Source organism: Exiguobacterium abrahamii (genome assembly GCF_015645365.1).
Lineage (GTDB): Bacteria > Bacillota > Bacilli > Exiguobacteriales > Exiguobacteriaceae > Exiguobacterium_A > Exiguobacterium_A abrahamii.
Window position 1 is genome coordinate 1,092,678 of record NZ_JADOYC010000001.1, and the last position, 56,970, is coordinate 1,149,647.

Consider the following 56,970-nt stretch of genomic DNA (forward strand, 5'->3'; position numbering starts at 1 on the left):
CCAACAAACAACAAAACCTTGGATTAAAACTTGTTGGAGACCGTCTCAACGGGGACAACTACGGAATCGCTGTCTTAAAAGGTGAGAACGAGGATCTGATGAAGAAAATCAACAAAGGACTTGCGAATCTGAAAGAAGACGGTGAATACGATAAAATCGTTGACACGTATCTGAAATAAGTCGCAAGGCGATAAGGGAGTGGGATAGCCAATGGAAGTGGTCAAAACCGCATTTCCATTTTTCTTGGAAGGGCTTCAAGTCACATTGTATATTTTCATCATCGCGGTCATCGTCGGCTTTCTGATTGGCTTAGTCGTCGCATTGATGCGATTATCACCATCAAAAATCTTAAACGGGATCGCGATCGTCTACATCGATGTCATTCGCGGAACGCCGTTCATCGTTCAGTTATTCTTCATCTACTTTGGACTCAATTCGCTCGAATGGTTATCGATGGACCGGATGTATGCAGGGATACTGACGGTCGCAATCAATGCCGGTGCTTATTTTGCGGAAATCATTCGAGCTGGTATCCAGTCGATTGATAAAGGACAAACAGAAGCTGCACGTTCACTCGGGATGACAGGGCGTCAAACGATGGTACAGATCATCCTACCGCAAGCATTTCGTCGGATGTTACCAACGATTACGAACCAATCGATCATCAGCTTAAAAGATACCTCGTTGTTGTCGATCATCGGCATCGCTGACTTGACGCAACAAGGTCAAGTACAGCAGTCAACGACGTTTGAACCATTCATCGTCTGGTCCGTCGTCGGATTGATGTACTTCGTCATCATTTATCTCTTGTCCTTAGTGGCGAAGTTCTTGGAACGGAGGTTTACATTACGATGAGTATCATTGAAGTAAAGAATCTAAAGAAATCATTCGGTTCGAATGAAGTCTTAAAAGACATCAATGTCTCGATTGCCGAAAAAGAAGTCGTCTGTGTCATCGGTCCGTCGGGATCTGGGAAAAGTACGTTTTTACGCTGTTTGAATCGATTGGAAGAGATTACAGGTGGTACCGTCATCGTCGATGATTTCGACATCACGAGTCCAAAGGTCGATATCAACAAGGTCCGGGAAGAAGTCGGGATGGTCTTTCAACATTTTAATCTCTTCCCGCATAAGACCGTGCTAGAAAACGTCACGCTTGCACCGATCAAAGTACGTAAATCGGATAAAGAACAGGCGAAACAGCGGGCACTTGAACTCCTCGATAAAGTCGGATTACGGGAAAAAGCAGATAATTATCCAGGCGAATTATCTGGGGGGCAAAAACAGCGGGTCGCGATTGCCCGCGCGCTTGCAATGAATCCGAAAATCATGTTATTCGATGAGCCAACGTCAGCACTTGACCCGGAAATGGTCGGTGACGTGCTTGCCGTCATGAAACAACTTGCTCTTGAAGGCATGACGATGGTCGTCGTGACCCATGAGATGGGATTTGCTCGTGAGGTCGGAGATCGCGTCTTATTCATGGATGGTGGCTATATCGTCGAAGAGAACGTACCACAAGCATTGTTTGATTCTCCACAACACGAACGGACGCAATCGTTCCTCAGTAAAGTCTTATGATGGTACCGGCGTATCTAAATGCAGATACGCCGGTTTTTTGGCGAATCATAAATAACTGGTTAAGCGCTCATAAGAAAAACTTATACATTTAAGCGTGAGAATTTGGGAATTCGAAATGCACACACAGGAAAAGAGTAGTAATATAGTAACGAAGGCACTTTCATGGAAGAATGACACGATCATTCCTTCTCATGACGTTCAGCGTTTCATCCATGCAATTCCTTTTGAAAGCGCTAACAGGTAGAGGGCTGGAAACACATTTAGTATCCATTGGATGTGTGGGGAGAAATATAGAAACGGGGGGAACCGTACATGGCAGGCCACGAGCAAGATCAACAAGCATTTTATGGACCAAACCTTGGCTACATCATTGAATTGTACGAGCGTTTTTTAGAAGACAAGACATCCGTTGATGAGGAGACACGTGCTTATTTCGAAGAGCATGGTGCACCCGTGACGGAACCAGTCGTACCGATGCAAGTCGAGACAGGAGATTTCGAAAAATATCTTGCGGCGAATCGTTTAGCGGAACAAATTCGTGCAAAAGGACATCTTGCGGCGGATATCTATCCGCTGAAGGACCATCCGCGAGAAACAGGGTTATTCGAATTGAGTCAGTACGGATTGACAGAGGCAGATCTTCGAAAAATGCCAGTGTCACTCGTTTGCCCTGAGCCACCAACTGGTGTACAGGACGCGTTTGAAGGCATCGAACATTTAAAAGCGCAGTACACGGGAGCAGCCGCAGTTGAGTTTCAGCATGTCGATGATCTCGATGAAAAGAAATGGCTCCGTCAGAAAATCGAGCAAGGTGCTTTGACAGCGACGCTAGATGCTGAACAAAAGAAACAGTTGTTCAAACGCTTAGCTGAAACGGACCTTTTCGAAAAATACTTGCATAAAACATATGTCGGTCAAAAACGCTTCTCGATTGAAGGACTTGATGCGATGGTGCCATTGCTTGACACGATCGTCGGACACCTCATCTCGAACGGGTCGGAGACAATCAATATCGGAATGGCACACCGTGGACGATTGAACGTTTTGGCGCACGTACTCGGGAAGCCATATGAAATGATCTTTGCTGAGTTCCAACATGCACCGAACCACGACCTCGTACCATCTGAAGGCTCGATTGGGATCACGTACGGTTGGACGGGCGACGTGAAGTATCACCTCGGTTTAAACCGAAAACTCGAGCAAGAGACACGTAACGTGCGGATGACGCTTGCGAACAATCCGTCGCACCTTGAGTTCGTCGATCCAGTCGTCGAAGGCTTCACACGTGCTGCACAAGATGATCGCTCACAAAAAGGTGCACCACGCCAAGAGCAAGCGGCTGCTGCTGCAATCCTGATCCACGGTGATGCAGCGTTCCCAGGCCAAGGAATCGTGGCTGAAACATTAAATTTAGCGAATCTCAAAGGATATAACACCGGCGGAACGATTCACATCATCGCGAACAACACGATCGGCTTCACGACGGAGCCGACGGACTCCCGTTCGACGCGTTATTCGAGTGATCTTGCCAAAGGGTATGAGATCCCAGTTTTCCACGTCAACGCGGATGAGCCGGAAAGCTGTCTCGCTGTCGCGTTGCTCGCGAGCGAGTACCGGGCAACGTTTAAGAAGGATGTCATGATTGATTTGATCGGATACCGTCGTTTTGGTCATAACGAAATGGATGAACCGATGAATACGAATCCGGTCTTATACGATTTGATTCATAAACACGATCCAATTCGTGTCTTGTACGGGAAAACACTTGTCGCGAACGGGGATGCGACAGCTGACGAAATTCAATCGATTGAAACATCGATCAATGACCAAATGAAAGCAGCTCGAGAGAAAGTACCGAACGTCGAGAAAGAGTATGGTGGGGTCATGCCGGACGTCGTCTTTAAAGGCGTTCCGACAATCGAGACAGGAGTCTCGATCGAAACATTGACGGCGTACAATGAAGAATTATTACAGTGGCCGGATGGCTTCCAAGTGTTCCATAAACTTGAGAAGGTCCTGAAGCGCCGGACGGATGCGTTCTCGACGAAGAATGGAATTGACTGGGGACATGCCGAAACGTTGGCGTTTGCTTCGATCCTTTCAGATGGAACACCCATCCGCTTGAGCGGTCAAGATTCTGAACGAGGAACGTTCGCACAACGAAACATTAATCTTCATGATGTGAAAACAGGAGAAGGCTTCTCGCCACTCCATGCTTTATCAACGGCAACTGCATCATTCTCGGTCTATAACAGTCCGTTATCTGAAGCAGGTGTACTTGGTTTTGAATACGGTTATAACGTTTTCGCTCCGGAAACGCTCGTATTATGGGAAGCACAATATGGGGACTTTGCGAACTCAGGTCAAGTCATCTTCGACCAGTTCATCTCAGCTAGCCGCGCGAAATGGGGACAAATGTCAGGTCTCGTCATGTTGCTTCCGCATGGTTATGAGGGGCAAGGACCAGAACACTCGAGTGGTCGTTTAGAACGCTTCTTAACGTTATCGGGTGAGAAAAACTGGACGGTCGCGAACGTATCGAGCGCAGCCCAGTATTTCCACCTGTTGCGCCGACAAGCAGCAATTCTCGGGAAAGAGGAAGTCCGACCGCTCGTCGTCATGACACCGAAGAGTCTCTTGCGTCATCCGCTTGCGACATCCGATGTCTCTGAGTTGACGGAAGGTAGTTTCCAACGTGTCATCGAACAATCAGGGCTCGGAGAAGCACCAGATCGTGTTAAACGTCTTGTGTTCTGTTCTGGTAAGATGGCAATCGATCTAGCGGAAGCCATTTCGAAGTCAGATGAGAATCTCGATTGGCTACAGATCGTTCGTGTCGAGGAGTTGTATCCGTTCCCGGCGAAAGCCTTACAAGAAGTCATCGCGCGCTATGAAGCCGTCGAAGAGATGGTCTGGGTACAAGAAGAACCGAAAAACATGGGGGCATGGTCCTTCATGGAACCGCGACTTGAGACAGTCGCACCGAACGGCATCCAAACCGTCCGTTACATCGGTCGTCGTCGCCGTTCGAGTACAGCGGAAGGTGATCCGTCAGGTCATAAAGTAGAGCAGGCACGTATCATCAATGATGCACTCACAGCGACTGCTTCTACTTCAACAGCACCATCACACGTATCAAATCACACATCATAACTTAAGATAGAATCGAGTCATAGGGGGAGAATACGATGGAAATCAAAGTACCAGAACTTGCCGAATCAATTACAGAAGGAACGGTGGCGTCTTGGTTAAAACAACCAGGTGATCACGTTGAAAAAGGGGAAGCCATCGTTGAGCTCGAGACAGATAAAGTCAACATCGAAGTACCGTCAGATGAAGCAGGTACGTTGACGGAAGTGATGGCTGCTGAAGGAGATACAGTTCGTGTCGGGGAAACGATTGCTGTCATCTCTGCTGGTGGCGAGGCTCCAAAACCGGCTGCGGCAGAACCAGTACAAGAAACTCCAAAAGAAACACCAAAAGCAGAAGAAAAAGCGGAACAACCAGTGGCAGTAGCAGCGACTGAAAGTACGTCTGTTGCGGATCGTCCGATTGCTTCACCTGCTGCCCGTAAACTGGCTCGTGAAAAAGGAATCGATTTAGCACAAGTGGCGACGCAAGATCCACTTGGTCGCATCCGCGTCCAAGACGTCGCGACGTTTGAAGTAGCACCACGTGAGCAAGCAAAACCGGCTCCTACGAAACCCGCTACACCGGCACCAGCACCTGCAGCCGCTCCTGGGAAACCGGAAGAGCGAATCAAGATGTCACGCCGTCGTAAGACGATTGCGAACCGACTCGTTGAAGTCCAACAAACGGCAGCGATGTTGACGACATTCAATGAGATCGATATGTCAGCGGTCATGGCACTACGTAAACGTCGCCAAGAAAAATTCGTGAAGGAAAACGAAGTCAAACTCGGCTTCATGTCATTCTTTACAAAAGCAGCAGTCGCAGCACTTAAAAAGATGCCATACTTGAATGCTGAGATTCAAGGTGACGAAATCGTCCTGAAGAAATTCTACGATATCGGGATTGCCGTTTCAGCACCAGACGGTCTCGTCGTTCCAGTCGTTCGTGATGCGGACAAAAAGAACTTTGCTGAGATTGAAAAAGACATCATTCAATTAGCGGTCAAGGCGCGCGATAACAAACTCGGTCTATCTGACTTGACGGGTGGTACGTTCACGATTACGAACGGTGGTACATTCGGTTCACTCATGTCGACACCGATCTTAAACGGTCCACAAGTCGCAATTCTCGGGATGCACGCAATCAACTTGCGCCCTGTGGCGATCGATGCTGAACGCATGGAAAACCGTCCGATGATGTACGTCGCACTCTCCTACGATCACCGAATCGTTGATGGAAAAGAAGCGGTTACGTTCCTGAAACACATTAAAGATCTCCTCGAAGATCCAGAGTCATTGATTTTCGAAGCGTAATCATAAAAGACCCGTTTTAGATGCGGGTCTTTTTTTGTTGATATCACTTTGTCATCAAAATACGAAACGACATTTACATCATCTCTATATCAGCTTCATACATACGATTTAGGATAAGTGTTGTAAGAATATTTCAAGGGGGAATTGATTATGTTGAAACAAATTGGATTGACGATGGTAGCAGGAGCCGTATTAAGCACAGGTCTTCCGACAGAAGATGTCAGCGCACATTCAAAAGGAAAATCGTTACTCGATCCAAATCGCATCATCAATGTTGCTCACCGCGGAGCTTCAGGATACGCGCCAGAGCATACGATGCCAGCTTATGAAATGGGACATAAGGCATTCAAAGCAGATTACATCGAAATTGATTTACAGATGACAAAAGACGGTCAATTGATTGCGATGCACGATGAAACGGTTGATCGGACGACGAACGGAACGGGTGCCGTCAAAGATAAAACGCTTGCTGAAATCAAGAAACTTGATGCCGGTAGCTGGTTCAATGAAGCGAACCCGACGCTTGCGAAAAAATCGTATGTCGGTCTGAAAGTTCCGACGCTTCAAGAAGTCTTGAGTAAGTATGGGAAGCATGCGAATTATTACATCGAGACGAAATCACCGGAAGTGTACCCGGGAATGGAACAAAAATTGCTTGATTTACTCAAACGTAATGGTTTATCGAGCGATCGTGTGAAACCGGGACAAGTCTTGATTCAGTCGTTTAGTGAAGCAAGTCTTCAAAAAGTCAGAGCCATCGACCCGAACGTTCCATTGGTTCAGTTGATGGAAGCAAATGAAGTCAAGGCATTGACGGATGATCGATTGACCGCAATCCGTCAGTATGCAGTCGGTGTCGGTCCTTCCTTCAAAGCGTTGACACGTGAGAACGTCTCAGCGATTCGCGCACATGATTTATTACTTCACCCGTATACTGTGAATGAAAAAGCGGATATGGTACGTATGCTTGATTATGGTGTCACAGGTGTCTTTACGAACTATGCCGACCGTTTTAATGATGTCGTGAAAGGGCTGTACAAAAAATAAAGTAAAAACGAAATAGTACTATTTCTTCTTTCGAACAGGAAAGGAGGAATAGTTTTTTTGTTTTTAAAACTCGTATTTTAAATCCAATATTTCATTTCATACGTAAACCTAATAGAGGTTTATCAGAATTTCGAATCGTGAGACAAAACAATGTAGTCAGTTTCGTATTTCATGGTACGATAACAGTGCAGTTTTGGGAATGAATGGAGTGAGGATCGTGAGAATTACACAGTATACGGATTATGGACTACGTGTGTTGATGTATCTCGGGGTGCACCGGGATATCATCACACCAATGCCGCAGATTGCCAAGCATTATGGCATCTCATCCAACCATTTAATGAAGGTGACACAACAATTAGCGAAACTTGGCTATGTCGAATCAACAAGAGGCCGGTCAGGCGGACTCCGTTTGATTCGTGATCCAAAAGACATCAACATCGGGAAAGTCGTTCGGGAGATGGAACCGATGGATATCGTCGAATGTTTTGGAAGTAACGGGCATTGTGTCATCGAACCTGGATGCCGTCTAAAAGGTGTGCTCGGACGAGCGCTTCGAGCTTTTATTCGGGAACTGGAACAACATACATTAGAAGAATTGCTGGATAATCGTGATGAGTTGGCACTCTTGTTTGCTGCCTCACCTTTACAGCGTTCTTAATCAAAAAACCCTCGCTTCCATTCACGGAAACGAGGGTTTTGTCATAGCGATACTTATACATCATCTTGGCGTTTCTTTGGTTCCACATGTTCTTTGTTCTGAGACAAGTCGTCACGAACAGATGATTTCCATAACGGCACATTGCTGTAATATGCAGCACGGGCGATCAGATGTCCTCCAATCGGCGCTGTGATGAGCACGAACAGGATGCCGAGAACGACACGAGAGGAGAAGAATCCATCTTCAGTGACGAAATAGATGATGACGCCGATTAAAATCGACATGACACCTAATGTCGCGCTTTTAGATGCAGCGTGAGCACGCGTATAGACATCCGGTAAGCGGATCAGACCAAGCGCGGTGACGAGACTAAATCCCATACCGAGCAAGGCGAAGACCGCGACGATCAATTCATTGATTGCGATCACGTTCGATGATCTCTCCTTTCTCGATATATTTTGAAAAGGCAACCGTACCGATGAAGGCGAGTATACCAATCAACAGGATGACTTCGAGATAGTCGCTCGTCCGTAAGATGATCGAGACAAGACCAACGATTGAAATCAAGCTGATACCAATTGAATCAAGAGCGATGACACGATCCGCCACACTTGGTCCTTTGATGACCCGGTAAAATAGACCAAGCATCGAGAGAAAGACACCCCCGAGTGCGATGTAGATTAAAATATCGAACATCACCGACTCACCTCCAGAATGGCTTTCTCAAAACTATCACGAATCGAAGCGACTGCTTCATCGACCTCTGGCATGTGGAGTGCATGAATGTAGAGTGTCTTATTATCATCCGAGATATCAACGACAAGCGTTCCCGGCGTCAATGTGATCAGCATCGACAGCAACGTGATTTGCCACGGTTGATCGAGTTCGGTCTCATAGGCGAAGATACCGGGCTGAATATCTAACTTCGGCTTTAAGATGATTTTCAAGACATCGATGTTTGCGACGACCAGCTCGTAGAGAAAGCGGAAGAATAATAGGACGAGTGCGATGACAGGTCCGAGATAAAAACGACCTTTGAAGCCGCGACGGAAAGCGAACATCGCAATCAGCCCTAGCGCGTAACCAATGACGAAACCGGAGGCCGAGAAATTGTTTGAGAGAAACATCCACAAGAATGCAAGAAATAAGTTGAGCAAGACTTGAAATGCCATGAATTAACGACCTCCTTTTAGTACGGCATCGATATAGAGCGTTGGATTCGTCAACGGTTCGACGGTTTGTTGAATCAGTGGACGCATCGCCTCAGCACCTACTCCATAGAGAACGCTGAGCGCAACTAAGGCAATCGTAGGAACTAGCAGCTTTGGAACAAGCGCTTGTTTATCACCAGAGTAGGTCTTCGGTGTTCCCCAAAAGGCACGCATGAACAATTGAACGACCGAATACAAGACGAGCAGACTCGATAGTAGAACGATGATTGGTCCAATCAACTCACCGGCTTCAATACCACCACGAACAATCAGGAATTTCCCGATGAATCCGCTGAGCGGTGGAATCCCGGCAAGTGATAACGCCGCGATGAAGAACGTCCAACCTAATACAGGATAGGCTTTGATCATCCCGCCCATGTCTTTCAGCTTACTCGAGCCGGCAATTCCGACCATGATTCCTACGAGTAGGAATAAAGCGGCTTTAATCAACATATCATGAAGAAGGTAGAAAATCGCACCTTCTAGCGCTTGCGGTGTCATGAGGGAAACCCCGTACAAGATGACTCCGACTGCGACGATGATGTTGTAGATGATGATTTGCTTCGCATCCCGTGTCGCAAGCGCACCAATCACCCCGATGACGATCGTACTGAGCGCAAGGATACTCAAGATTTGATGAATCGTTCCAATCTCATTTGAGAAGAACAAACTATACGTCCGTAAAATCCCGTAGACCCCGACCTTCGTCAACAAGGCACCGAACAGAGCAAGAACAGGCGTCGGTGGTACTTGATAAGAACCAGGTAACCAGAAGTAGAGCGGGAAGATCGCACCCTTTAATCCAAAGACGATCAGGAATAACAAGGCGATGACGTTGAGGATTGCCGGTTGTCCGACTTCTGAAATCTTTTGACTGATATCCGCCATGCTGAGCGATCCGATGATACCGTACAAGAAGGCAACCGTCATGACGAATAACGCGGACGAGATGACGTTAATCAAAAGATACTTCAGCGATTCTCGTAACTGTGCCGGTTTCCCGCCGAGAACAATCAAGACATAAGACGAAATCAGGAAAACTTCGAAGAAGACGAACATGTTAAAGATATCACCTGTCGTAAAGGCACCATTGACACCAACGAGCAGGAATTGAACGGCAATGAAATAGTAGTACCGTTGATAAGAAACGCTCAAGTAGACAATGGCATACCAGATGATACAAAGAACAAGAATGCTCGTCGTCGTGACGAGTAAAGCGGATAGCATGTCAGAGACAAGCGTGATACCAAAAGGTGCTGGCCAACTACCGAGTGTGACTGTTAAGATGCCGTTTGACCGGACAGACAGCACGAGATAGATGGAAGCACAGACAGTCAAAATCGTCGAAAAGAGGGAAACGATCCGTTGTCCTTTTAGGTGTCGCGGGAAAAACATCAAGATGACACCCGTCAACAACGGGATGATGATTGGTAGAAGCGGTAAGTTAATCATTCGAATCGGTTCCTTTCATTTCTTCGATATTATCGGTTCCGAGTTCTTGATAGGCACGATAAGCGAGTACCAAGAAGAAGGCAGTGACACCAAAGCTGATGACGATGGCGGTCAAGACGAGTGCTTGCGGCAGTGGATCCGTATAGGAAGTCACGCCGTCCTTTAAAACCGGAGCCGCACCTCGTTTTAGTCCACCCATTGTCATGACAAGCAGATGGGCGGCGTGGCTAAGCAACCCTGTTCCGATGATAATGCGAAGAATACTTTTCGAAAGAATGAGATAAATGGCACACATCGTCAGGATGCCTGCGGCGATCGCCATGATGATTTCCATATTAATCACTCTCCCCAATCGTTTGAATAATCGTCATCGTCACACCGACGACGACAAGATAAACACCAAGATCAAACAACATCGCTGTGTGAAGTGATGTCTTACCGAATAACGGTAGGTTGAAATAGTCATGTGCATGTGTGAAGAACGGGACGTTAAAGACAAGCGCTCCCGAAGCCGTCAGTACGGCAATCAACATACCAAGAGCCGTGATCCATTTATAGTCGAATGGCAAAATCCGGCGCAACGTCTTGATGTCGTAAGCAAGTAAAATCAAGACAAGAGCAGACGCCGTCACAAGACCACCAATGAAACCGCCACCTGGCGTATAGTGTCCAGCAAAGAACAAGTAGACAGCAAACAGGAAGATGATGAACGTGATAAAGGAAGTCGCGGACTCTAAGATGACGTCATTCGTATGCTTTTTTGTCTGCTTTTTCATTTATCCATCCCTCCTGTTCGTCTGAATTTAATCATCGTGTAAATTCCGATTCCGGCAAGTGCGAGAACGGCAATCTCAAACAACGTATCGAAGCCACGGAAGTCGACGAGAATGACGTTGACCATATTGCCGCCAGCGGCAAGATCAGCGACATTATCGATGTAATACTTGGCGATCGAAGTAAACGATCGTTGGCTGAGAGAAGCAAGGGCGACGAGTGTCACCGTCAATCCGACGAGTGCCGAAATCAAGGCATTGCCGAGCTTGAATGGAATGCGTTCTTCTTTCCGGCTGATTTCCGGTAAACGATAGAAAACGAGCAGGAACAACGCGACCGATACGGTCTCGATGACGAGTTGCGTTAAAGCAAGGTCTGGCGCTCGGAATAAGACAAAGAACAAAGCAACTGTATACCCCGTCACACCAAGCAAGATGATCGATGTCAGTCGTGAACGCGCAAAGGTGATCGAGAGTGCACTCGAAACGAGAACGAGTGCAAGGATGATCTCGTACGCATGAATTGAGCTGATTGGATCAACTGCGAAGCGGAAGGCATCAAACCCGTATAGTGCCGTCAAGATCAAGATGACGATGAATCCGAAGATGTAGACGAGATACGACCGCATGTAGCCGGTCATGACCGTATCATGGATCCGTGTCGATGTCTGTTCACCACGGCGTAACAAAGCGTCATATTGATGATTCAAGGAGACGGCACGAGGCATCCGGTTATAGAGCGATTGCCAGCGTGGCAGTGTCTTGTACAAGATGAACCCGACTGTAAAGATGAGTAAGGTCAGGAAAAATTCTGGTTTGAATCCATGCCACATCGTAATGTGCACATCAATCTTGCCACCGGCATCAACGACTTGCGGTAAGATCGCTTCGACTGCCGGTCGAATCAACGTATCCGATAATAGATTCGGGAAGAGTCCGATGATGACGACGAGCGAGACGAGGACGAGAGGTGGAATCAACATGCCAATCGGTGCCTCGTGTGGTGTTTTCGGCAACTTATCGTCTTGACGCTTACCGAAGAACGTTCTGCGGACGATCAGGATGCTGTAGACGAACGTAAAGATACTTCCGACGACGGCGAGTACAGGAATGATCCAACCGTAAGACGGTAAGTGGAACAAGTCAGATCCTGAAACTTGAAGAACACCTGTCAAGAACATCTCTTTACTTAAGAATCCATTGAACGGTGGAATCCCCGCCATCGAAAGGGTCCCGATCATCGCAATCGTCATCGAAACCGGCATGAGTTGCGCAAGACCACCGAGCTTCCGAATATCGCGAGTACCGGTTTCGTGATCGACGATTCCCGCCATCATGAAAAGACTGCCTTTAAACGTCGCGTGGTTGATCAGGTGAAAAATCGCAGCAACTGTCGCGATCGTATATAATCCATCATCTAACGCGTCGACGTGTAAGGCGGCAGCTCCGAGTCCAAGTAAAGACATGATTAATCCAAGCTGAGAAATCGTCGAGTAAGCAAGGATTCCTTTCAAATCATGTTGTTTCACCGCATTGAGTGAACCCCAGAATAAGGTGAATATTCCGACAGATGAGACGAGATAAAACCAAAGCGACTCATCCGCAAAAATCGGACTGAAACGAGCGACGAGATACAATCCTGCCTTGACCATCGTTGCCGAGTGCAAGTAGGCACTGACAGGAGTCGGTGCTTCCATCGCATCCGGTAACCAGATGTGGAACGGAAATTGAGCCGATTTCGTAAAGGCAGCTAGCAAGAATAAAACAAGGGCAACCGTAAAGAAAGGTTCACCTTGAATCGACTCAAGTGACGCATACGTCTCACGAATACTTAACGATCCACTGAGTGTAGAGAGAATCGCAATTCCCCCAAGCATCGCTAGTCCACCGAAGACGGTGATCAACATCGATTTTTGAGCGCCGTAACGAGAACGTTCCCGCTCGTACCAGTAGGCAATCAATAAGAATGACGAAATCGACGTTAATTCCCAGAACAGATAGAGGACGATCATGTTATCTGACAGCACGACCCCAAGCATGGCGGTCATGAACATCAACAGATAGACATAAAATGTTCCGAGAGATTCTTTTTTCGCATCTAAATAAAAAATCGAATAAAGAACGACGAGTGAGCCGATTCCTGTGATCAATAGTGCGAACAATAAGCCGAGTCCGTCAAGATACGTGACGAAATCGATACCGAGCGATGGTATCCACGGCATGCGTGCCGTAAAGGTCTCACCTGACATCGTATCGGGGAGAAAGCGGCTGAAATACGAAACGAGCAGTACAGGTACGACAAGTACAAACCAACCGGTATGAATGTTCGGAAGGCGTTTCGCTAGAAGCGGAATGAAAAGACTGATCAATATGGGCAGTAAAATAGCCCCGTGCATCACGGACACGAAATTCCCTCCTTTGTGACATCGACGACCAAAAATGAAAAAGGGACGCGAACGCAAGCTGTTGAAGCTCGGAACTGTCCAGTAGAAGACACGATTCATTTTGTTCGTCGAAGATGTTTCTGAATCAAGTATAGCGTACTTTTTTCATTCTTGCATGACGTGAAGCGTTGAAGCATAAGGGATAGAACCATTTGCTCTCTTGATTATTAAATATGTAGGAACACGGCAGAAATAGGCTGAAATTTTTTTTGATTTTTTTCAAAAAACACGTGGATCCATGAGGAGAATGATTCAAACTCAAGGAACACGGGTAAATCTATCTAGAGCACAACTAACGACCATAGAGGGGGAACTTTCATGCGAGCAACATTCAAGACAGGTGTCATTTTAGGTGGTCTAGCGGCGATTGCGACAATCGCCTATCAACAATACCAACAACGAAAATCGACTTCAGATGATATTGACCATCGTCCAAGTGTCGACGCGAAACGCGATCCGGCTGAAGTCGGACTGACACAACTGGATTCCATTCATCGGGCAGATTGGCAAGCGAATGGATTCCCACAAACACACGCAGAACTCGAACGCCTCGAGCGAGAAGAAAATTAAAAAAGCACGTCTCTCGAATGAGAGGCGTGTTTTATGGTCATTAAGCACTTGTTGTGACTAGGGCACGTGTCCGTTCACTGTGTGCAGTATAAGAAGAGAGATGTTCGAATTGATAAAGCGTTAAGGTCGCTGTGCGACGTTGACCGGTACTCGATTCAAGCATTAAATAAGCTTCATTGAAGTCCGTACCACCACCATCATAGCGGATGTGTGCCGTAATCGTTCGTCCATCTGTTGTCTGCATATAAATATCGTAACCTCCGAAATCAACGCGCTTAAAGCTAGTTGCCTCGCTTACGATGTGTTTGAATGTTTCAATTAAAGAATATGTCATCGTTCGTTCCTCCTTTTATTTCTTCAAAGCAATATAAGTTATAATCAACTCCGAATATTACTATTCCCATTAAATACAAGAAATAAACATACAAAATGAATCTTTTTTGTTCTTGTTATGAAACGCGTTTCATACTTTATGATACATATAGACGGTGCGTGACCGATTCCGGGCGTTAACCGATACAGAAACTATAATCAAAAAGACAAGGGGATGGTCGTGACCATCCCCTTGTCTTTTTGATTATAGTTCTACGTTATGGTAGACCTGTTGCACATCCTCAAGATCTTCTAGTGCATCGATCATTTTTTCGAATTGGGCGACGTCGTCTTCAGACAACGCGACTTCGTTTTGGGCGAGCATGACGAGTTCGGCAAGTGAGAACTCAGTAATGCCTGCAGCTTTCAACGCTTCTTGTACAGCATGGAATTGTTCTGGCTCTGCGTAGATGATGACAGATTCGTCTTCTTCGAGGATATCACGGACATCAATATCCGCTTCCATCATCAATTCAAGAACGTCATCCGCAGTTTTACCTTCAAAGGCAAAGATTGCCGTCGCATCGAACATATAAGCGACGGATCCGCTCACGCCCATGTTTCCGCCATTTTTTCCGAATGCAGCACGAACGTCAGAAGCCGTCCGGTTAACATTGTTCGTCAACGTTTCGACGATGACCATTGAACCGCTTGGACCGAATCCTTCATAACGCAAGACGTCGTAGTTTTCTTCCGCTCCACCTTTTGCTTTTTCAATCGCCCGATCAACGATGGCACGTGGCACGTTGTATGTTTTCGCTCGTTCGAGAACGACCTTTAATGCTTGGTTTGATTCTGGATCGGGTTCACCTTGTTTAGCCGCTACATAAATCTCACGACCAAACTTTGCGTAAATCCGACTCGTATTTTTGTCTTTTGATGCTTTTTTTTCCTTGATGTTATTCCATTTACGACCCATTTCGTATCCACTCTCTTTCCGTAATGTCAGAAATCCGTGATTTCCTATGCGTTATCAGTATACCTTAAACTACCTGACAGACTGAACTAAAATGTCGGTGGAACCGTTGAATTTCTATTAAATACGTTTAAGCGAGGTGGAAGAAAGGAACTTTACCGATAGAGAAATATCAATTTAAGGGAGAGTGGCAGAATTTGAACCAGGCTGGGGTAGTTCATCGCGCATTATCACCATTCGTTTATGCTTACGATCAAGAGACGGTCCATGTCCGACTTATGACGGCTAAAGGCGATATTGAAAAAGTTGAATTGATACATGGTGATCCGTATGAATGGGAAGCGGAAAAAGAAGAAGACCGAGATTGGAATTTTGATCCGGAGAAAGAAAAATCATGGAAAGTAGAGCGGACACCGATGCAACACAATGGAAGTGATGCGACGTATGACTATTGGTTCGTTGCAGTCCGCCCAGAACGGAAGCGGTTGCGATATGGGTTCGAGGTTCATGGCGATACGACAGCCGTTTTAACCGAGCGTGGCTGGTATGACGAAGCGCCACTCGATCATCCGGGCTATTATTTTTCTGTGCCATATGTTCATGCGACGGATGTCTTTGATACACCGGAGTGGGTGAAGGATACGGTCTGGTATCAAATTTTCCCGGAACGATTCGCGAATGGTGACCCGTCGAATGATCCAGCAGGCACGAAGGAGTGGGGAAGTGAAGCACCGGCTTTTCAAAATTTCTTCGGTGGAGATTTTCAAGGCGTCATTGATCACGTCGATCATTTACAACGTCTCGGTGTCACGGGTGTCTACTTCTGCCCAGTCTTTAAGGCACCATCGAATCATAAATACGATACCCTTGACTATTTGAAGCTTGATCCTGCATTTGGTGACGAGAAAACGTTCCGCAAGATGATCGATGTGCTACATGAGAACGGTATCCGCGTATTACTCGATGCCGTCTTCAACCATATTAGTGAAGAGCACCCCGCCTTTCAGGATGTCTTAGAAAAGGGGCAGGATTCAAAATACGCCAATTGGTTTACGATTGGTTCCTTCCCGGTCGATCCATCGATTCCGAACTATGAAGTGTTTGCGTTTGAACGGAACATGCCGAAATTGAATACTGCTCATCCGGACGTCAAAGACTATTTGCTTCACGTCGGACGTTATTGGGTCGAGGAATTCGGAATCGACGGCTGGCGTTTGGATGTCGCAAGTGAAGTCGATCATGCATTTTGGCGTGAGTTTCGCAAGGAAGTCCGGGCTGCGAACGGAACATGTTATATCGTCGGTGAATGCTGGACGGATTCGCAACCGTGGCTCCTCGGCGATCAATTTGATGCCGTCATGAATTACGGTTTGACAGAGAGCTTTTTGACTTGTTTTGCGACGGGCGAGACGAGCGTTCGTGATTTCTCACATGCAGTCAGCCGAAATTTAAACTGGCATTCTCAAAATGTCAACGAAGTGATGTTCAATTTGATTGACTCGCATGATACGCCGCGTGCATTAACACGTGCGAAAGGAAACATTGATCGGATGAAGTTACTTTTCACCACACTGTTGACGTTTCCGGGTACACCCGTCATCTATTATGGTGATGAGATTGGAATGATGGGTGGGCAAGACCCGGCCAACCGTGCGTGTATGGAGTGGGACGAGACGAAACAGAACCGTGAGTTGTTCGATCACGTTGCGCAGTTGATCGCCCTTCGAAAACAGCATCCGGTTTTAGCAAATGCCGGAACGTATCATTTCCAAAGGATCGATGATACCAAACAGACATTTATTGTCGAGCGACGTCAGGGCGAACAGGTTTACTTGCTCGTCGTCAACGTCAGTGAAGAGGCACAATCTCTTTCGCTTGAAGGAACGTATGAAAGTCTGTTGGATACAACGACGTTGTCGGGAACTATTCAAGTAGAACCTGTGTCGGCTCTTCTTTTGCGACACCTATAAGAAAAGCAAGTCGTGGATATCGCATCCGCGACTTGCTTTTTTGGTGTGCATTACGAATCAAACGGATGGATCAGTAAACCGCTCCGAAGTTTCGGTTCGAACCAAGTCGATTTCGGCGGCATTACCTCTCCGGCATCAGCCACAGCCATTAAATCTTCGATCGAAGTCGGATGCAAGTGGAAGGCGACAGCGGCATGCCCAGAGTCCACGATCTGCTCAAGACCGGCATACCCCTTATGACCACCGACGAACTGGATTCGTGCGTCCGTCCTTGGATCTTCGATACCGAGTAAAGGTGTCAACAACTCTTCTTGTAAAATCGAGACGTCGAGATTCGCTTTCGTCCCGATTCGTTCAGAATCGTACGAAAGGGTATACCATTGTCGATTGAGATACATCTCGATTTGGTGAGGCTTCGTTTGTTCGGCACGTCCTTTTGTAATCGTAAAGCGATGGGCTAATCGTTCGAGGAAGTCAACGACCGATTGACCGTACAAATCTTCAACGACGCGATGGTATCCGAGAATCCGTAATTGATTCTGCGGGAAAGAGACGCCAAGAAAACGTTGGGCTTCCTCCTGGTCCGTCCGACTGGCAGCGATGGCTGCTGCTGCAGCGCGATGGTGACCATCAGCGATATAGAGAGCGTCGTGACGGGCGAACTGGCTCCCGATCGTCAACAAATGATTACGATCAGTGATTTTAAAAATTCGATGCGTCACTCCATCGACGGTGAAATCATATAGAGGATCGCCAGCAGTGACCGTCGTGACGATTGCTTCGAGTTGTGCATCCGTCTGATGCGCCAGTAAAATCGGTCCCGTATGTGCTTGCAACTGTTCGACGTGTCGGACACGGTCGCGCTCTTTATCCGGACGTGTGAATTCGTGTTTACGAATTTGATTCGTCTCGTAATCACTGACGGCAACACATCCGACGAAACCGGATTGTGTATGTGTCCCGTCTGACAATTGATAGATATAATACGTCTCGTCCGTGTCGAGCTGTAAGATGTCGTTTGTTTGACTCTCTTCGAAGGCGAGCGCCGCTTGCTGATAAACGCGTGGATCATCTTCAGCGATCAATGACGGAAGGGTGGCTTCTGCTTTATCGATCCGCAAAAAAGACAGCGGATGACGTCGAATCTCAGAACGTGCTTCTTCGCGAGAATAAACATCATACGGTAAGGCGGCAAATTCTGCCGCGTATTTTGAGTCCGGTCGTAACGCCGCAAAAGGTTCAAAAGTTGGCATGGGGTTCACTCCTTTTAAAGTAGACGTGTTTTCAAGACGCCAGGAATCTGATTCAGTCGGTCGAGCGAGATCATTTCGTCCGCATGGTTATCGATATCGATGATCGTATAGGCAATCGCATCTTTACTACCATTGATCATATTCGCGATATTGATCGACTCTTGTGCTAACACCGAAGCGATTTGACCGACCATGTTCGGAATGTTATGGTGCGCAATCGTAATCCGTCGTTTTCCAGTGAACGGTAACTCGACGGCTGGAAAATTGACAGCATTGCGGATGTTTCCTGTCTCAAGGAACAGACGCAGTTGATCGACCGCCATGATGGCACAGTTTTCCTCCGCTTCACTCGTCGATGCCCCGATATGTGGTAAGGCAATGACTCGGGGGAGGGACAAGATGAAGGCGTTCGGGAAATCCGTCACATAGTTCGCCAGTCGACCGGACCGGAGTACGTCGGCTAACGCTTGTTCATCGACGAGTTCGCCACGCGAGAAGTTGAGCAGGGTCGCGCCGTGTTTCATCTTCGAGAGGAGAGACGCATCGAGTAAACTCGTCGTTGCGTCAACGAGCGGCAGGTGCAACGTGATATAGTCACTTGTCGCGAGAAGATCCTCAAGCTGTGTCGCACGCTGAATCTGATTCGAAACGCGCCAAGCGGACTCGACGGACATGTGTGGATCATAGCCTGTGACGGTCATGCCAAGCTCGTGGAGAGTGTTGGCTAAGTTTGCCCCGATCGCCCCAAGTCCGACGATCCCGATTCGTTTCCCGAGTAACTCGGTTCCGACAAATTGTTTTTTGTTCGCTTCGATTCGCTCCGGAATATCCGGTCCGCGTAAGTTGTTCGTCCAAAGCAGACTCGGCACGAGCTTTCGCGCCGTCAGGAATAAACTACCGATGACAAGTTCCTTGACGGCATTCGCATTGGCACCTGGCGTCGAAAAGACGGGAATCCCGCGGTTTGCGAGTTGATCAAGTGGAATCGTATTGACACCGACGCCGGCTCGGGCGACGGCTTTAAGACTATCTGGAAAGCGCATGTCATGTAAATCCTTGCTGCGGACGAGAAAAGCGTCTGGTTGTTCCGTTTCTCGCTGAACGTGATAGTCATCTGTGAATCGTTTTAATCCTTTGTCCGATAAATCATTCCATAGTTGAATTTGATACATTTAACGTTCCCCCTGTTCAAAACGGTGCATGATGTGAATCAGTGCCGTAACTCCTTCGGTCGGCATCGCATTGTAAAGACTCGCGCGCATTCCACCAATCGAGCGGTGACCGGCAAGGTTGATCAGATCGTGACGCGCAGCAAAGTTCAAGAACGCAGCATCCTCCGACTCACTTCCGGTCGAGAACGGAATGTTCATCCGGCTTCGATCCTTGACGGCTACATGGTTATGAAATAGATTGGATTGATCGATTGCTTCATATAACATGTGTGCTTGTGAGACGTTTCGTGCCGCGATCGTCTCGAGTCCGGTCTCTTCAATCCATTCGAGCACTAATTTCGTCATATAAAGACTGAATGTCGGCGGCGTGTTGTACAGAGACCGCTGTTTGGCATGGATGTCATACCGTAAGTAGGCGCCGATCGTGTCAGGAACACGATCTAGCAACGCGTTCTTCACGATGACGACCGTCAAACCAGCGACGCCAAGGTTTTTTTGAGCACCAGCATACAACACATCGAATGACTCGATTGGCAATGGTTCAGACAAAATCGAAGAAGAGACATCTGCGACGAGTGGCGCATCGACGAGAGGCGGTGTCTGATACGTCGTCCCTTCGAGGGTATTGTTCCAAGTGATATGCAGATAGTCTGCTGTTGACGTGAACGGACCTTCCGGGATGAAGCGATACCCGTGATCAGCGGAAGAGGCGAGCACTTGGACCGAGGCATACCGTTTGGCATCTGCAATCGCCTTCGTTGACCAGCCGCCAGTATCGATGAAATCAATTCGTCCGGTCTTCGTCGCTAGATTTTGCGGTAACATCGTGAACTGAAGGGTAGCTCCCCCTTGAAGAAACAATACGGAGTACGAATCGGGAATCGACATTAGTCTCCGTAAGGATTGTTCAGCCGCATCCCGAATCGATTCAAAAATCGGCGAACGATGACTCATTTCAAGAACGGATTGTCCTGAATTTTCATAATCGAGTAGTTCAGATTGAGCCTTCAATAAGACCGGGGCAGGAAGGACTGCAGGACCGGCAGAGAAGTTATAAACCGTCATGAGGAACACTCCTTCTTGAATTTTCAGAAAATATGTACCACTCAAGTGTAACGGAATGAAAAATGAGAAGCAATTCCAACTGACGATGAATAGAACATGAAAACAAAAACATCCCTTGAATCCGTCACGACGGATCAAGAGATGTCAGTTGACCAAAGTGCCATTTCCAACCTTCGGACGTAGCACGATAGATGGATACGACCCGGAAACGACCAACATATTGAGTTGTCCCGTATTCAAATCGGTCTTCTGTCAAACTATACTGGATTGCCGTATCTTCGAAATGATCAATGTATGAAAAATCATCGGTCCGGGATAACCAGTGGATGTTTGCAGGATCCACGTAATGATCGAGGTAGGTCTCGGCATCAAATGACCGCCCTAACGCATCGATGAACGTAAATTCGGGGGATAATAGAGGTGAAACTTGTGTTAGGTCGCCTTTAAGCATAGCTTCTTGAAGGTGTTGCATGGTTTGTTCAAGTGTCATGTTACATCTCCTTTCTTTCTGAATCGCTAGTGTAGCATATATAAACACAAAAAAGACCCTGCGTGAGCAGGGTCTAAAGGAAATTAAAGTTTTACAACGTTAGTTGCTTGTGGTCCGCGTTGACCTTCTTCAACTTCGAAAGAAACCTCTTGACCTTCGTCAAGTGATTTGAAACCTTCAGATTGGATTGCTGAGAAGTGTACGAATACGTCGTCTCCGCTTTCGCGCTCGATGAAGCCGAATCCTTTTTCTGCGTTAAACCATTTTACTTTACCTTGTTCCATGTGTATTGCCTCCTGCGTGTGACTGGCACACTGATTATTACTACCGTGATCAATTTCATCGAATATAAAGTGAAACACTTCGTATCTCCACCGAACAACAATAATTACTTAATAATATAGCATGCCCGTATCGAAAAAGAAAGGACAAAACAAAAAAAGAACAAACGAAGCTGTTCTTCTCTGAATAAAGCATACAATTAAAGGGTTCATTCTGCTCATGTCGAAAGAGTATAACTGATTCTTTCAACGAGTCGGAATATGTTCTCTTTTACTACTGAGTTGTCGTAATGTATGCAAAATGAATCCTTGAAAGTTCGGATAACGTGTCGGTTGTTCCCAAACAGTTCGGAATAGTTGCGTCATTGCGGAATGAATGAGTGCATCTTCCACTTGTGTGCGACGGAATAGAAGAAAGAGTGTTTTTTCGTAACGATCGTATAATCGTTCTAACGCGACAGAATCGCGTTGTTTGATTTGATTAAGCAAATCAGTGTCTGAATACATAGGTCACTCCTTCTTCGACAGTTTTCTCTATAGTATGCTGTCACTGTAATGTAATGAAACTATTATGTAGATTCCCGCTATATGAATTATGAAACACGCAAACTTCTTGAACTAAAGATAATAATGGAAATGGAGGGACGTTATATGCTTCCTGTATACATTCGCCCGTACATCTTGGAAGATGCAGCGGAGATTCTTGAGGTGAATTTGCGAAACCGTGATCACTTTGAATACTGGATGCCGATCAAGCCGTCACCAGAACAATACACGATCGAAGGGCAACGTGAACGGATTCATCGTCATCAAGAGTTAATGCGTCAAGATGCTTATTATGCGTATGGTGTCTTTTTATCTGAGACCGACCAGTTGATTGGGGATGTTTCGGCGATGTTCGTTCAACGTGGACCAGCCGAGACGTGCATGATCGGCTATCAACTAGATGCCGCCTTTTCAGGACGAGGATATATGGCGCAAGCAGTCAGATTGTTCGTTGATCATTTATTTGATGTCCACCAGTTCCACCGGATCCGTGCTGAAGTCATGCCGGAGAATATCGGCTCGATCCGTGTCCTTGAAAAAGTCGGATTTCGTAAAGAAGGAATCGCAAAACAGAATCTCTTCATCAACGATGCCTGGGAAGACTTTATTTTATTTGCCCTATTAAAAGAAGACCGAAAGGAGTCAAAACATGCCAATCTCTGATTACTATGCTAATTTACGCCAACTTGTCGGAACGCAACGTCTGTTTACACCATGCGTCGCAGCGATCATTCGAAACGAAGCAGGTCATATCCTCTTTCAGGATCCAGGAGGTCCGTTTTGGAGTTTGCCTGCTGGAGCAATCGAACTGGGAGAATCTCCTGCGCAAGCAGTCATTCGCGAAGTCTATGAAGAAACGGGTCTATTCGTCCGACCGGTCCGTCTGATTGCGACCTTCGGTGGAGAGGCGTTTCGTTTGACGTACCCGGACGGAAACGAAGTTGAATACGTAGCGACAGTATTCGAGTGTAAGGTAGTCGGGGGAACGCTCGAAGCGATCGATGGGGAATCGAAGCAACTGGCATATTTCCCAAAACAGGATCGCCCACCTCTAGCACTCCCTTATCCTGATCATGTGTTTGAAGCATCCGAAGCAACAAGCTATTTTGACTGGGAAGAACACTGGTTGACAGATTTACAATGTCAAAACCAGTAAAAACCGAACATTTTACTGGTGATGTATGAATAAAGTTCTTGAAAAACCTTGAAAACGCGAAAATTTCTTTGACACTATGAAGACAGTTCGTTATAGTAGTCAAGGGGCGAATGATTATCGCTAATATATTAAAAAATATTCGTAATTAGAGGTGTTATTAATGGATGTAGTATTCGATTATGAAGATATTCAATTAATTCCAGCAAAATCAATCGTTGGTAGTCGTTCGGAATGTGATACGTCAGTCGAGTTTGGTGGTCGTCGTTTCAAGCTTCCAGTCGTACCGGCAAACATGCAAACGATCATTGATGAATCGATCGCTTTGTTCTTAGCGGAAGGCGATTATTTCTATATCATGCATCGATTCGAACCGGCTCGTCGTTTGGCATTCGTTCGTATGATGCAAGAACGTCAACTGTTCGCTTCAATCAGTGTCGGTGTCAAGGAAGAGGAATATCAGCTGATCGAACAGCTCGCAGCAGAAGGGCTGACTCCGGAATACATCACGATTGATATCGCACACGGTCATTCGGAAGCTGTCATTCAGATGATTCGCCACATCAAGTCGCTTCTACCAGCAAGTTTCGTCATCGCAGGTAACGTCGGTACACCGGAAGCGGTACGCGAACTTGAGAATGCAGGAGCCGATGCAACAAAAGTTGGGATCGGACCAGGTAAAGTGTGTATCACGAAGATTAAGACTGGATTTGGTACAGGTGGTTGGCAACTCGCGGCACTTCGTTGGTGTGCAAAAGCAGCAAGTAAACCGATTATTGCGGATGGTGGAATTCGGACGCATGGCGATATCGCGAAGTCGGTCCGGTTCGGTGCTTCGATGGTCATGATCGGTTCACTCTTCGCAGGGCATGAAGAATCGCCTGGTGAGACGCATGAAGTGGACGGAGTGCTCGTCAAGGAATACTTCGGTTCTGCTTCTGAGTTCCAAAAAGGAGAACGCAAGAACGTCGAAGGAAAGAAGATGTTCGTCGAGCATAAAGGAAGTCTAGTGGATACGTTAATCGAGATGGAGCAAGATTTGCAATCGGCAATTTCGTACGCTGGCGGGAACAAATTGCAGGCGATTCGGACGGTCGACTACGTCGTCGTCAAGAACTCGATCTTCAACGGCGATAAAGTATATTAAAATGATCAGTTCGCTCTTAACGGAGCGGACTTTTTTTGTTTCTTTAGCATAACTCTTCCATAGGAGGGGTATACATCAAATGGACCAAAAGATTCGGAATATTTTGGATAGGGAGTGATTGACATGCTATTTGAAACGACATCGTACTTAATCGAAAAATTTGCCACTGTTCGTAACCAAACAATTGCCTTGATTGAACCGCTCGAAGCAGAAGACTTTATCATTCAAGCGAGTTCGGACGTGAGTCCGCCAAAATGGCACATCGCCCATACGACTTGGTTTTTTGAACGGATGATACTACAGGAATATAGTGAAGGCTATCAAGTCTTCCATCCGAAGTACAATTATCTGTTCAATTCGTACTACAACTCGATTGGTGCTTACCAGCCTCGTCAACAACGAGGGATGTTGTCACGTCCGACCGTCGAGGACATCATTGCTTACCGGGCATATGTCGATGGACAAATGGTCGAGTTCTTGAAGGAAGAACGGACTCCAGAAGACCAACGAAAAATCGAAGCATTAGTCGAGATGGGACTACAACACGAACAACAACACCAGGAATTGATCTTGATGGACGTGAAGTATAACTTTTTCACGAATCCACTGTTACCTGCTTATCAATCAAAGTCGTTGGCATCAGATGTGCCTGAAAATGCAGTCAAGGAAACATCATTTATCCAATTTGAGGAAGGGCTCGTCGAGATCGGTCATACAGGAGACGGATTTGCGTTCGACAACGAAAGTCCACGTCATAAAACGTGGCTGCATCCGTTTAAACTCGCGACGCGTCCTGTCACGAACGGGGAGTATTTGGCGTTCATTGAAGCAGGAGGCTATGAAAAATCAGAGTATTGGTTGTCCGACGGGTATGTAACGGTGCAAAAAGAAGGCTGGAAAGCCCCGTTATATTGGATGAAGGATGACGCGGGAGAGTGGACGATCTTTACGATGAACGGTGTCGAACCACTTCGTCTCGATGAACCGGTCTGTCATGTCAGTTTTTATGAGGCGGACGCTTACAGTCGCTATATAGGGAAACGGTTGCCGACAGAAGCAGAATGGGAATGGGCTTCTCGCCAAGTCGATTCTGTCACGAAGCGTAATATGATGGGAAGCGGAACCTTTCATCCGGTAGCCGTCGAAGAGTCAGAGACGACGCTTGCGAGCATGTTCGGAAACGTCTGGGAGTGGACGTCGAGCGCTTATAGTTCATATCCAGGCAGTAAACCGCTCGAAGGAGCACTCGGGGAATACAATGCGAAGTTCATGTGTAATCAAATGGTACTGCGTGGAGGAGCGTGCGTGACGCCTGACGATCACATCCGCGAGACATACCGCAACTTCTTCCCGCCTGATAAACGTTGGTTATTTGGCGGCTTCCGATTGGCAGGTGACATGTGATGAGAGAGACAGTCATTGGGTACGATTTATATACGCCGCAACAAAACATGCGTTTAGAAGTCATTGAAGGTCTGATGCAAGAACAAAAGGTCTTACCGGCAAAATATTTTTATGATCATATTGGATCCCAGTTGTTCGAACAGATTACGCAACAACCGGAATATTATCCGACTCGGACAGAACTCGCCATCTTGGAGCAACATCGAGCGGAGATCGCACGAAGTATCGGTGATGTGCATACACTGATTGAATATGGAAGTGGCAGCAGTCGTAAAATCCAGATGTTACTGGAGACATTTACACATCTAGATACGTATATGCCAATTGATATCTCAAAAGACTTCCTGATGGAATCTGCACGCCAATTGTCGGAACGGTATCCTGCGCTGCATATTAAAGCGGTCTGTGGGGATTACTCACAATCGATTTCTTTACCGGTCGAGGAGTCTCAAAAACGAGTCATCTTTTTCCCGGGATCGACGATCGGTAACTTTGAACCGGAGGAAGCGATGCGCTTCTTACGTCATTCCTCACGAATTCTTGAAACGGGAGATGGATTCTTGATCGGTGTTGATTTGAAAAAGTCTGTTGATTTGCTTGAACGGGCTTATAATGATGCAGCCGGCGTCACAGCAGCATTCAATTTGAACATGTTGACGCATTTGAATCAGATGCTCGAGGGAACGTTTGATGTGACACGATTCGAACATCATGCTTTTTATAATGAAGAAAAAGGGCGAATCGAAATGCATCTTCGGAGTCAACTCGATCAACTCGTGCAAGTTGGAGATGTGACGGTTCCGTTTAAGCAAGGGGAAACGATTCATACGGAAAACTCCTATAAGTATAGTAAAGAAGAGTTTGAGACACTTGCCCGTCAAAGTGGTTTTCATTCAGTCAATTGCTGGATCGATGACAATGAACGATTCAGCGTGCATTATTTAGAAAAAATGTAACGGCACATCAAAAAACACTCCCGCTTGAAAGCTTCCGTTACGAAGCGACACAGGGAGTGTTTTTCTAAATATTCTACCTTATTCGACGCGTGCGCCTTCCGGAATCGGATATTCCGGTACGACGAGAATCGGCATCCATTGTTCCGAGCGACCGATCTCAAGCACCCGACCGGACTCTTCACGCGTGCGACCGGGTATATTGAGAACGGCAATCGCTTGTTTTCCAAGCAATTCATGAACATCGGGACGCAGTGATTCCCAGTCGAGTGAAAAGAGACGTGTAAATCCATCGAATTGTAGTTCAAGCTGAATCGAGTCGTTTGATTGATCCGAAATGGATAGGATTGTACCAACACGGATATCTAAAGCATCGAATAATTCGAGAGAAACGATTGGTTTCATGGACAATGGTGTACTTCCTTTCAAAGTGAAGTATAGAGTGGGTCAGGAGTCGAGAGAGACGTAGGTCGGCTCATAAGTCGTCCATTCGATATCAGGAGTTTGATGATTCGCAAGCTTCGCTAATTGGCTACCGAGATAAGGTCCGATCGTCAAACCGGATGCACCAAGTCCGTTCGCTAGGAACACGTTCGGATGATTTTGAAGCGGTCCGATCACCGGCAGGGAGTTTTTTGTATACGGACGTAAGCCGATACGCAGTTCATCAATCGTCGTTTCCTCGAGACTTGGTAAGACAGGTAAGGCGCGATTCAATAAAGCATGCATCCCCTTGACGGTCGGTTTCAAGTCATAATCGGTTTGCTTTTCGTGTGTCGAACCGACGATCAGTTTCCCTTCGTGGATGGAGACGAGATATAATCCGCGTTGTCCCATGACGACGGGCCATGTCGTTGATGTAGAGTCCGTCAAATTGAGTTGCAGAATCTGTCCCTTCTCCGGATGCAAATCAATTTTAAGGTCAAGCGGACGGAGAAGATCATTTAACCAGACGCCCGCCGTTAAAATGAACTGTTCTGCCGAGTACTGTTCATTTTCCATGGTTATACCGGTGACGACTCCCTTGTCTACGATCAGAGAAGCATCTCCTTCTAGGACGGTCGCACCATGTTCGACAGCGCCACGAATCAGTGCGGCACACAAGGCACGTCCGTCAACGCGGGCACCACCGGAAACGAATAAAGCATCCTCGATCTGTTCGACGAGTGGAAAGAGCGTTTTGACACGATCTTGGTCAAGTCTTTCGATACGTTCGATGGCAGGGGCTTCCGGAAAACGATTTTGCGCAATCGTCTCCATCTTTTCAATTTTTGATGTTTCGTGTAAGGCGATCGTGCCAACTTGCTGATAACCCGTACTTGTCTCACCGAGTGCTTCGAGTTCAGGAATCAATGTCTTGTAAAAATGAGCGCCGTTATTTGCTAATTGGTACCATGCCTTATTTCGTCGCTGTGTCATCCATGGACAGATAATACCGGCTGCCGCATGAGAGGCTCGACCGGGTTCCTTCCGATCGACGAGTAAGACGCGTTCACCAGCCTTCGATAAATGATAGGCAGTCGAGGCACCGAGAATTCCGGCGCCGATGATGATATGGGAATACATGTAAGATTCAACTCGATTCTGTTCAATTGGAATATCTTTTATTGTAGCAGTAGAAGATCCGGACGACTAGCAAGAGCGGGTTTCCAATCTGTAGCACATCGAATGATGGGAAATGATGGGGAAAGTGAACTATTTGGCGCGTCATGACGTATACTAAATATACAGTTTCTAAAAACTGTGAATTAGACGATTAGAAACAGCTGAATTCGGAAACATACCCTTATAGGCATCATGTCCTGTCATCATCGACTTTGAAACGGTCCATCATGAAGGAGGGGAAGGCAATGAATATGAGTCAAGCCATCGTACGCAGACGCTACACGGATCATACTTTATTTTATTCCGCCATCCTAATCTGGAAATTGCTATTCTTCCTGCCACTGCTCATGTTCGTCAACAGCGGCACGGACCATGTGTTTCAAATGTACTTCGTACCGTACCTCACGGTCATCTTCCTGTTTCGTGTGATGACCTACTTCGCGACCTATAAAGCATCTTTCATGGAGATGACGGAAATGGGTCTCTCGTTATCCTTGCTGATTGCAGATGTATATTTGATTGCGTTGTTCGACATTCCACTTCCGTTTGCTTTAATTATCCTTGCGCTCGCCTTACTCCACTTCAGTGCGGCATTCAGTCGTTTTCGTTGGTTCCGCCGTCGTCTTTGGTTGAATCGGCATCTTGAAATTCTCAATTATTTGACGGATCACGGTGAAGTACCCATTAAAATAGCTGTCATGGCAGAAGATGAGATGCTTGTGACGACGAAGAGTGGAAAAGAGTTCACGTATCGTCAAGTTTATTGGAGCGGCTTTTATATTGAACATGGTTGATTGCTATATGAAACGGATTTCTCTTCGGGGAAATCTTTTGAGACTGAAGACAAGTGCAATTGTTCTCTAACGAGAAGGATTGCGCTTTTTTGTTCGATTCGTATCGTTTTCCTGGGACAAGCATTGCGCCGCTTCGCTTCGCTGCAGGGTCGCTCTTGCTTGTTTTTCCCTAGGAAGCGATGTCGAGTGAACAAAATGCTTCTCGGTCCTTCTTCCGGGTATAAAAAAATGACGCATTACACGCCACTCCTACAGGAAAAAGCGCGATTTTGCGCTGTCAGAGACAAACAAGACCCGTTTTCCTGCTCGAATGGAGCGGGGAAACTGGCTTGTGTCTCGCCTTAGGAAAGGGCGTGAAAAGGTGTGTCATTTTTTGAGTCAGTTCATTTGTCTACAATCTGAAAGGATTTCTCTTCGAGGAAATCCTTTTTTTGTTGCATACGAAAAAATGTAGTACGCTTACATAGGAAAAGGGGGAGAAAAAGTTGATTCGTTGTATACTGATCGATGCGAATGACACAATCATTTTGACCGATGATGTAAGTCGGATACAGGAATCGGGCATCACACGTTATTTCGTTGATTTCGATCAACCGACAGATGCAGAAAAGCAAAAATTGATTGAGGCCTTTGATTTTCATCCGCTAGCTATTGAAGATTGTTTCCATTACTTACAACGTCCGAAGCTTGAATATTATACAGAACATAGCTTTTTTGTCCTTCATGCACTCGATGAAGGAACGTTGAAGAGTCGCGAAATCAATTTGTTCGCAAGCGACCGGCATCTCGTCAGCTACCATGAGCAATCTTCGCCAGAAATTGATATCGTGTTTGAACAGTGTAGCCAACGCCTCGACAAACAAGAAACGGTCGACCTCGTTCATAAAATCATGGACAAGATCGTCGATGGTTATTTTCCGATCGTTCATGCGACGGAAGATGAATTGTTTGCACTTGAGGAACGCTACCGGACGCGTGGAAACGATCGTCGGTTGATGGAAGAGATTTTCGAACTACGCGCGCGGTTACTTCGAATCTCGCGGACGGTCATGCCGATGCGGGACTTATTGTACCGTGTCGTTGAATCGAAGCGGTTATCGATTCATCCGAAGAAACAGGCATTTTTTCGCGATCTATACGATCACTTACTGAAGTTATCGGAAATGATTGAATACAACCGATTGATGACGTCTGAGTTTCGGGATAATTTCATCTCTCTCAACTCGTACCGGATGAATAGTATCATGAAGACATTGACGATCTTCACGACGATTTTCATGCCGTTGACGTTCATCGCCGGTATATATGGTATGAACTTCGAACATATGCCAGAACTGACGACCCGGTATGGTTATTTCGTAACGTTAGGGGCAATGGGACTCCTCGCTTTAGGAATGATTCTGTTCTTCAAAAAAAATCGTTGGTTTGATGAATAAGGGGGGATGTAAGTGGATATTCGACAATTGCTCTTTTTTACGACGATCGTCGAGCAAGGCTATAATTTAACGCGTGCTTCGAAGCACTTGTCGATCTCACAACCGGCGCTTAGTCAGATGATCCGCGATTTCGAACAGCTGGAACAAGTAGAACTGTTCATTCGAAAGCACGGACGGTTGACAGGATTATCGGAAACGGGACGTCAATTGTATGAGGATGCTAAGATCGTTTTGACACGTCATCAAGCATTGATGGGACATCTCCGTGAACGCTCGAACGTCGTCCGAGGGAAAGTCCGTCTTGGAATTCCCCCCCGTCATCCTCCCTGTCTTATTTTCGCAGTTGATTCCGAAGTTCATGGCGGAACATCCAGGCATCGAACTCGAAATCATCGAAGAGGGGGCGTTTGAACTCAAGCGTCGACTGTTACTTGAAGAACTCGACTTGGCCATTTTGATCGAACCGGGCGAATCCTATGGTATCGAACGTTTTCGATTGATCGAAGATGAGGTCGTCGTCGCCGTGCGTCCGAATCACCCGTTTCAAGCTAAAGAAGCGCTATCGTATCGTGATATCGGTAATGAACCACTTGTCATCTTGAACGATCGATTCATGTTACATCATCAAATACTATCGGAGTTTCGTAAAGTGCAGCAAGAGCCGAATATCTTCTTCATGTCAGGGGCATGGGACTTGTTGATCGGGATGGTCCAAGAACTTGACGTCATCTCAATCCTACCGGAGCCGATACTACGGTTTCATCATGCGGATGACATTAAAATCATTCCGTTCGACCCACCGATGTTATGGGATGTCTCGTTGAACCGACTTGTCGGGACGGAATTACGTCCTGTCGTCCGGCACGTTCATCAATACATCGTCCACTATTTTCAGTCGTACTGGCCGACGCCTGCGCGATGAAGAAAAAAGACCGGAACGCATCGCGCTCCGGTCTTTTGTGCTGAACGATTGTATTTCATGAAGTGACGTGTTGCGTCAGACTGCGAATCTGCTTTGCTGCTTGTTTATAAGGAGTCAGCGTCTCTTGTGCCTGTAACGTCGCGCGTTCACTCTCAAGTTGCTCGAGTGTTTGGCGTAATAGGTGCTCTGAAACGGCTGTCAAAGAAGCGTCCAGATGTGCCGACACGACTGCAAGTAAGCGTTCTTCTTGAGTGGCAGTATACGCGAGTGCTTCTTGTTTCGTTAATGTCGCAAGCTCCTCCTTCAACTGCTCCTTCTCATTTTTTTCAAAGAAGGCTTTCGCATTCCGGAAGTGGCGTTTGACGCCGATATAAGGCGTTGCATCTTCGAAGGGTCCTTCAAACGTCATTTCATTTAATCGAGAGACCGTGACAGGCGCGAGTTGGAAGGATTCGTTCCATTGCTCTAGCAACTGTTGCTCCTCTTGTTGACGCCGGATCAAGGCCGCTTCGAGCCATTGGTCGACACGGAAATGTGTGACCCGGAGCTCTTGTTCAAAATCGAACCGAAGGAACGTCAACAGTTCCGTTAACGCATCCTGTAATGCCACTCCTTTGCCAGTTTGAGCAAAACGAACAGGATTATAGGCTTCCTTGAAAAAGTCAGGGAAACGGTAATAAATGCGTTGTACGACATGATGCAACAGCTCATGGATCTCTGCTTTAAGTGCAGGTTCAATCAAAGCGGCGCGATTGTCTTCGAAACGATCCGTGACCTGCTGTTCTAGAGTAGATAACTCAGCCAACCGTTCTTCTTTTCGCAACAGATTCGCTTCAGTCGCAGCAATAAATCGTTCGAGTCGCTGGACGGTCTTTTCCGTCTGCTCAGACAACGATACTTTGGCGAGACCGGTCAAATCCTCCGCTAGGAAGTGATGGAATGCCTCCTCGAATTCAGGTAAACCGGAAGTTGAATCCGATCGCTCTTGTTGCTTTTCAGCGAGTCCTTGTAAGCTCGAGACGCCATACAGTCGAGGCGATCGAATCCCGAAGCGTTGCAATTCCGTCGCGACATAGTTCAAGACATCTTGACGTTCGCTATCTGAAGCAGCGAGATCAATCGCGTTGACGAGGAAGAACATCTTATCGAGTTCGAATGCGTCTTTGACACGACCGAGTTGAATCAAGAATTCACGGTCAGCGCGGGCGAAGGCATGATTGAAGTACGTGACGAACAAGATCGCATCCGCGTTCTTGATGTAATCAAAAGCGACATCCGTATGACGGGCATTGATTGAATCTGCTCCCGGTGTATCGACGAGCGTCACGCCGAGACGTGTTAACGGGCTATCGTAATAGAAATCGATGACATCTACGAAACAGCTTCGTTCTTCCTGCGCGACATACTGTTTAAAAGTATCTTGATCGACCGTCTGAACGGTACCGATGAAGGATTGAACGGCAGGGAATCCTTTCAAGAAAGCACGCAAGAACGGGTCCGCCAGTGACGCGGTACGAGGTAAGAGCGTATCGTATGCATGTTTCGTTGAATCAAACGTCATCGTTCCGACCATCGCTTCATTTAAATCCTCGAGCATCGCTGCTTCCGACTTGAACGTGACTTCTGCCACGCCGTGCGGGTGTGCAGCGTCAACAGGGTGAATCCGGTTGATTGATGCGGTCGTCGGATTCGGAGAGACCGGGAGGACCTTATCTCCGAGTAAGGCATTGCAAAACGATGATTTTCCGGCACTGAAGGCACCGAATAAGGCAATTGTGAACGATTGGTGTGTCAGTCGGTCCAATTTGTCATTCAAATAAGCAACAACATCTTCAAAACCTTGAAGACCATTTAGATGCTGACGGATTTGAGCGACGTCTTCCGGTGCATAACGGACGGTTTGTTGCTCACTGATCGTCGTCGCTACTTCAAACGCAGTAGTTTCTATTACCGATTCATACCCGGTAAAGGAAACGATCGCCGCTTCTTGCTGAATCAATTGCTCCTCCCAGACGGAAACTTGCGTCCGAGCCTGTTCGAGTTGTTGGTCAGATGGATTAGCAACGCCATGCTCATATCGTTCGAGTGATACGGTAGCCTGTTGCCATGCTTGAACGCTATTCCATTTGTGCTGTAGTGTCGTCTGTTGCTGCAATAGCTCAGCTTGCTCTTTCGGGAAAGTTGCCGTCAACTCTTGACGAACAAGCTCACGCCACGCGTTCGTTTCCTTGACGAACCACGCTTGCGTCTGTTCGGCGACACGATTCGTGAACTGGAGCACTGATTCACCAGTGATCGTAATACCGGTTGGCAAGGCACTTTCGAGTACGGAAAGCGGTGGGTCGAGTGAGAGCTGATCGATTGCGACGATATGCTTATCCTGCAGGAGATCAAGATCACGTAACGATTGTTTCATCAAGTTACGTAAATGAAGCGAAATTTCGGAAGCAGTCACTGTCTGATAGGCACGGAGCACGTCTTGTGCGATTTCCGCTTGAGCCGCTTCCGTTTTTTTCGCGCTACGGAATAATCCAACCTTGAAATCACGCTGACGTGACTCGAGGAAGCGACGCATCTTCTCGCGTAACTCGAACGGCATCAATGTCGCATTTTTCAAGAGTTGATCCCGATGCAGCGAAAACGTCTGTACCCAGCGGTCCGGTTGACGTGCTTCTAACTGTTGCGAGACACGCACTAATTCGGTTTCGATTTTCGCCGGATCCCGTCGTTCAGTGTCATTCAATTGCTCAGCCATGGTCTCGTGAGATTCTGAGACGAGACGTGTGAGATAACGTGTATGCTCCTGGTGAAGACTTTCGAGTGTCAGAGCAGCAGAAGTCAACAACTTTGGTTGAGCGTCGCGAATGCTTTGTTTGACGAGCTGTTCGACTTCCATGAAATCGTTATGCGGATGGGCAGGGTCCCGTAGGCTTGTAAAGAAGATTCCTTTCGGCACGACACCGTGTTCGGCGAAGGACGCATGGACCGAACGACGGAAGGCGTCGAATGAGAGTTCATCGTCACGGTGTTTATCGATTTGATTGACGATTAAATATAATTCCGGCACGGCAGCTTGTAGTTCATCGGTCACCATGAAGTTCAATTCCGATTGAACATGATTGTAATCCATGACGTAAAACAAGATGTCAGCCAAGTGAAGGGCAGACTCCGTTGAGACACGGTGGGCATCATCGACCGAGTCGACGCCCGGTGTATCCATCAAGACGAGACCGGGAGGCAGCGCGGACGCGGCATGCGTCAAATCGATTTGTCGGACATCCCCACTTTTGCCAAGCGATTGAAGATGCTCCTCTTGCTCTGTTGCTGTCAGACGAACAGACGGCTGTTCATGAAAGTGAACGATTGCTGAATCCGTCTCACCTTGCTGAAGGGTCACGATGTTCGCACTCGTCGGAATCGGACTCGTCGGTAAGACCGATTCACCCGTCAAGGCATTGATCATGCTCGATTTTCCAGCTGAAAAGTGACCGGCAAACGCAATCGTGAACTCTCGTTTTAATAGTTTTGCAGCGAATTTATCTAGTTTATCTAAACGGAGTTGATCCGTTGAAGGTTGAATCAATGTGGCGAGTGAAGCCGTCGCCTCGAGTTGGTTCGATAATCGTTCCTCAAATGAGCGCATGCAATGAAACCCCTTTCTTTCAGTCATCGTTCAGTGTATCACGATTTTTTCCGTTTCGTCATCCTTCTGCAAACGTCACAAAACGATTCGCCAAGGAAGAGGCGAATCGTTTTGAACGGGATCAAGACGACGGAACGATTTCGTCCGCACGTGTCGATTCTTGTTCCGTCGAATGAATCCGGCGCAACAAGTGTAATTTGAAGAGATACATCACAAGCAAGTGAACATTCGCTTGTGTTGCCTTGTAGAGTATCCACGGTAACGCAGGGACGAATTCATGGATAGCGATGATACATTCCTGCGTACCAGGAATTTGCCGGAATTCAATCCGACCACGGCTGTCTTGCTCGACTTTTGCGAACAATCCACCGGTAATCCGGTACGTCGCCATGTGTCGATCGTGAATCGGTTCCTTCGTCAATTCAAGCAACGGTTGTTCGTAAAACGGAATGTGGATTCCGACGACTTGATCTTTCACGGTTGACGATAGGAAGGGGCGGGCAAACGAAGACAACCAGTTCATATAATCGTCAGCGGCCCAGTCGGCATCGCGATCCTTCGGTAAAAGAACACGTTGGACTGAACGGACGTCAAGAACGTCTGATGTCGAAGACGAAGAGGAAGAAGATCCGTGTTGTTCCTCCTCCTCTTTTAACGCATCTCGAACCGATTGTTCGAATGTGATTTTACCGTCACTGATGCCCGGAACCATTTTTTCTGGATCTGCGACCATCTCATGGACCATGCTTTCAACGAGTGGATAGACGGTTTCTTTTGGTTCTCCGGACACGAGTGTCACCCATAGGCGCGATAATGTAACGGTCAATAAAGGAATGTCGATCGTCGGTTGTCGTTTACCCATGATGTCGGCTGTTTTAAGGATCATCTCCTTATAGGTCATCGCTTCCGGTCCACCGATATCGATGGCCCGGTCTTTGACGTCATCACGGTCGACACTTTCACCAAGGGCATGAATGACGTCGGGTAAGGCGACAGGATGTGTCTTGTTACGTGTCCATCGTGGGAGTGCCATGACGGGTAAGCGTTTGACGAGTTTCGATAAGATTGGGAACGATGAACCTTTCGGACCAACGATTAACGCAGCACGGATCGTCGTCACCGGTGTTCCGTACGCACCGAGAACGCGTTCGACTTCAAGTCGACTCTTTAAGTGACGCGATAGATTTTCTGTTTCCTCGGGGATGATACCACTTAAGTAGATGATTTGCCGGATGCCGTTTTCTTTTGCGGCACGGGCGAAGTTATCGGCTAACAATAAGTCCATATTCTCAAACGATCCTTGTGTCAATTTAGCAGAAGGCATCATCGAATGGACGAGGTAGACAGCGATGTCCGCTCCTTTCATACCTTCGATCGTATCGTCTAGAGAAAAGAGGTCGCACGATCGCCATTCGACGCGTTCTTCATTGTCCTTGTCGTCACCATTTCGTGAAAGGGCGATGACGTCGTATTTTTTCTTTAGTTCGTTCAGTAAATTGTGACCAATGTATCCGGTGGCTCCGGCTAAAGCTAGGCGCGTTGGCATGGATGTAAACTCCTCTCTTATATCTGTTGTAATGTACCCCCAATCGAGTCGGTTCAATCGCAAGAGGATATGTTGAGACGATTCAGTTGAATGGAATAGGGAATAGTAACATATGGAAAAGAACCAACAGGAAGAATGAAAACAAAGGGGGCTTCAACCATGCAGACGATACAATTCATGCAAGAGGGACATGAACGACGATTCGATCTGTTGTGGAGACGTTTAAAGCCGAAACAACGAGAAGATGCAGCGATGGTCTCGATGCTGTACCTTGCGACAGGACAGCCACAAGTGCTCGAACGTTTCTCGGATTACTTCTTTCCGGATAGTGGTGAGTTTTTTGATCGTGAATTTCTAGCTGAACCCTATCCGAGTCCAGCGTTAGAAGCGATCATCCACTTGATCGTCCAACTGTATAATGGCCGAACGACGATCACGATCATCGAGCTGATTGAACGCTTGGATGAGCAACAGATGTCGCTCGTACTCGAAGCGATTAAATTGCGGGCTTACGGATGTCAAATGTTACAAAATGGTGCGAAAACGTAATGACACTAGTATGAATCCGATTGATGAAGAAACTTCTCTTCGTCGATCGGATTTTTTGTGGGGAAAGAAAAGTTGTAAGTTCAAGAATCGATAAGAAGATGTTCGTGAATCAGAGTTCATTAAAATAAATCGCCATGAAAATAAAAGCTAAGTTTATTCACGAAGAACTAATTGAGATGGGCGGCGACTGGAAATAAGATGAAAGTATCAGTAAAAGGTGGTCTAACTATGGAAGGAGTGACATCATGCAGCTCAAAGAATCGATCTACTTTCACTCACCGATTTTCATCCAAAACTTGTTGACGACTTTACAAGGACGCCGTCTGTTCCATGAACGATACGGTCCCGCCTATCAGCAACGCTTACAAGAACTGAAGCAGAAGTTAGGACGACCGATTGACGTTCGAGCAGAACAATTGCATCGATTAAACGACTTCCTATATTTTTGCCAAACACATAGTCCATATTATCAGGAATTGTTTTCTACCATTGCACTAGAGCTCCCGCTAAAATCAATTGACGAGCTAAAACAGATTCCCCCTTTGACGAAAGAAATCTTACGCCAACAAAATGAGGACGTCCATGCGCACGTCCATGCCCCGATTCTCGGAAAAACGGGCGGTACGACTGGTAAATCGATTCAAGTGCATTATACGAAGGAAGACATGCAAATCCGGATGGCACATCTTGACTTCTTCAAGTGGACCCATGGAGTCGATCAAGGGATGCGCCGCGCAAGTTTTACCGGTCAAACCCTTGCTTCCCCGCAACAAAAGGCACCAGTTTATTGGCGGACGAATAAAGTCATCAATCAGATGTTGTTTTCGATTAAAAACATCAATCCGAAAACCGCCGCTGCATACATTGAACAACTCAATCGGTTTCAGCCGGAATCGATTGATGGTTTGCCTTCAGGAATGATCGAAGTCGCGCGATATGCTAAAAAATATGGCATGACCTGTACGTTTCGACCGAAAGCGATTTTTCCGACGGCTGAGATGATGACGGCAGAAGAACGGACGCTCGTCGAGGAAGTTTTTAACGCGCCAATCTACGATCAATATGCGTCGTCCGAAGGGGCACCAATCGTTGCCGAATGTCCGTATGGAAAAAAACATTTACATTATGAGATGGGGATCATTGAACGCGATGAAGATGGCGAAATTCTTGTGACGAGCTTCGATACGCACGGAACACCTCTCGTCCGTTACCGCGTCGGCGATCGGATGACGCTCAGTCAGGAAACGTGTCCTTGTGGTCATCAAGGTCCGATCATCGCTTCGATCGACGGACGGGGGAGAAGCTTCATTCAACTCAGAAACGGACACCGTGTCTTTGAAGGCGAACTTGCGGGAATCGTTCGAGCGTTCCCGAACTGTATCGAACGCGTACAATACATTCAAGAGACGCGGGACGAGATTGTTTTATTATATGTTCCGGATGAACGATGCTTCGAGAAAGAACATGAGAAGAAACTATTTTTTGTTCTGGACCGACTGTTTGACGGACAATTGAATGTCGTCATGCGCGCGGTACCGGAAATTCCGAAAGAAATCAGTGGAAAGACACTACTGATTAAACAACAGTATGCATGACACACGAAAAGCGAGATCACCGATGATCTCGCTTTTCGTGTGTCCTGAAACCATCAGTCGCGCGGACGCACCGGAATCCAGATGGCAGATTGATAATCGGCGGCAGATGGGTCGCCTGCCGAATAGACTTCGAGTTCTGCGTGCGGTAACGGCTCATACCCATGTGATGGGAGCCATTCTTGGTAGATGCGTTGCCACATTTCTTGAATGGCATGCGGCATCGGACCGACGACTGGAAACGTCGCCCAAAGACTCGCCGGAATCGTCATCGTTTCCTGACCGGGCAGGACTTCCGTTGCCGTCGTCGCGATCCAATAATCCATCGATGTTTCGGTGAAATTGGAACAGACACCAATCACACCTTCAATCTGACCGTCATTTTGTTTGAACAACGTAGCATCTTGACCAGAATGATTCACATCATTCCAAAACAACGGAATCAACTGTTTTTGGGCACCATCTTGCGTCGAGAAATGTTTTCGCCATCCTGAAATCTGCAAAGCCGGTCGATCGATGAGTTGGTAATCCATTTGCTTCAGTCCCTTCAAGGTCACCTGAATGCTCAGGCGGTTATAGGCGTGAATCGGACGTCGCTCGTTTCGCATCAACGTCGGCGAACAACCATGCTGACGTTTGAAAGCTTTTGTGAAAGCTTCCGGCGTCTCGTAACCAAAACGTAAGGCGAGATCGATGATTTTTTCGTCCGTCTGTGTCAATTGTTGCGCTGCGAGCGTCAGACGTCGTCCTCGGATGTATTCCGGTAAGGTCATCATCGCAAGTAACGAAAACGCCCGTTGTAAAGGATAAGCCTGCATCTGAGCGACTTTTGTCAAAACGTTGAGATCGAGCGAGTCTTCTAAATGATCTTCGATATAGTCAATAACGCGTTGAATCGATTCGAGCCACATCTTGTCACCTCCTTGTTTTCAGTATAGTAGAGCGAAAATCATCGGACCTGTCCAAGCCGATAGCAATTTGTCAGGAGGCATATTCCCTTATTTTTGTCATATTTCTGTCAGGTACATAGGCTATTGTAGAGACATCGAAACCGTTACTTCCCTTGCGAAAGGACGTGATGACATGGGTATCAAAGAGCAGATCTACAATCGCTCTCCTCTATTTCTCCAGCACCTCTTCACAACCCTCTATGGGTATCAATTGCATCGCGAACGTTATGGACCGGTCTATCAAGAACGGTTCCGGATGCTCCTCGAACGAGAACATACGACGATCGACGTCAAAGCGGAACAACTTGATCGTTTAAATGACTTCCTTCGCTTCTGTACTGAACACAGTCCCTATTACCGTCAGCTCTTCACTTCACATGACATTCGCCTGCCGTTAACGGACTTATCCGAACTAAAACATATTCCTGTACTATCAAAAGAAATATTACGAACGCACATGGAAGACATTCAAACAGATGTCGCTGCGCCAATCATAGGGAAAACGGGTGGAACGACAGGCACGTCCCTGCAAGTACGATATACGATACCGGATATGCAAATTCGCATGGCCCATCTTGACTACTTTAAAGCGACGCATGGAGTGCGACGCGGGATGCGTCGTGCTAGTTTTACAGCGCAAGATTTAGTACCCGAGCGTCAACAGTCAGATGTATATTGGCGGATGAACCGAGCGGCGAATCAACTCTTGTTCACGGTGAAACGGTTATCCCCACGGACGATGGCAGCGTATCTTGAAGCCATCGAACGTTTTCAACCAGAAACGATTGATGGTCTTCCGTCAGCGATGATTGAGCTCGCCCGGTTCGCGAAGCGAGAAGGGATCCGCTTGACGTGTCAACCGGTTGCGATTTTCCCGACGGCAGAGCGGATCGACGCGGAAGAGCGCCAAGTCATCGAAGAAGTGTTTCGCGGACCAGTCTTTGATCAATATGCATCGTCTGAAGGGGCACCTATCGTTTCGGAATGCCGGTTTGGTCAAAAACATCTGCACCATGAGATGGGGATCATCGAACTCGATACAGACGGGGAGATTCTTGTGACGAGTTTTGATACACACGGAACCCCCCTCATTCGCTACCGGGTCGGAGATCGGATGACGCTCAGTCAGCGCACCTGTTCCTGTGGTCACCCGGGACCAATCATCGAATCGATTGACGGCAGGGGGCGGGCCTTCATCCAAAAACCGGATGGGCAAAAGATTTTTGAAGCGCAACTGTCGAGTCTCGTCAAACATTTGCCAAACAGTATCGAACGTATTCAATATGTTCAAATGACGACAGATAGCGTATCAATCTACTACGTTCCGGACGCAGAGCGGTTCAGTAAATCAGACGAACATCTTCTGATGGAACGGCTGTACCGTTTATTCGGTCGTGATATCCATCTCGATGTACAAGCCGTATCTTATATCGATGCCGAGGAAAGCGGGAAAATTTTACTCGTTAAATCAAGTTTAACAGGATGAAAAAAAGAGGCTGACTCAAAAAAAGAATGGCGTGTCTTTTCACGCCCTTTCCTCAGGCGAGACCTAAGCCAGTTTTCCTGCTTCATTCAAGCAGGAAAGCGGGTCTTATTTGTCTCTGACAGCGCAAAGATGCGCTTTTTCCTGTAGGAGTGGCGTGAAACGCGTCATTCTTTTTGTTATGAGATAAGGGTGGCAAATCATCATTTTGCCCCCCTTATCTTTGTGGAAGCTGACTTTTGAGTCAGTCCCTTTCTAATTTCTTCTCACCATACCTCGTATAAAAGTACAAAACATCTCTGTTGTTGGTACTCTAAAGAGGTACCACGTTAAAAGTGTTAAAGTGCCTCATTGATTCAAATTGTTTTTGATATCCCTTACCTTTTTTAAAAGCCATTTTTTATTTTTTTTGTCTTTTACGATGATAAAATCTTCTGTTCCTTTAACAGAATAGATGGTGGAGCCGACTGAAAAAAGATTCGATTGACTGTTCGCTTGGGGCATTTCAGAGGCTTTTGTTTTCTTTAGTATCGTGCTCATTTTTTCTCCTTGTTGCATAGATGCATCCAATTCAACTTCTGTACCGTTATACTCTTTGTTATTCACAATGACGATCATGGCATGACTAGCTTCGTCTTCTGTACCGGTTTGACTGCATCCGAATAAAAATCCAATGAACACAATGACGAATATCTTTTTCATCGGAACCTCCTTATATGAGTATTCGTTGAATAGTAACGTAAATTCATGATAGGTAAAAGTCGCTTCCTATACCAAGTATAAGGTAAAATCAGGAAAAGGAGGGAGATAGATGAAACCTCAGATTTTACTGTTAGGCATGTTCCATCTCGATCGTCCGACCAATGGTGACATGATTCGTCCATCGATATTTGATGTCAGGTCAGAGAGACGGCAACGGGAAATCCAAGAAGTCGTTGCTCGATTGAACGCATTTCGACCGACATGCGTTGCCCTTGAGACGGCACCTGAACGCATGAGTGACCTGCAACATACATATGAAACCTACCAACACGAGAGCGATTTAACCGAAAATGAACGACAACAAATCGGCTTTCGCTTAGCCCGGATGGCAGGAGTAGCAGATCTCCATGGGGTCGATTGGAACGAAATCGTACCCGGCGTACCGGATTTAGGAATCGTCCGTTCACATCATCCGGAAGCCTTTGAGACGATCGTCGCGGCTGAGATGAATCGGACCCGACAGTTAGAGCACGCGATGGAGCAGTTATCCTTCTCCGAATGGCTCGATCGATTGCACGCTGAAGAAACGATTGCAGCGTCGGCTAGAATCTATGATCAAATCGAACGACTGGAGAGCGGGCGGATTTGGGTTGAACGCTACTGGCGAGTCCGCAATCAAAAGATCGCAAATCGTTTACTGCACCTCGCTCAGGCGAATGAACGAATCGTCTGTTTATACGGTGCTGCGCACCTCCCGTTATTACGACAATATTTGAATGAATCGAACCAAGTCGAAGTGATGACGTGGAATGATTGGAACAACAAAAAGGAGTGTATGTAAATGCTATTTCACTACCATATTTGGACACCACATTTGGAAGAAACAGAAGCTTGGTACACGGCACGCGGGTTTCACGTTTCCCAGCGGATTGGGAAAAAAGACGGAGAATTTTCGTCGTTTAATCCACCTCTGTCATGGGATGATTTCCGAGCGGATCACATTTTATTCCGAATCATTGAAATGAAACGGGGAGCGGTCAATGTGACGATCGGATTCGGAAAAACGGTTCGCTTCGATCACATCGGATTTTTGATTCAGCCCGGTGACGTGCAAACGATTCTTGATCGCGCAGAAACATTATCGTTCACAGTCCAAGCGAACGAGCGGCGGAAGTTCTTGCAAACACCGTACGGATTACGGATTGAACTGCAAGTCCATGAAGATGCAATTGCGGATACTGATGGAACGACACTTGAGCGTCTGATCCTAGCGACGCCGCGCGAAGGATTAGAGGCGGATTTAGCGAAACTGTTCGATCGACCGATGTCACAAATCCAAACCGTCCGCGGGGAGAAGACCGTCTTACAAGAAGCAGTCTTTTCCGACGTCTCGCTCGTAGGTACGGATCCGAATGGTGTTCAGCTCGTCTGCTCATAATCAACGAATACTTTGATCGGGAGATCTGGTGTTTCCATTAAGCTAGCGAAGCAACTGGCAAGCTCTGAAAACGAAGTCTCGTGTTCGAACAATGCGGGCAATGTCACGTGACGATCGTCTGAAAAGAGCCAGTCTGCATGCTTGCGGTAGTCCCAGCCGTCACTCGATGCAATGATCTGAAGTTCTTTCGCGTGAAACGCGGGTGTCAACGTCAAGGTTTCCCGGTTGCCGTCCGATAAGACGCAGATTGCACCATGAGGACGGACAGCAGACTGAAGCTCGGCAAAGGCCGCTTGGCGTCCGGAACATTCGATGGCGGCGTCATACATACTTGAACCCGGTGTGATGACACGTGCACCTAATTGACGCGCTAACTCCGCTCGGGACGTTAGCGGCTCGAGGATATCAATCTGATGAACATTGACATAATGTCGCAAGTAATGCACTGTCAGCAAACCGATCGTACCCATTCCAGAAACTAAGACGCTTGTGTCGGATGTCAATGTCAGTTTTCGAACGCCTTTTGCCGCGTCACAGGACAGAATCAGTAGTAAGGCTTCACGTGGTGAGACATGAGCAGGAACTGGGATGACTTTCGATACAGGAACGATCGCCTGATCTTGATGACCGTAAAAGCTGACAACCCGATCACCGGGCTTGACGATTTGGACGGCGTCACCAACTGCAAGCACTTCGCCGTAACTTTCATATCCTGTCTCGAGCGGATAGTCATAACTGGTTTCTGTCATATCTTGTTCGAGCCATTGGGGAAGTTCGGCACCGATACTGATGGCACCGGCTAGAGTGCGGACGTGGACGTCATGGATGCCAAGCGGCGGCAGTTCCCGAACAAGATAACCAGGCGTCTTCGACTCAACAAGACAGCAAATCGTTGTAGTGTTCAATATGTAAACCTCATTTCATTGTTGGATTGATGACATATGGATCAAGCATATATCACTTTACTTGTAAAATATAACAATTTGAGAACAGAAATGATGTAAAATAAGAAAGAAAAGGGGGGAATCGAATGGAACCATTATTGATTTTGGCATTGCTCGTGTTCGCATTTTTGACGTATCGGTATAGTAAGATCCTCGTCCGAAAGGATATTTCTGCCGCAAACAAACGACTCGCAATCGTCTTTTATTTGATTGCCGTCAGTGGACTTGGCGCTGTCGTCTATTTCAACGTATAAGGAGGACCACTTATGCATTCAACGACTAAACGACGAATCGGTGCGTATATCATCAACCAAACTGTTTATTTCGGACTTTCCTTCGTCATCGAAAAAACGGTGTTACGACGTGTAAAGTCAGAAGTCGTTCACGCCGTCGTGACACAACCAACAATCAGTTTTCTAGGAGAAGTCGCGCAATTAAAACTATTGAACGGAAAAACGATTGGTGGTCAGATTTGCGGCATCCAGGTTAAAAGTGAGAACGGATTGCCGTTGACGACAAAACAAATCGTCCGCCGAACAGTCTATCGTGATACGGTCTCGCTATTTAAGATTCGACCGTATTGGAAACCGTTTCTTGAGAACGGACAACGATTACCGGAAGATGACTTCGCGAGAACGATTGTCCGCTTGAACCAGGAGAAGCTAAAAGATGAAGCTTGATTTTCATGTTCATTGTGTCCGTGCCTCTCAACCTGCAGGAGCCATTCTGCTTTATCATGGTTGGGGCGGAACGGCTGTTTCTTATCTAGAGTTTGCGCGACAATTATCTGAAGAAGGATACGATGTCTTCATCCCGGAACTCGTTTGGCATGATCAACGAGAATCGTTTGATGACCCTTACGATCAAGAAGTAACGACGACCTATTTTTGGTCCGTCGTCGAACAATCGATTACGGAAGCGACAGCTATCATCGAACAATCAGGCTGGCATGTTTCAGACGTGATGGCAATCGGTGTCTCAATGGGTGGGTTCATTGCCCACGGGATCATGGCGCGTCAGCCGATTAAAGCACTCGTTGCGATCAATGGGGGCGGTGCCTACCTTGAAGCAGAACGTCAATTCCGCGTTCGCGATGGGCGACCTGTCATCAAAGAAACAGATGTACCATGGAAGCTCGATCCAATCAGTGTGATGGATGAGCGTCCACGATTGCTCTTGCACGGGGATGCCGATGACATCATTCCACTATCGATCCAGCAGTTCTATCACGCAACCGCTGTACAAGCAGGTATGGCGCAAACGACCGTATTAGACGTTTTTCCAGGTGTCAATCATACCGTGACTGATGCCATGATCGAGCAACTGATTGCCTGGCTGAAGCACGTCAAATTTCAAGGAGCGACAGATGGACTACATACGTTTTCTTCGCAGTAAGGTCGGTCAGGAAAAAGTGATGTTGAACTTTGCCGGTGGCATCGTCATCGACGAGGAGGGGCGCATTCTTCTTCAAAAACGGCGGGAGCAACAAGCATGGGGCTTTCCGGCGGGGCACTGGAAATAGGAGAGTCGCTCGTTGAAGCCGCACAGCGTGAGATTTTTGAAGAGACCGGTTTTCATGTCAGGATCGAACGTTTGAGTGGTGTCTATTCGAAATACGAAGAGATGTATCCAAACGGGGATGTCGCCCAACCGATCGTCCATTTTTTCGTTTGTCGAGTCAATGGAGGGCAGTTGACGATTGATTCCGATGAATCACTCGATGTTGCTTTTTTTGAAAAAGATCAAATGCCAGAACTCTATAGTGAACTGCATCAAACCGCCTGGAACGATTTTTTGACGGAACCGGGTCCAGTCTTTCGATAACACAAAACATCCTTCTGATTTTAACGTCAGAGGGATGTTTTTACATGCGACATATTCAGCGTTCAAAGCCACCCTCGGAATGGATGACTTGCCCGGTCACCCAGCCACCGTCTGGACTGACGAGAAATTGGATCAATCGTGCGACGTCTTCCGGCGCACCGATTCGCCCGAACGGAAAACTAGGTTTAAGCGCCGTCCGGGTTGCTTCATCCATCCAGGTCGAGTCTGTCGGACCCGGATTGACCGCATTGACGGTGATGCCAAGCGGTGCCACGGCTGCCGCGTATGTCTTCGTAAACGTCGACAAGGCACCTTTTGTCGTAGCGTAAGCAATCTCGTCAGGCATCGGACCGAGATCCTGTCCGGACGTCAGTTGAATGATACGACCGGACGTTAGATGTGCTTCAGCGAATCGTTTCGTAAAACGTGTCGCGAGCAACAGCGGTGCCCGGAGATTGACGGCATAGTGTTGATCAAGACTTGCTGCATCAAGCGTTCGCCAATTCGTCATCGTCGAGTGGGCAGCGTTATTGATCAGGATGCTGGGTGTTCCAAAATCTTCAATGCGTGCGAATAAATCGTCAGCGGCATCAGGATGTCTTAAATCAAGTTCGATCGCAAGGACGCGCGCACCTTGATTTTCGAGTTCGGTCGTAAAACTAGCCACCCAATCTGCTGTTGCTTTAAAATAAGTAAAGACCAGGTCATGTCCGGACGAGGCAAGCTGGCGGCAAATCGCAGCTCCGATGTCGCGTGTCTGACTGGCACCGGTCACGATAGCAATCGGTCGTTTCGTCATATGTACGCTCCTTTATGTAAATGGAATCATAAAAACCAAATGTTTACAAAAACAGTATAACGTAAGAAAGACAATGAACGAAAGCGTTATCATGTTTTAACATACTTATTAAATGCATGTTTTCAACTAAAGTGTGGTAAAGAAAAAGTGTACGAAATTATTCGTTAAACAGATGGGGAAGGATGAATCGATCATGAAAGCAATCGTCTTATTCGACGGAGAATGTAATCTCTGTGACGCGAGTGTCCAGTTCATTTTGAAACGAGACCAAGGATATCATGATTTTGCTTCGTTGCAAGGGGAGACGGGGCAAGAGTTAGTCCGGCGTCATCATCTCCCGGAAACGATTGACAGTGTCGTCGTGATTGACCGGGGTGTACCCTATATCAAATCCGATGCTGCATTACGGATTGCTCGTCATTTAAAAGGTGGATGGCGTCTGTTGAGTATGTTTCAGATTGTTCCACGTACATTTCGGGATCACGTCTATGATCTCGTCGCGAACAATCGTCATCGTTGGTTTGGACAAAAGCAACAGTGCGCGCTGCCGTCTCCAGAGACGCGAGCTCGATTTCACGACTAAAGATGAAAAACCGCGACGAATTTGGTCGCGGTTTTATTAAGTACATGGATTTTTTTTCATTAAGCATACAGATTAGGATCATTAAAAAATCGTTCTACCTATTTCTGAAAAAAATTGTAGATTTCAGTCCTTCTAATCCTTTAAGATAGTCGATATATGTGCAGATGCACGTTAGAGTTGAATTGAGACTCATTTAAATGGTCTTAAGAAGAATGAGTTTTTAATCTTTAACTATGAAGGATTAGAAAAGAAGGTGAAACGCATGAAGATGACTCGCTCTACGGACTATGCTATTCGTGTGCTTATTTTTGCGGCGTCCCATCCGACTCGGCTCGTACAAATTCAAGAAGTGGCAACATATTATGATATCTCTAAGAATCACCTAATGAAGATCGTTCATGCATTGAGTAAGTTTGGTCTCATCATTTCCGTGCAAGGTCGTAATGGTGGCTTTAAGTTGGCAAAATCACCGGACACGATCACACTGGGAGAAATCGTTCACCTTTTTGAAGAAGTATCTTATCTGGAAAACGTGTCTGTAAAACATGACGATAGAAGTTTACAAAATACGCGTCGTGCATTCGATCGGGCGTTTTCGTCCTTCAAAGAAACGTTAAGTGCTTACACGTTGATTGATCTAATGGCACCAACACGGGTTGATTGAAATTACCACCTGAAGCTGTCAAAGCGGTGTCATAAACAAAGCAGGTCGAGCCACAGTAGTGGTTCGACCTGCTTTTGTCTTATCCGGTACAGAGCATCAAGACATTACCGTCAGGATCCGCAAACGTAAAGTAAGCAAAATCATCGAAACGCTCGATGTCGCGGATGATGGGTGCCTGTAACGACAACACGAACTGATAAGATGCATCAATATCTGTCGTATAAAAATTAAACAAAGCATGTGGTGAAGGGTGATGTTGGTACGTTGCGTCATTTGAGTGATCATCGAGCGTCAAACTCGTTGGACCTTCGAGTGGGAGGTTGTAAACAGGTGACGAGACATGCGACGCATCAAACGGCAACTGTAGTAACTGGTGATACCATGCAGCGGAACGCTTCACATCCTGAACATGCAAAAAAACAGCATTCAAGCGGGGCGCAATGAGATGGGTCGAAATTGACATGAGAATCTCCTCCTTTTTTCATATCATGTTCCTTTCGATAAACGCCTCTTAATTCCTTTAATTACTATAAATGGAATATGGTATGATATATCAGGAAAATCATTTACGAATTGGAAAGGAATGATGATATGGAAACCATCATCTGTACGACGTGTGGCGTCGAACAAATCAATCCAGAGCGCGAAACGTGTCCGATTTGCTTAGAGGAACGACAGTATGTCAATCCAACTGGTCAAACGTGGACGACGCTCGCTGCCATGCAAACGTCAGGAACGTATCAAAACGTCATGAGTGACGACGGAGCAGGCGTCTATGCGATTCAGACGACACCGGCGTTCGGGATCGGTCAGACGGCATATCTTGTCCAAGGAAAATCGTTCAACCTGTTATGGGACTGCATTACATATCTTGATTCAACAACGAAAGAGCAACTTGACGAATTGGGCGGGATTCAGGCGATTGCTTTATCGCATCCGCATTATTACGCGACACAAGTCGAATGGGCGGAAACTTTTGACGTACCGATCTATATTCATGAAGATGATGCGTCGTTCGTGACGCGACCAAGCGAACGAATCGTCTTCTGGAGTGGTGAACGCATGGAATTGGCGGAAGATTTGACGTTACATCGCGTCGGTGGTCACTTCAAAGGAGCAGTCATTTGTGAACGAAAAGACGCATCAGCGGGGCTATTGTTGACAGGAGACATCATTCGGATCGTTGCCGATCGGGCATGGGTCAGTTTCATGTACAGTTATCCGAATGTGATTCCGCTTCCGGCAAAGACGGTCGCGCGAATGGCAGAAACGTTACGTCCGCTTCACTTTGAAAAATTATATGACGCCTTTCATCGGAAAATCGAAACCGGTGCGTCTGAAGCAGTGGCGCGCTCTGCAGAGCGGTACATTGCTGCCTTGAACGGTGACTGGTTCACGACATGAAGTCACGCTTGATCGTCATCCGCGGGAATTCTGGTAGTGGAAAAACGACGCTTGCTAAAGCGTTACAATCGGTCTTACCGAATAGCATCCTGCTCTCGCAGGATGTCATCCGCAGAGAGATGTTGAACGTAAAAGATGGACCAGGAAATCCGGCGATTCGCTGGATCGAGGAGTTGGTCGAACTTGCTGACGGACGCCACGCGACGATTCTGCTGGAAGGAATTCTTGCACAGGACTGGTACGGTGAGATGATTGACCGGTTAGAACGACGCTTTACTTCACGGTACACGGCGTATTATTTTGACGTCTCATTCGAAGAAACCATCCGTCGCCATGCGATGCGCCAGCCGACGGAGTTTTCTGAGACGGATATGAAACGTTGGTGGATTGATCAAGATCACCGCTCGACGGATCGTCTGATTGCTGAGAATAGATCGATAGAATCCGTGATTCAAATGATAAAACAAGAGCAGATGGGGGAAATCGAATGACACATTACATTTTTGACATGGATGGAACGTTGTTTCAAACGAATGCCGTGCTTGCGCATGCGCTAGAAGATGTCTTTCATGAGTTGCGTCAGACGGGGCGCTGGGAAGGAGAGACACCAGTCGCTCTCTATCAGCAGATCATGGGCGTCTCGTTACCGGAAGTCTGGCGGACGTTACTACCGGACTTTTCAGCCATAGACCAACAGGCTGCGGATCAAAAGTTTCGCCGTAGCATAGAGCAGGCAGTCAAGGCGGGGCACGGGTGCCTATATCCGGGAACGGTCGAGTTGCTTAGTCGTTTGAAACAAGCCGGTCACTCTGTTTATATCGCAAGTAATGGGTGGCCATCCTACTTGTCAGCGATCGTGACGACGTATGGACTCGAAGCCTATATCGATCATGTCTATAGTATTGAAGACATCCGTTCCGATGATAAATCGGCACTCGTACGGGAGATTTGTAAGACGCACGACATCTCGTCAGGCTACGTTGTCGGTGACCGTTTATCTGATTTCAAAGCGGCGCATGCGAACGGACTGTTAGCAATCGGTTGTCAGTTCGATTTTGCGCAAGAGCAGGAACTTGCAGTCGCGGACCGCGTCGTAAAAGAGTTGAGTGCTGTCTACTAAAAAGAGGGCTGACTCAAAAAAAGAATGATGCGTTTTTTCACGCCCTTTCCTCAGGCTTGTTCGTCTCTGACAACGCATAAATGCGTTTTTCCTGTAGGAGTGGCGTGTGACGCGTCATTCTTTTTATTACGAGATAAGGGGGACAGATTGATGATCTGTTCCCCCTTATCTTTGTAGAGACTGACTTTTGAGTCAGCCTCGTACTTATAGCAATTATTCTGCCCACCAGAGGGCGTCGTCTGGTTTCTTCGCGATCGACGCGACTTCTTTTTCACTCGATACAGTCGGATGCGATCCTTTGAGTGCCTTACCAGCTGTATTCTTAAAGAAGAAGAAGAACGTGACGAAGCCGATGACGCTGACTGCTGTTAGATAGAAAGCAGGAGCGAGCGGATTTTGTGTCGCATGGACGAGCCATGTCGAAACGAGTGGCGTCGTTCCACCGAAGATTGAGACCGAGACGTTGAACGTCACCGATAGTGTCCGGTAACGGACATCCGTATAGAAGATACTCGGTAGAAGACTTGGCATCGTTCCTTCAAAGATCGCCAGGAAGAAGCCGAGGATGAAGATTCCGATTCCGACGAACAAGAGCGGTTTAAGACCAATCAAGAAGAACGACAGGATCGAAAGCAACGATAGTCCGGCTAACGCGAAAAGAACGATATTGCGATTGCCTTTTTTGTCACTTAGCTTCCCGAAGAAGTAAGCGAGCGGAATCATGATCACCATGACACCAGTAATGAGAATCGTACTTGTTGAACTTGACATACCGATGACTTCATCGAGGTACGATGGCATGTAGGACAAGAGCATATAGTTCGTAATGTTGAAGAAGGCGACAGCGATGAAACAAACGATGATATCACGTTTGTGGTCGCGAAGAATTTCGCGGAATGTCGCAGGCTCTTCTGTATTTTCATTGATCTCATTTTCGAAGATCGGTGATTCATCCAAGTGACGTCGTAAATAAAGACCGAATAAACCGAGTGGTGCCCCAAGAATGAAGGGAATCCGCCATCCCCAAGATGCCATTTGATCATCCGATAAAGTGACGAAAAGTGTTGTGGCAAGTAATGAGGCGAGAATGTATCCACCGAGTGTTCCGATTTCAAGTCCACTTCCGAGAGCACTTCGTTTGTTATCAGGTGATGACTCAGCGATGTAGACCATGGCCCCGGCGTATTCACCGCCAGTCGAGAACCCTTGTAAAATCCGGGCCAACAATAACAGAATCGGTGCCCAAATTCCGATTTGATCATAGGTCGGTAATAGTCCAATGATGAGCGTCGAACCAGCCATCATGACGATTGTAGTCGTTAAAACGACCTTCCGTCCAAGTCGGTCTCCGATGCGTCCAAAGACGATTCCGCCGATTGGTCGCATTAAAAAAGCGATCGCAAAGGTCGCAAACGTAAAGACGAGCTTCAGTTCATCATTTTCAACAGCGCTAAAGAAGTTTTGACTGATGATGATTGCGAGATAGGAATAAAGACCAAAATCGAACCATTCCATCGCATTCCCAATTCCGGTCGCGTAGACACTCTTTTTGGTTTGCTGCATGTCAACGACATTGACTTTTTCTTTTCTGAATTTCATAAGTTCTGTTCACTCCCTTTAATAAGTTCGTATCGTACCATAGCAGGAAATGAAGTCAAGTTGCTAATACGCTTAACCACTTGAAAATGACTGAGAATGGCTCTGTGCCGGGAGTTGTCAAACCGTTGAGACTCTAAGGACGAACAAAGGTGTGCATTTTTTATGAAAAAAATTGAAAGTTTTTTGGATGTTTTCATAAATTCGAAACAATTTTCATGTGTTTTCACGACGAAAAAATCAATAATCGGCCTTTAGGATGAGGGAAAGAAAACTATATTTTGGTAATTTTAAAATGAGGGTGGAAAGTAAAGGAGAATGCTTATGAAAAAGAAATGGATCGCCATTATATGTCTTGGGCTCATTGTAGTCGTCGGTGGTTGGTATGCTGGATTTCAAGAATCGAAGGTATCCGGTTTTCCGGTGCCACGATTTGCTACGGCAGTTGAAAAACAAGGTGAGTGGAAAATTAAAACGCGTCTTGTCTCGGAAACCGATGGACCGGGTCTATTCTATGGAACGTGGATTCGCCAAGCCGGTTGGAAAGAACTCGATCGTGAAGGAGCGACGGCGTGGTTTGAAAAAGACGGGAAAGTGATTGCCTTGACGACGTTTGATGGGGAACTATATCTCGAAAATTCGAGTAAAGAAGAGATTCGGTTATAACACAATGAAATGAGACAACGATTGGCTTGTCTCATTATTGTAAGCACTCCAAAAGGATTGCATGGGCATCTGCTCATGCAATCTTTTTTGTTTTAATCATCTTCGGAAGAGGAGAGTTGTTTATGTGTCTTAGAATCGTAGATTTTATAGGAAATCGGAAATCGATGGTTCTTTGTTGAAATGACACGACAGAAATAGGGCACGTCTTCTCCGTACGCTCCTAATTCCGGATAATCTTGAAAGGTAAAATCCTCATAATCCTCGTTTGAATCGAAAATAATAGACATGGATTGTGTCTTGCCTGAATTTTCCTCTACATAACAGTCACCTTTGATGACAGCGTAGTCCTTGAAGACGATCTGCGATAGGCTAGGGACCGTCCAGTAGAGTAGCCCAACTCCAAGTAACGTGACAAAGATGAAATGAAGTTTGTCCTTAAATGTTTCTGTCGAGTCTTTCCATGTATCAATCGTAAAGAAGATGCCACCAAAAAGTGTAATGACTCCGAGTATAAGCATTCCGTAATACAGAATGAGTTCACGATTCATTTAATTTAGCTCCATTCCTCATAAAGATAATCCATTTGCCTGAACGACGAATTGCGAATGTTCATAGTGGTAGGTGATGACGGAATAGTCGAACGGACGACCGTTCGTCAAATGAAATACTGTCTCGATCGTCAATCCAGGATCGCCCTCGGTGAGATCCAGATGACGAGCCGACTCAGCGCTTAACTTCCCGACGTGCATATACATATCCGAGAACCCAATATTCAATTGGAGTGCCGTCTCTAAGTATTCGAAGATCGACTGCTCGACGATTTCACGATTTAAGTATGGAACGATCGATTGACGATAGTAAGATTCTTCAAGACAGAGGATCTTGCCGTCGATGTAGCGGATTCGCTTGACGTAATAAACCGTCTCACCTGCCTTGATTCCGAGATTTTTCGCGATATTATCCGTTGCAGCGACCTGTTCGAGTGCGAGAACGGTCGACTCGATCGTATGACCGACGAGATTTTGCTTGAACCCTTGAGTCGAGAACAGGCGAATATATCCATCACGATTTGTCTTCCGAACAAAAATCCCACTGCCTCGGACTTGAAAGATGATGCCTTTTCGTTCAAGTAATTCAAGTGATTTCGTCATCGTCGTCTTACTGACAGCGAATTGCCGGATCAACTCTTCGAGAATCGGTAGTTTGTCCCCTTGTTTCAACTCATGTTGTTCTATGTACCGTTCGATTTCATCGGCCGTCTGTTGGTATTTCAGCATAGGACACCTTCTTTTCTTGCGAACTTTTTTCTTTCTTCAGTATAGCATAAGCCTTCTCTTGATTAATAACATGTTAAATTTAATTATTTATGTATTGATTAATTATGCATGTACAATTAAAATGAAAGGGTATTCAACGCGTCATATTCAGGGGAGGTACACGTTATGGGTAAGGTTCGCGATTATCAACAATTGGCGCATTCGATTTTAGAAGCCGTCGGGGGAGAAGACAACGTCATCAGCGCCGTCCGATGTGCCACACGACTTCGTCTTGTCTTGAAACGATCGGATTCGTCAGCTAAGGAAACAGTCAGTGCATTACCTGGCGTCATTACGGTCGTTGAGTCTGGCGGGCAGTTTCAAGTCGTCATTGGTCAACACGTCGGAGAAGTTCATCAAGAATTTTTGAAGCTCGTCGATTTGGAACAACCGGAAACGGAAGAGGCACCGAAAGGGACGGTCCTCAACCGAATCATTGCGACGATGTCAGCGGTCTTTGCACCGTTCGTCTACATCTTAGCTGCAGCGGGGATTCTGCAGGGAACTCTGATTTTGACGACGCTTGCTTTTCCAGCATTTGCGAAGACGGGTACGTATGAAGTTTTCAGCTTCATCTCATGGGCACCGTTTACGTTCTTGCCGATTTTCATTGCCATTACGGCAGCGAATCATTTTAAGGTCAATGCCTTCATCGCGGTCGCCTGTAGTGCGGCACTCGTCAGTCCAACTTGGGCAGATATCGCAGCACGCATCACGGCTGGTGAATCCATCACGTTTTTAGGAATCGCATTATCCGGGACGACGTATACGTCATCGGTCTTACCGCCATTATTCCTCGTCTGGATCCTGTCTTATGTCGAGCGATTCCTGAACAAGACGATCCATGAAGTCGTCCGTCCGTTGTTCGTCCCGTTCTTCAGCATGGTGTTGATGGTGCCGCTTACGATTCTCTTGATCGGACCGATCACGACACTGGGTGCAGAAGGAATTGCAAACGGGTATAACTATTTAGCAGAGAATGCTCCTGCGGTTGCTGGTCTCATCATCGGTGGCTTCTGGCAAGTCATCGTCATCTTCGGTGTCCACTGGGGTGTCACGCCGATAGTGCTCGCGAACTTTGAACAATATGGACGCGACTCGTTCCAGGCCTACCAAACGATTGCCGTCATCGCCCAAATCGGTGCCGTCATCGGAGTCATCTTGAAAGCACGCAACAAAGAAACGAAAAAAGTCGGAGTCTCGGCCGGACTGACAGGTATCTTCGGTATCACGGAACCGGCTATCTATGGGGTGACGCTCCGCTTTAAGAAACCGTTCATCTATGGCTGTATCTCGGGAGCAATCGGTGCTGTCACGGCAAGTTTCTTTAAACCATATTACTTTGCCTATGCTGGATTACCGGGACCATTGACGCTCGTCAACGGCATCGATTCCGACTATCCATCGTCGATCATCGGCTTATTGATCGGAACGGCGATTGCCTTGATTCTACCGATCGTCTTGATTCAAGTGTTCGGCTTCGGGGAGCAGGCTGCTCCGGTCGTAGCGCCTGCAAGTACAGCGACACCAGTTGCAAAACAAGAAGTCAGCGCTACGCTGACAAACGAAGAGATGCTTCGCGCACCACTTGAAGGAACAATCGTTGCTTTATCAGATGTACCGGATCCTGTCTTTGCTTCCGGTGCAATGGGACAAGGGATAGCGATTCGTCCGACGAACAACCGGGTCACGGCCCCGTTTGACGGGACCGTCGTCATGGTCGCCCCGTCAGGTCACGCGATCGGACTACGGTCGACGAGTGGTGTTGAAGTCTTGATTCATGTCGGTCTTGAGACCGTGACGCTCGACGGTAAACCGTTTACGCTTCACGTCAAAGAAGGTGAGGCGGTGACGACTGGTGATCTCCTTGTGACGTTTGATGCGACAGCGATTGAGACACATGGACTCGAGACGATCACACCAATCATCATTACGAACACGCAGAGTTATGCGCAAATCTTACCGACGGACGAGACGGTCACGACGGCAAATACACAGATTTTGACGATCATCAAGTAAGAGAAAAAGAAGGAGGACATGAAGATGAAGACATTACCAAACGATTTCTTATGGGGCGGTGCGTTAGCGGCGCATCAATTCGAAGGTGGCTGGAATGCTGGCGGAAAAGGACCGAGCGTCGTTGATGTATTAACGGCAGGAGCACACGGCGTCGCACGACGCATCACGGATCAAGTAGAGGAGAATGAATTTTATCCGAACCACGAGGCGATTGATTTCTATCACCGTTATAAAGAAGATATTGCCCTGTTCGCTGAGATGGGACTGAAATGTCTCCGGACGTCAATCGGTTGGAGTCGGATTTTCCCAAACGGAGACGAGGCAGAACCGAACGAAGAAGGACTGAAGTTTTATGATGACGTCTTCGACGAATTACTGAAATACGGCATCGAACCGATCATCACGCTGTCGCACTTTGAGATGCCACTTCACCTCGCGCGTGAATACGGTGGATTCCGCAACCGGAAAGT

General features: G+C 46.9%; 61 protein-coding genes and 1 pseudogene (2 of these 62 running past the window's edge). 35 read left to right on the forward strand and 27 right to left on the reverse strand.

The features are described 5' to 3' along the window. The 7 genes from ITJ88_RS05410 to ITJ88_RS05440 all read left to right on the forward strand — a co-directional run. A protein-coding gene (locus ITJ88_RS05410; protein ID WP_195864859.1) for a transporter substrate-binding domain-containing protein crosses the window boundary here: on the forward strand, positions 1-179 show its 3' portion. Its footprint begins 589 nt before the window's first position; only the last 179 of its 768 coding nucleotides appear in the window; the start codon falls outside the window, past its left edge; the stop codon is at positions 177-179. Positions 180-210: 31 nt separating this feature from the next. Next, positions 211-855, forward strand: a complete 645-nt coding sequence (locus tag ITJ88_RS05415) for an amino acid ABC transporter permease (protein ID WP_023468550.1) — start codon at positions 211-213, stop codon at positions 853-855. Further along, positions 852-1,580, forward strand: a complete 729-nt coding sequence (locus ITJ88_RS05420; RefSeq protein ID WP_023468549.1) for an amino acid ABC transporter ATP-binding protein — start codon at positions 852-854, stop codon at positions 1,578-1,580. The genes ITJ88_RS05415 and ITJ88_RS05420 overlap by 4 nt, the downstream gene beginning before the upstream one ends. Positions 1,581-1,892: 312 nt before the next feature. Beyond that, on the forward strand, positions 1,893-4,733 hold the full coding sequence (locus tag ITJ88_RS05425; protein WP_195864860.1) for a 2-oxoglutarate dehydrogenase E1 component: 2,841 nt from the start codon (positions 1,893-1,895) through the stop codon (positions 4,731-4,733). A 35-nt stretch (positions 4,734-4,768) separates the two neighbouring features. Then, positions 4,769-6,025 (forward strand): 2-oxoglutarate dehydrogenase complex dihydrolipoyllysine-residue succinyltransferase, encoded by a 1,257-nt coding sequence (odhB, locus tag ITJ88_RS05430; protein WP_195864861.1) that lies wholly within the window; start codon positions 4,769-4,771, stop codon positions 6,023-6,025. 150 nt (positions 6,026-6,175) lie between these two features. Further along, the gene (locus ITJ88_RS05435) at positions 6,176-7,072 is read left to right on the forward strand and encodes a glycerophosphodiester phosphodiesterase (RefSeq protein ID WP_195864862.1); all 897 of its coding nucleotides are present in this window, start codon (positions 6,176-6,178) and stop codon (positions 7,070-7,072) included. A 217-nt stretch (positions 7,073-7,289) separates the two neighbouring features. Beyond that, positions 7,290-7,733, forward strand: coding sequence for an Rrf2 family transcriptional regulator (locus ITJ88_RS05440; RefSeq protein ID WP_195864863.1), 444 nt, complete (start codon positions 7,290-7,292; stop codon positions 7,731-7,733). Positions 7,734-7,786: 53 nt separating this feature from the next. Here ITJ88_RS05440 and mnhG read toward each other — a convergent pair whose 3' ends face one another. Genes mnhG through ITJ88_RS05475 form a run of 7 tightly spaced genes read right to left on the reverse strand, consistent with a single transcriptional unit; the run spans position 7,787 to position 13,574 of the window. Continuing rightward, entirely contained in the window at positions 7,787-8,161 is a 375-nt protein-coding gene (gene mnhG / locus ITJ88_RS05445) for a monovalent cation/H(+) antiporter subunit G (protein WP_047395592.1), read from the reverse strand. Further along, complete coding sequence (locus tag ITJ88_RS05450) at positions 8,145-8,381, reverse strand: Na(+)/H(+) antiporter subunit F1 (RefSeq protein WP_369792030.1); 237 nt, start codon at positions 8,379-8,381, stop codon at positions 8,145-8,147. The genes mnhG and ITJ88_RS05450 overlap by 17 nt, the downstream gene beginning before the upstream one ends. 47 nt (positions 8,382-8,428) lie before the next feature. Beyond that, positions 8,429-8,905 (reverse strand): Na+/H+ antiporter subunit E, encoded by a 477-nt coding sequence (locus ITJ88_RS05455; protein ID WP_195864864.1) that lies wholly within the window; start codon positions 8,903-8,905, stop codon positions 8,429-8,431. A 3-nt stretch (positions 8,906-8,908) separates the two neighbouring features. After that, positions 8,909-10,396: a Na+/H+ antiporter subunit D gene (locus tag ITJ88_RS05460; protein ID WP_195864865.1), complete on the reverse strand. Its 1,488-nt coding sequence runs from the start codon at positions 10,394-10,396 to the stop codon at positions 8,909-8,911. Then, positions 10,389-10,730: a Na(+)/H(+) antiporter subunit C gene (locus tag ITJ88_RS05465; protein ID WP_023468540.1), complete on the reverse strand. Its 342-nt coding sequence runs from the start codon at positions 10,728-10,730 to the stop codon at positions 10,389-10,391. Before ITJ88_RS05465 ends, ITJ88_RS05460 begins: the two co-directional genes overlap by 8 nt. A gap of 1 nt (position 10,731) precedes the next feature. Next, positions 10,732-11,172, reverse strand: a complete 441-nt coding sequence (locus ITJ88_RS05470) for a Na(+)/H(+) antiporter subunit B (RefSeq protein ID WP_023468539.1) — start codon at positions 11,170-11,172, stop codon at positions 10,732-10,734. After that, positions 11,169-13,574 (reverse strand): Na+/H+ antiporter subunit A, encoded by a 2,406-nt coding sequence (locus ITJ88_RS05475; protein ID WP_195864866.1) that lies wholly within the window; start codon positions 13,572-13,574, stop codon positions 11,169-11,171. The genes ITJ88_RS05470 and ITJ88_RS05475 overlap by 4 nt, the downstream gene beginning before the upstream one ends. A gap of 357 nt (positions 13,575-13,931) precedes the next feature. Between ITJ88_RS05475 and ITJ88_RS05480 the strand changes: the two genes are divergently transcribed. After that, on the forward strand, positions 13,932-14,183 hold the full coding sequence (locus ITJ88_RS05480; protein ID WP_029341919.1) for a hypothetical protein: 252 nt from the start codon (positions 13,932-13,934) through the stop codon (positions 14,181-14,183). A gap of 40 nt (positions 14,184-14,223) precedes the next feature. Here the strand turns inward: ITJ88_RS05480 and ITJ88_RS05485 are convergent, their stop codons facing one another. Both ITJ88_RS05485 and ITJ88_RS05490 read right to left on the reverse strand, forming a co-directional pair. After that, positions 14,224-14,517: a hypothetical protein gene (locus tag ITJ88_RS05485; RefSeq protein WP_023468536.1), complete on the reverse strand. Its 294-nt coding sequence runs from the start codon at positions 14,515-14,517 to the stop codon at positions 14,224-14,226. A 243-nt stretch (positions 14,518-14,760) separates the two neighbouring features. Continuing rightward, positions 14,761-15,474: a YebC/PmpR family DNA-binding transcriptional regulator gene (locus tag ITJ88_RS05490; protein WP_023468535.1), complete on the reverse strand. Its 714-nt coding sequence runs from the start codon at positions 15,472-15,474 to the stop codon at positions 14,761-14,763. 194 nt (positions 15,475-15,668) lie between these two features. Between ITJ88_RS05490 and ITJ88_RS05495 the strand changes: the two genes are divergently transcribed. After that, positions 15,669-17,441 (forward strand): glycoside hydrolase family 13 protein, encoded by a 1,773-nt coding sequence (locus tag ITJ88_RS05495; protein WP_195864867.1) that lies wholly within the window; start codon positions 15,669-15,671, stop codon positions 17,439-17,441. 50 nt (positions 17,442-17,491) lie between these two features. Here the strand turns inward: ITJ88_RS05495 and ITJ88_RS05500 are convergent, their stop codons facing one another. The 6 genes from ITJ88_RS05500 to ITJ88_RS05525 all read right to left on the reverse strand — a co-directional run bounded on the left by ITJ88_RS05500 (position 17,492) and on the right by ITJ88_RS05525 (position 22,209). Beyond that, a complete protein-coding gene (locus ITJ88_RS05500) occupies positions 17,492-18,694 on the reverse strand; it encodes a DUF1015 domain-containing protein (RefSeq protein ID WP_195864868.1) in 1,203 nt (400 codons plus the stop codon). Between the two features lie 14 nt (positions 18,695-18,708). Next, on the reverse strand, positions 18,709-19,866 hold the full coding sequence (locus tag ITJ88_RS05505) for a phosphoglycerate dehydrogenase (RefSeq protein ID WP_195864869.1): 1,158 nt from the start codon (positions 19,864-19,866) through the stop codon (positions 18,709-18,711). Beyond that, on the reverse strand, positions 19,867-20,931 hold the full coding sequence (serC, locus tag ITJ88_RS05510) for a 3-phosphoserine/phosphohydroxythreonine transaminase (protein WP_195864870.1): 1,065 nt from the start codon (positions 20,929-20,931) through the stop codon (positions 19,867-19,869). It abuts the gene before it with no gap. Positions 20,932-21,055: 124 nt separating this feature from the next. Continuing rightward, positions 21,056-21,421 (reverse strand): nuclear transport factor 2 family protein, encoded by a 366-nt coding sequence (locus tag ITJ88_RS05515; protein WP_195864871.1) that lies wholly within the window; start codon positions 21,419-21,421, stop codon positions 21,056-21,058. Positions 21,422-21,504: 83 nt separating this feature from the next. After that, positions 21,505-21,705, reverse strand: a complete 201-nt coding sequence (locus ITJ88_RS05520; RefSeq protein WP_023468529.1) for a cold-shock protein — start codon at positions 21,703-21,705, stop codon at positions 21,505-21,507. 243 nt (positions 21,706-21,948) lie between these two features. Continuing rightward, positions 21,949-22,209, reverse strand: coding sequence for an RNA polymerase sigma factor (locus ITJ88_RS05525; protein ID WP_058704024.1), 261 nt, complete (start codon positions 22,207-22,209; stop codon positions 21,949-21,951). A 144-nt stretch (positions 22,210-22,353) separates the two neighbouring features. Between ITJ88_RS05525 and ITJ88_RS05530 the strand changes: the two genes are divergently transcribed. From ITJ88_RS05530 to egtD, 5 genes are all read left to right on the forward strand, one after another. Beyond that, positions 22,354-22,911, forward strand: coding sequence for a GNAT family N-acetyltransferase (locus ITJ88_RS05530; RefSeq protein WP_195864872.1), 558 nt, complete (start codon positions 22,354-22,356; stop codon positions 22,909-22,911). Continuing rightward, positions 22,898-23,404 (forward strand): NUDIX domain-containing protein, encoded by a 507-nt coding sequence (locus tag ITJ88_RS05535; RefSeq protein ID WP_195864873.1) that lies wholly within the window; start codon positions 22,898-22,900, stop codon positions 23,402-23,404. The genes ITJ88_RS05530 and ITJ88_RS05535 overlap by 14 nt, the downstream gene beginning before the upstream one ends. A gap of 160 nt (positions 23,405-23,564) precedes the next feature. Further along, entirely contained in the window at positions 23,565-24,548 is a 984-nt protein-coding gene (guaC, locus tag ITJ88_RS05540) for a GMP reductase (RefSeq protein WP_195864874.1), read from the forward strand. A gap of 123 nt (positions 24,549-24,671) precedes the next feature. Continuing rightward, a complete protein-coding gene (gene egtB, locus ITJ88_RS05545; RefSeq protein ID WP_195864875.1) occupies positions 24,672-25,952 on the forward strand; it encodes an ergothioneine biosynthesis protein EgtB in 1,281 nt (426 codons plus the stop codon). Next, positions 25,952-26,908: an L-histidine N(alpha)-methyltransferase gene (egtD, locus tag ITJ88_RS05550; RefSeq protein ID WP_195864876.1), complete on the forward strand. Its 957-nt coding sequence runs from the start codon at positions 25,952-25,954 to the stop codon at positions 26,906-26,908. The genes egtB and egtD overlap by 1 nt, the downstream gene beginning before the upstream one ends. A 78-nt stretch (positions 26,909-26,986) precedes the next feature. Here egtD and ITJ88_RS05555 read toward each other — a convergent pair whose 3' ends face one another. Beyond that, positions 26,987-27,310 carry a hypothetical protein gene (locus ITJ88_RS05555; protein ID WP_195864877.1) on the reverse strand — a complete coding sequence of 108 codons (324 nt, stop codon included), beginning with the start codon at positions 27,308-27,310 and terminating at the stop codon, positions 26,987-26,989. Positions 27,311-27,352: 42 nt separating this feature from the next. Then, positions 27,353-28,471, reverse strand: coding sequence for an NAD(P)/FAD-dependent oxidoreductase (locus tag ITJ88_RS05560; protein WP_195864878.1), 1,119 nt, complete (start codon positions 28,469-28,471; stop codon positions 27,353-27,355). Positions 28,472-28,755: 284 nt separating this feature from the next. Here ITJ88_RS05560 and ITJ88_RS05565 point away from each other — a divergent pair, with 284 nt between their 5' ends. The 4 genes from ITJ88_RS05565 to ITJ88_RS05580 all read left to right on the forward strand — a co-directional run bounded on the left by ITJ88_RS05565 (position 28,756) and on the right by ITJ88_RS05580 (position 31,662). Beyond that, entirely contained in the window at positions 28,756-29,304 is a 549-nt protein-coding gene (locus tag ITJ88_RS05565; RefSeq protein WP_023468520.1) for a hypothetical protein, read from the forward strand. Positions 29,305-29,789: 485 nt separating this feature from the next. Beyond that, positions 29,790-30,740: a magnesium/cobalt transporter CorA gene (gene corA / locus ITJ88_RS05570; protein ID WP_195864879.1), complete on the forward strand. Its 951-nt coding sequence runs from the start codon at positions 29,790-29,792 to the stop codon at positions 30,738-30,740. A 12-nt stretch (positions 30,741-30,752) separates the two neighbouring features. Beyond that, complete coding sequence (locus ITJ88_RS05575; protein ID WP_195864880.1) at positions 30,753-31,151, forward strand: LysR family transcriptional regulator; 399 nt, start codon at positions 30,753-30,755, stop codon at positions 31,149-31,151. Continuing rightward, on the forward strand, positions 31,084-31,662 hold the full coding sequence (locus tag ITJ88_RS05580) for a LysR substrate-binding domain-containing protein (RefSeq protein WP_230088764.1): 579 nt from the start codon (positions 31,084-31,086) through the stop codon (positions 31,660-31,662). Before ITJ88_RS05575 ends, ITJ88_RS05580 begins: the two co-directional genes overlap by 68 nt. Positions 31,663-31,717: 55 nt before the next feature. Here ITJ88_RS05580 and ITJ88_RS05585 read toward each other — a convergent pair whose 3' ends face one another. Both ITJ88_RS05585 and ITJ88_RS05590 read right to left on the reverse strand, forming a co-directional pair. Further along, on the reverse strand, positions 31,718-35,305 hold the full coding sequence (locus ITJ88_RS05585; RefSeq protein ID WP_195864882.1) for a dynamin family protein: 3,588 nt from the start codon (positions 35,303-35,305) through the stop codon (positions 31,718-31,720). Positions 35,306-35,426: 121 nt separating this feature from the next. Then, positions 35,427-36,851, reverse strand: a complete 1,425-nt coding sequence (locus ITJ88_RS05590) for an NAD(P)H-binding protein (RefSeq protein ID WP_195864883.1) — start codon at positions 36,849-36,851, stop codon at positions 35,427-35,429. A gap of 159 nt (positions 36,852-37,010) precedes the next feature. On the opposite strand from ITJ88_RS05590, the gene ITJ88_RS05595 reads away from it, so the two are divergent. Both ITJ88_RS05595 and ITJ88_RS05600 read left to right on the forward strand, forming a co-directional pair. Beyond that, positions 37,011-37,400 (forward strand): hypothetical protein, encoded by a 390-nt coding sequence (locus ITJ88_RS05595; protein WP_195864884.1) that lies wholly within the window; start codon positions 37,011-37,013, stop codon positions 37,398-37,400. A 245-nt stretch (positions 37,401-37,645) separates the two neighbouring features. Continuing rightward, entirely contained in the window at positions 37,646-38,995 is a 1,350-nt protein-coding gene (locus tag ITJ88_RS05600; RefSeq protein WP_195864885.1) for a phenylacetate--CoA ligase family protein, read from the forward strand. A gap of 53 nt (positions 38,996-39,048) precedes the next feature. Here ITJ88_RS05600 and ITJ88_RS05605 read toward each other — a convergent pair whose 3' ends face one another. Then, positions 39,049-39,903, reverse strand: coding sequence for an AraC family transcriptional regulator (locus ITJ88_RS05605; RefSeq protein WP_195864886.1), 855 nt, complete (start codon positions 39,901-39,903; stop codon positions 39,049-39,051). A 172-nt stretch (positions 39,904-40,075) separates the two neighbouring features. Between ITJ88_RS05605 and ITJ88_RS05610 the strand changes: the two genes are divergently transcribed. After that, positions 40,076-41,428, forward strand: a complete 1,353-nt coding sequence (locus ITJ88_RS05610; RefSeq protein ID WP_195864887.1) for a phenylacetate--CoA ligase family protein — start codon at positions 40,076-40,078, stop codon at positions 41,426-41,428. A gap of 345 nt (positions 41,429-41,773) precedes the next feature. Here ITJ88_RS05610 and ITJ88_RS05615 read toward each other — a convergent pair whose 3' ends face one another. After that, positions 41,774-42,127, reverse strand: a complete 354-nt coding sequence (locus ITJ88_RS05615; RefSeq protein WP_195864888.1) for a hypothetical protein — start codon at positions 42,125-42,127, stop codon at positions 41,774-41,776. 109 nt (positions 42,128-42,236) lie between these two features. Between ITJ88_RS05615 and ITJ88_RS05620 the strand changes: the two genes are divergently transcribed. Together ITJ88_RS05620 and ITJ88_RS05625 are read left to right on the forward strand one after the other, a co-directional pair. After that, a complete protein-coding gene (locus tag ITJ88_RS05620) occupies positions 42,237-42,968 on the forward strand; it encodes a DUF5694 domain-containing protein (RefSeq protein ID WP_195864889.1) in 732 nt (243 codons plus the stop codon). Continuing rightward, positions 42,969-43,565 carry a hypothetical protein gene (locus ITJ88_RS05625; RefSeq protein WP_195864890.1) on the forward strand — a complete coding sequence of 199 codons (597 nt, stop codon included), beginning with the start codon at positions 42,969-42,971 and terminating at the stop codon, positions 43,563-43,565. It abuts the gene before it with no gap. Here the strand turns inward: ITJ88_RS05625 and ITJ88_RS05630 are convergent. Then, on the reverse strand, positions 43,547-44,470 hold the full coding sequence (locus tag ITJ88_RS05630; RefSeq protein ID WP_195864891.1) for a zinc-dependent alcohol dehydrogenase: 924 nt from the start codon (positions 44,468-44,470) through the stop codon (positions 43,547-43,549). The two genes, ITJ88_RS05625 and ITJ88_RS05630, sit on opposite strands and share 19 nt — an antisense overlap. A gap of 125 nt (positions 44,471-44,595) precedes the next feature. On the opposite strand from ITJ88_RS05630, the gene ITJ88_RS05635 reads away from it, so the two are divergent. From ITJ88_RS05635 to ITJ88_RS05650, 4 genes and pseudogenes are all read left to right on the forward strand, one after another. Continuing rightward, on the forward strand, positions 44,596-44,763 hold the full coding sequence (locus ITJ88_RS05635) for a hypothetical protein (RefSeq protein ID WP_023468507.1): 168 nt from the start codon (positions 44,596-44,598) through the stop codon (positions 44,761-44,763). A 12-nt stretch (positions 44,764-44,775) separates the two neighbouring features. Next, the gene (locus ITJ88_RS05640; RefSeq protein ID WP_195864892.1) at positions 44,776-45,189 is read left to right on the forward strand and encodes an RDD family protein; all 414 of its coding nucleotides are present in this window, start codon (positions 44,776-44,778) and stop codon (positions 45,187-45,189) included. Then, positions 45,179-45,904 carry an alpha/beta fold hydrolase gene (locus tag ITJ88_RS05645; protein ID WP_195864893.1) on the forward strand — a complete coding sequence of 242 codons (726 nt, stop codon included), beginning with the start codon at positions 45,179-45,181 and terminating at the stop codon, positions 45,902-45,904. Before ITJ88_RS05640 ends, ITJ88_RS05645 begins: the two co-directional genes overlap by 11 nt. Continuing rightward, positions 45,876-46,333 (forward strand): annotated as a pseudogene (locus tag ITJ88_RS05650) (NUDIX hydrolase). Before ITJ88_RS05645 ends, ITJ88_RS05650 begins: the two are co-directional and overlap by 29 nt. Before the next feature lie 55 nt (positions 46,334-46,388). Here ITJ88_RS05650 and ITJ88_RS05655 read toward each other — a convergent pair. Then, the gene (locus ITJ88_RS05655) at positions 46,389-47,132 is read right to left on the reverse strand and encodes an SDR family oxidoreductase (RefSeq protein ID WP_195864894.1); all 744 of its coding nucleotides are present in this window, start codon (positions 47,130-47,132) and stop codon (positions 46,389-46,391) included. A gap of 172 nt (positions 47,133-47,304) precedes the next feature. On the opposite strand from ITJ88_RS05655, the gene ITJ88_RS05660 reads away from it, so the two are divergent. Beyond that, the gene (locus tag ITJ88_RS05660) at positions 47,305-47,715 is read left to right on the forward strand and encodes a thiol-disulfide oxidoreductase DCC family protein (protein ID WP_370567763.1); all 411 of its coding nucleotides are present in this window, start codon (positions 47,305-47,307) and stop codon (positions 47,713-47,715) included. A gap of 268 nt (positions 47,716-47,983) precedes the next feature. Then, a complete protein-coding gene (locus tag ITJ88_RS05665; protein ID WP_230088534.1) occupies positions 47,984-48,379 on the forward strand; it encodes an RrF2 family transcriptional regulator in 396 nt (131 codons plus the stop codon). Positions 48,380-48,458: 79 nt separating this feature from the next. Here the strand turns inward: ITJ88_RS05665 and ITJ88_RS05670 are convergent, their stop codons facing one another. Then, complete coding sequence (locus tag ITJ88_RS05670) at positions 48,459-48,842, reverse strand: VOC family protein (protein WP_195864896.1); 384 nt, start codon at positions 48,840-48,842, stop codon at positions 48,459-48,461. 128 nt (positions 48,843-48,970) lie between these two features. Here ITJ88_RS05670 and ITJ88_RS05675 point away from each other — a divergent pair, with 128 nt between their 5' ends. Genes ITJ88_RS05675 through ITJ88_RS05685 form a run of 3 tightly spaced genes read left to right on the forward strand, consistent with a single transcriptional unit; the run spans position 48,971 to position 50,903 of the window. Beyond that, positions 48,971-49,783 carry an MBL fold metallo-hydrolase gene (locus ITJ88_RS05675; protein ID WP_195864897.1) on the forward strand — a complete coding sequence of 271 codons (813 nt, stop codon included), beginning with the start codon at positions 48,971-48,973 and terminating at the stop codon, positions 49,781-49,783. Continuing rightward, a complete protein-coding gene (locus ITJ88_RS05680) occupies positions 49,780-50,274 on the forward strand; it encodes an AAA family ATPase (protein WP_195864898.1) in 495 nt (164 codons plus the stop codon). The genes ITJ88_RS05675 and ITJ88_RS05680 overlap by 4 nt, the downstream gene beginning before the upstream one ends. Beyond that, positions 50,271-50,903: an HAD hydrolase-like protein gene (locus ITJ88_RS05685; protein ID WP_195864899.1), complete on the forward strand. Its 633-nt coding sequence runs from the start codon at positions 50,271-50,273 to the stop codon at positions 50,901-50,903. Before ITJ88_RS05680 ends, ITJ88_RS05685 begins: the two co-directional genes overlap by 4 nt. 213 nt (positions 50,904-51,116) lie before the next feature. On the opposite strand, the gene ITJ88_RS05690 is transcribed toward ITJ88_RS05685, so the two are convergent. Further along, entirely contained in the window at positions 51,117-52,502 is a 1,386-nt protein-coding gene (locus ITJ88_RS05690) for an MFS transporter (protein WP_195864900.1), read from the reverse strand. 321 nt (positions 52,503-52,823) lie between these two features. Here ITJ88_RS05690 and ITJ88_RS05695 point away from each other — a divergent pair, with 321 nt between their 5' ends. After that, positions 52,824-53,165, forward strand: a complete 342-nt coding sequence (locus tag ITJ88_RS05695) for a hypothetical protein (RefSeq protein WP_195864901.1) — start codon at positions 52,824-52,826, stop codon at positions 53,163-53,165. Between the two features lie 92 nt (positions 53,166-53,257). Here ITJ88_RS05695 and ITJ88_RS05700 read toward each other — a convergent pair whose 3' ends face one another. Further along, positions 53,258-53,713, reverse strand: a complete 456-nt coding sequence (locus ITJ88_RS05700; protein WP_195864902.1) for a hypothetical protein — start codon at positions 53,711-53,713, stop codon at positions 53,258-53,260. Between the two features lie 18 nt (positions 53,714-53,731). Then, positions 53,732-54,442: a GntR family transcriptional regulator gene (locus tag ITJ88_RS05705; RefSeq protein ID WP_195864903.1), complete on the reverse strand. Its 711-nt coding sequence runs from the start codon at positions 54,440-54,442 to the stop codon at positions 53,732-53,734. 165 nt (positions 54,443-54,607) lie between these two features. On the opposite strand from ITJ88_RS05705, the gene ITJ88_RS05710 reads away from it, so the two are divergent. Further along, entirely contained in the window at positions 54,608-56,500 is a 1,893-nt protein-coding gene (locus ITJ88_RS05710; RefSeq protein WP_195864904.1) for a beta-glucoside-specific PTS transporter subunit IIABC, read from the forward strand. Between the two features lie 24 nt (positions 56,501-56,524). After that, positions 56,525-56,970, forward strand: partial view of a 6-phospho-beta-glucosidase BglA gene (gene bglA, locus ITJ88_RS05715; RefSeq protein WP_195864905.1) — the 5' end (the start) only. The gene runs 1,012 nt beyond the window's last position; 446 of the gene's 1,458 nt are visible here — the first part of the coding sequence; its start codon is at positions 56,525-56,527; the stop codon falls past the right edge of the window.

Bases quoted from the DNA above. Each gene is read 5' to 3' on its own strand.
- ITJ88_RS05415 (WP_023468550.1), top strand. From the start codon at position 211: ATGGAAGTGGTCAAAACCGCATTTCCATTTTTCTTGGAAGGGCTTCAA.
- ITJ88_RS05420 (WP_023468549.1), top strand. From the start codon at position 852: ATGAGTATCATTGAAGTAAAGAATCTAAAGAAATCATTCGGTTCGAAT.
- ITJ88_RS05425 (WP_195864860.1), top strand. From the start codon at position 1,893: ATGGCAGGCCACGAGCAAGATCAACAAGCATTTTATGGACCAAACCTT.
- odhB (WP_195864861.1), top strand. From the start codon at position 4,769: ATGGAAATCAAAGTACCAGAACTTGCCGAATCAATTACAGAAGGAACG.
- ITJ88_RS05435 (WP_195864862.1), top strand. From the start codon at position 6,176: ATGTTGAAACAAATTGGATTGACGATGGTAGCAGGAGCCGTATTAAGC.
- ITJ88_RS05450 (WP_369792030.1), bottom strand. From the start codon at position 8,381: ATGCTTGGTCTATTTTACCGGGTCATCAAAGGACCAAGTGTGGCGGAT.
- ITJ88_RS05455 (WP_195864864.1), bottom strand. From the start codon at position 8,905: ATGGCATTTCAAGTCTTGCTCAACTTATTTCTTGCATTCTTGTGGATG.
- ITJ88_RS05460 (WP_195864865.1), bottom strand. From the start codon at position 10,396: ATGATTAACTTACCGCTTCTACCAATCATCATCCCGTTGTTGACGGGT.
- ITJ88_RS05465 (WP_023468540.1), bottom strand. From the start codon at position 10,730: ATGGAAATCATCATGGCGATCGCCGCAGGCATCCTGACGATGTGTGCC.
- ITJ88_RS05470 (WP_023468539.1), bottom strand. From the start codon at position 11,172: ATGAAAAAGCAGACAAAAAAGCATACGAATGACGTCATCTTAGAGTCC.
- ITJ88_RS05480 (WP_029341919.1), top strand. From the start codon at position 13,932: ATGCGAGCAACATTCAAGACAGGTGTCATTTTAGGTGGTCTAGCGGCG.
- ITJ88_RS05485 (WP_023468536.1), bottom strand. From the start codon at position 14,517: ATGACATATTCTTTAATTGAAACATTCAAACACATCGTAAGCGAGGCA.
- ITJ88_RS05490 (WP_023468535.1), bottom strand. From the start codon at position 15,474: ATGGGTCGTAAATGGAATAACATCAAGGAAAAAAAAGCATCAAAAGAC.
- ITJ88_RS05500 (WP_195864868.1), bottom strand. From the start codon at position 18,694: ATGCCAACTTTTGAACCTTTTGCGGCGTTACGACCGGACTCAAAATAC.
- ITJ88_RS05505 (WP_195864869.1), bottom strand. From the start codon at position 19,866: ATGTATCAAATTCAACTATGGAATGATTTATCGGACAAAGGATTAAAA.
- serC (WP_195864870.1), bottom strand. From the start codon at position 20,931: ATGACGGTTTATAACTTCTCTGCCGGTCCTGCAGTCCTTCCTGCCCCG.
- ITJ88_RS05515 (WP_195864871.1), bottom strand. From the start codon at position 21,421: ATGACACTTGAACAAACCATGCAACACCTTCAAGAAGCTATGCTTAAA.
- ITJ88_RS05520 (WP_023468529.1), bottom strand. From the start codon at position 21,705: ATGGAACAAGGTAAAGTAAAATGGTTTAACGCAGAAAAAGGATTCGGC.
- ITJ88_RS05525 (WP_058704024.1), bottom strand. From the start codon at position 22,209: ATGTATTCAGACACTGATTTGCTTAATCAAATCAAACAACGCGATTCT.
- ITJ88_RS05530 (WP_195864872.1), top strand. From the start codon at position 22,354: ATGCTTCCTGTATACATTCGCCCGTACATCTTGGAAGATGCAGCGGAG.
- ITJ88_RS05535 (WP_195864873.1), top strand. From the start codon at position 22,898: ATGCCAATCTCTGATTACTATGCTAATTTACGCCAACTTGTCGGAACG.
- guaC (WP_195864874.1), top strand. From the start codon at position 23,565: ATGGATGTAGTATTCGATTATGAAGATATTCAATTAATTCCAGCAAAA.
- egtB (WP_195864875.1), top strand. From the start codon at position 24,672: ATGCTATTTGAAACGACATCGTACTTAATCGAAAAATTTGCCACTGTT.
- egtD (WP_195864876.1), top strand. From the start codon at position 25,952: ATGAGAGAGACAGTCATTGGGTACGATTTATATACGCCGCAACAAAAC.
- ITJ88_RS05555 (WP_195864877.1), bottom strand. From the start codon at position 27,310: ATGAAACCAATCGTTTCTCTCGAATTATTCGATGCTTTAGATATCCGT.
- ITJ88_RS05560 (WP_195864878.1), bottom strand. From the start codon at position 28,471: ATGTATTCCCATATCATCATCGGCGCCGGAATTCTCGGTGCCTCGACT.
- ITJ88_RS05565 (WP_023468520.1), top strand. From the start codon at position 28,756: ATGAATATGAGTCAAGCCATCGTACGCAGACGCTACACGGATCATACT.
- ITJ88_RS05585 (WP_195864882.1), bottom strand. From the start codon at position 35,305: ATGCGCTCATTTGAGGAACGATTATCGAACCAACTCGAGGCGACGGCT.
- ITJ88_RS05590 (WP_195864883.1), bottom strand. From the start codon at position 36,851: ATGCCAACGCGCCTAGCTTTAGCCGGAGCCACCGGATACATTGGTCAC.
- ITJ88_RS05595 (WP_195864884.1), top strand. From the start codon at position 37,011: ATGCAGACGATACAATTCATGCAAGAGGGACATGAACGACGATTCGAT.
- ITJ88_RS05600 (WP_195864885.1), top strand. From the start codon at position 37,646: ATGCAGCTCAAAGAATCGATCTACTTTCACTCACCGATTTTCATCCAA.
- ITJ88_RS05605 (WP_195864886.1), bottom strand. From the start codon at position 39,903: ATGTGGCTCGAATCGATTCAACGCGTTATTGACTATATCGAAGATCAT.
- ITJ88_RS05610 (WP_195864887.1), top strand. From the start codon at position 40,076: ATGGGTATCAAAGAGCAGATCTACAATCGCTCTCCTCTATTTCTCCAG.
- ITJ88_RS05615 (WP_195864888.1), bottom strand. From the start codon at position 42,127: ATGAAAAAGATATTCGTCATTGTGTTCATTGGATTTTTATTCGGATGC.
- ITJ88_RS05620 (WP_195864889.1), top strand. From the start codon at position 42,237: ATGAAACCTCAGATTTTACTGTTAGGCATGTTCCATCTCGATCGTCCG.
- ITJ88_RS05625 (WP_195864890.1), top strand. From the start codon at position 42,969: ATGCTATTTCACTACCATATTTGGACACCACATTTGGAAGAAACAGAA.
- ITJ88_RS05635 (WP_023468507.1), top strand. From the start codon at position 44,596: ATGGAACCATTATTGATTTTGGCATTGCTCGTGTTCGCATTTTTGACG.
- ITJ88_RS05640 (WP_195864892.1), top strand. From the start codon at position 44,776: ATGCATTCAACGACTAAACGACGAATCGGTGCGTATATCATCAACCAA.
- ITJ88_RS05645 (WP_195864893.1), top strand. From the start codon at position 45,179: ATGAAGCTTGATTTTCATGTTCATTGTGTCCGTGCCTCTCAACCTGCA.
- ITJ88_RS05655 (WP_195864894.1), bottom strand. From the start codon at position 47,132: ATGACGAAACGACCGATTGCTATCGTGACCGGTGCCAGTCAGACACGC.
- ITJ88_RS05660 (WP_370567763.1), top strand. From the start codon at position 47,305: ATGGGGAAGGATGAATCGATCATGAAAGCAATCGTCTTATTCGACGGA.
- ITJ88_RS05665 (WP_230088534.1), top strand. From the start codon at position 47,984: ATGACTCGCTCTACGGACTATGCTATTCGTGTGCTTATTTTTGCGGCG.
- ITJ88_RS05670 (WP_195864896.1), bottom strand. From the start codon at position 48,842: ATGTCAATTTCGACCCATCTCATTGCGCCCCGCTTGAATGCTGTTTTT.
- ITJ88_RS05675 (WP_195864897.1), top strand. From the start codon at position 48,971: ATGGAAACCATCATCTGTACGACGTGTGGCGTCGAACAAATCAATCCA.
- ITJ88_RS05680 (WP_195864898.1), top strand. From the start codon at position 49,780: ATGAAGTCACGCTTGATCGTCATCCGCGGGAATTCTGGTAGTGGAAAA.
- ITJ88_RS05685 (WP_195864899.1), top strand. From the start codon at position 50,271: ATGACACATTACATTTTTGACATGGATGGAACGTTGTTTCAAACGAAT.
- ITJ88_RS05690 (WP_195864900.1), bottom strand. From the start codon at position 52,502: ATGAAATTCAGAAAAGAAAAAGTCAATGTCGTTGACATGCAGCAAACC.
- ITJ88_RS05695 (WP_195864901.1), top strand. From the start codon at position 52,824: ATGAAAAAGAAATGGATCGCCATTATATGTCTTGGGCTCATTGTAGTC.
- ITJ88_RS05700 (WP_195864902.1), bottom strand. From the start codon at position 53,713: ATGAATCGTGAACTCATTCTGTATTACGGAATGCTTATACTCGGAGTC.
- ITJ88_RS05705 (WP_195864903.1), bottom strand. From the start codon at position 54,442: ATGCTGAAATACCAACAGACGGCCGATGAAATCGAACGGTACATAGAA.
- ITJ88_RS05710 (WP_195864904.1), top strand. From the start codon at position 54,608: ATGGGTAAGGTTCGCGATTATCAACAATTGGCGCATTCGATTTTAGAA.